Below are 57,671 nucleotides of genomic sequence, written 5' to 3' on the forward strand. Positions count from 1 at the left end.
ATCGCTACCGCTTTAGCTTCCGCGCGGCCGATGCGCTGGTGGCCTTCTGCTATTTCTCCGGCCATTTCCTGATTGTCCGTTCACTGTACCTGTAGTGACTCAGGGCGGGTTCGGCTGCCGAACCCGCTGCTACTAAGCCAACGCCTTGAGCGTCAGACCGTCATCGGCACCAGGTTGGTTGCGATATACGTCCCCATCACGCGAAAAGAACGCCAACGTGCTGCCGTCCGCCTGTAGTAAAGCAATGCCATCCGGTGCCGGGCGCCAGCCGACCACCTCAGCCGTTAACACATTTTTCAGGCAATTTTGCCGATCAATCAATTGGTAGCCGTTGGTTTCGCTCTGTTCGCTGGCCAAAAATTCAATCTGGCATTGCTGCTGCGCATCGGCGACTTGCCATTGACCCGCCAGCGACTGCGCGGAAGGAAGAACCAAACTGCTGGCCATAGCTGCCCCCGTTACCATTATATTTCCCGCCATTATGGCGGCACACGCCAAGTTGCCTTTCATATCAGCTCCCGCATAACGCCCGGCCAGAATGCGCCGGGCGTTATCTTCACTGTTACACGATAAAATCAGTGGTGACGTCTACCTGACCCACGATTTTCACCAGGAAGTCCGGCGCCTGATGGCCGCCGATATTCAGTGCCAAATCGCTGACATTATTGGAAGCGTTATAAGTCAGTAACGCTTCCCCCACAGAGCCGCTGAAATGATCGACGAAGTGGATCTGATCGCTGCTCGATTTGCCCTGATTGAAGAACGACAGATCGATTTTATCGGTGCCTTTCTGGAAATCCTTAATCACGTCGGAAGCGCCCGGTGCGGAATCGCTGACCGCTGAGAAGACAAAGATATCCTTGCCGGCACCGCCCCACAGCTCATCCGCCCCGCCGCCACCGAACAGCACGTCGTTGCCCGCACCGCCCTTCAGCACGTTGTTGGCTGCGTTGCCAACCAGCACGTCATTGCCCGAACCACCGATGGCGTTCTCAATGGTCACACCCGCCGCGATAGACACGTTGCCTTTCAGCCCGCCCACGTCAGAGAAGGACTTCTCGTTCAGGTTGATGCGCTGGTTGGCGGTGTAACCGGAGAAGTCGAAGGTGTCGTTACCGCCTGCATCCCAGGCCGCAAAGATCACTTTCTGCGAGTTGCTGGTGGTGCTGAGGAAATCGCGGCCGGTATTGGAATTGAAGCCATACACGGTGTCGCCGGTGCGGGTAGACAGGTTGGCGCCATACAGATGCTGAATGGCCGCAATGTCATCCAGCAACGGTGCTGCCGCGTAGTGCCCACCGTTATCACCGCCGGTGTTGGTTTCACTCCAGTAGCTCATCAGGCTGAACTCGCGGGTGTCCTCGGCATAGGTAACGTCATTGTAGGTTGGGTTACCTTCCCCGGCGTTGTATTCGCCAGGGTGGCTCAGGCCCAGCGCATGGCCAATCTCGTGGGTAAACGTCTGACGGCCATAGTCTTCGCTGGCCGGATGTTTAACGTTGGACTGGTTGACGTTGTACCAGGTCTGGCCACCCAGATTCTGGCCCTGATAAATGGTATTCGGCAGGAAAGCATAGGCCTGGGTATCGTAGTCATAATGACCGGGACGGTCCTGGCTGTAGTTGCCGAAGGTGATATTGGCCTTCTGGCCGGCGGCAACTTCGGTAAAGGTAAGATTGGCTACGTCAGACCAGGATTGCAGCGACAGCTTGGCCTGCTGCTGCTGTTCCGCGCTGAACTTGCTCAGCCCGGTATCGCCGGCGACGTTGGTGGAAGAGAATTTATAATCCGGGAATGAGAAAGTTAATTTAGCCGGCTGGCCAAAAACTTTATAACCGTTCCAGGTTTGGTTCTCACGGGTAATAAACAGCCCAGCTTGTTCGTTTGAAAATGAGTCCTTGCCATTAACCTGGATCCCGTTGCCACGCTCGTGGTAATGCAACAGATCGTCTACAGCATTGTAGCCGGAGCCAGTAGTTGCGAGGCTGGATTCAGTAACTTCAATTGCCTTTTTAGTAGATTGCATTGGTTCGATTCCACTCATTAGCTGATCGTTATCAATCAGACAGATAGACATAACCTGCCGGTCAGCCACGGAGAATGATCCGCCGATTAACCGGAAGGGACTTATGCGCCGTTGCCGGCAGTGTGTTAGGTAGAATTAATGCATATATATCAGCAAATAAGATTACCGCCATAAATGGTAATCGATTCCAATTATAGGCAGGCGCGCAAAACTGAACATAAAATAATCAGCTATATATTTTCATAACGAAGGAGAGTTATGCTGGTTTTTGGCGATACTTACAATCTAAATGAAACCTAACAGTCACAAGTTAGCAACAAACTTCAACAAAAATGCGGCCTGCAGGAACAAGCGGATCGTGCTGGCATAAAAGTGACAAAAAGTTAAATTTAGCTAAAGAGTTATAGATTAATAACTCTTTATTATTAGCCGCCGGGACTTTTAAGTTTCTCAGGGAATACCATTTTCTTTTTTCGTCTAACGGCCTTGTGCCACCCACGATAATTCCCGCCTCACAGTTAGCAATAATTCTCATCCGCCGCTTGACTCTGGAGTTGACTCCAGGGTGTAGAGTCTGCCCAATGAACTTCATTAACGGCCCGGAGGGGGACGCTATGACTAACCATGAAAAGCATAATCATCAGGAACATCACCATGCGGAAGGCGGCTGCGGTTGCAACCACAGCCACAGCAAAACCCAGCACGGTTGCAGCAGTGAAAAACAAAGTGCCGCCGACCATAGCGGACATGCCCATACGCACGATCATGGTGCCGGTGAGTGCAGCGCTGACGATCATGAAGATCCGGATGAGGAAAGCGACAGGCTGGCTGCCGCCCCTCTCTCCGGCAGCCAACGCTACAGCTGGAAAGTCACCGGCATGGATTGCCCAAGCTGCGCCAAAAAAATTGAAAATGCGGTGACTGCACTCCCAGGCGTCGATAACGCTCGCGTGCTGTTCGCCACGGAAAAACTGGTGGTCGACGCTCAATCCGATATCAGCCTGCGTATTCAGGACGCGGTGAAACAAGCCGGTTTTACCCTGCTCGGCACCCAGACCACCCAAGCCGACCAGCCAAAAGCCTCGCGCCTTGGCGAGTTTGGCCCACTGCTGCTGCTCACCACGCTGATGATCGTCAGTTGGGCGCTCAGCATGGTCAACCCTGAACTGAGCCGCATTGCCTTTATCGCCACCACGCTGGTGGGTCTGGCTCCGGTTGCCACCAAGGCGGTACGCCTGATCCGCTCCGGCACGCCGTTTGCCATCGAAACCCTGATGAGCGTGGCGGCCATTGGCGCGCTGTTTATCGGCGCCACCGCCGAGGCGGCGATGGTGTTGCTGCTGTTTATGGTCGGCGAGATGCTGGAGTCCTACGCGGCCAACCGTGCACGCCGTGGCGTGAAGGCGCTGATGGAGCTGGTGCCGGAAGACGCCCTGCTGCTGCAGGGAACTGAGCGCAAACGCGTGCCGGTTGCCAGCCTGCGCCCCGGCGATGTGATTGAAATTGCGCCCGGTGGCCGCCTGCCGGCCGATGCCGAACTGCTCAACCCGTTTGCCAGCTTTGACGAAAGCGCCCTGACCGGCGAATCGGTGCCGGTCGAGCGTCAGCAGGGCCAGAAAGTCGCGGCGGGCAGTTTGTCGGTCGATCAGGCCGCGCAGATGAAGGTGGTTTCCGAACCGGGCAAAAACGCCATCGACCGTATTTTGCAACTGATTGAAGAAGCCGAAGAGCGCCGTGCGCCGATCGAACGCTTCCTTGACCGTTTTAGCCGTTACTACACCCCAGCCATCATGTTGCTGGCCATCGCGGTGATCCTGGTGCCGCCGTTGCTGTATTCAGAGCCTTGGGAGACCTGGATTTATCGCGGTCTGACCCTGCTGCTGATCGGTTGTCCTTGTGCGCTGGTGATCTCTACCCCGGCGGCGATCACCTCCGGGCTGGCAGCGGCCACCCGCCGCGGTGCGTTGATTAAAGGCGGCGCGGCACTGGAACAGTTGGGCCAGGTGCAAACCATCGCCTTCGATAAAACCGGTACCCTGACGGAAGGTAAACCGACGGTGACCGATGTGCTGCCGCTTAACGGCATCAGCGAACAGCAACTGCTGACCCTGGCCGCCGCCGTAGAAGCCGGTTCCCATCACCCGCTGGCGCAAGCGATTATCAACCGCGCCGAGCAGTATGGTGTGCCTCTGCCACTGGCACAGGGCCGCCGCGCTCTGGCAGGCGTTGGGGTGGAGGGTGTGATCGACGGCAAAACCGTACTGATCAGTGCGCCGGCCAAGCTAGCCGCAGGCCTGCTCAGTGAGCAGGGCAGCCATCAGGTAGAACGGCTGGAAAACGCCGGTAAAACGGCGGTGGTGGTGCTGGAAGACGGAGCCCCGATTGGCCTGTTGGCGCTGCGCGACACGCTGCGTAGCGATGCAAAACAGGCGATCGCCGAACTGAAAGCGCTGGGGATCAACGGGGTCATGCTAACCGGTGACAACCCGCGTGCGGCGGCGGCGATTGCCACTGAACTGGGGTTGGATTACCGCGCCGGACTGCTGCCGGAAGATAAAGTGAAGGCGGTCACCGAACTGAGTGAACTGCGCCCTACGGCGATGATCGGCGACGGCATCAATGATGCACCGGCGATGAAAGCCTCCAGTATCGGTATCGCGATGGGCAGCGGCACCGACGTGGCGCTGGAAACAGCCGACGCCGCGCTGACCCATAACCGGCTGGTGGGCGTGGCGGAAATGATCCGCATATCGCGCGCGACACACGCCAATATTCGGCAGAACATCACCATTGCATTGGGGCTGAAAGGGATATTTCTGATCACCACCCTGCTGGGGCTGACCGGACTGTGGCTGGCGGTGCTGGCAGACTCCGGCGCCACCGCGCTGGTCACCGCCAACGCCCTGCGGCTGCTGAAAAAGCGCGCTTAGGTTATCAAATGCCCCAGGGAGCCGAATCGCTACCCTGGGGTGAGATAACGCCCGTACCGCGTTTAGACGCCCTTGCGGAGTAAATAACGGTAAGGCGCGGTGTCGGTTTCCTGCGCCACCAGCGTATGTTCCATAAAGCGGCAGAACCCCGGAATGTCGCGGGTGGTAGCCGGATCGTCGGCGATGATCAGCAGAGTTTCACCGTTATCCATATGGCGCACGGTTTTGCGCACCATCATTACCGGTTCAGGACAACGCAGCCCCAGCGCATCAAGCGTCTGGTCGGCCTGGGCAAATAAGTCAGTCATGCAATTTTTCTCGGTCGAAAACGATCGGCGAACGCTCGCCATATCTTATTAGCGCATAGTTTACGCCGGTAGTTTTTCTGTGCAAGATGCGTTAACGTTTGCGTTAAATTTAACCATTGCATTGGTTGCGCAAACGCGTATCATGCGGCCGCGACGCTTATTTCGCGGCGTAGACAAGACATTCTGGGTTCCCTCACCCCATTATTAAAAAGGCTACAACATGTATTCGTTTACTGCTCGGCAGCGCCTGACCGCGTTGGTCTGGCTATCGCTGTTCCATATTGTCATCATTACCTCCAGTAACTACCTGGTGCAGTTGCCGATGTCCATTTTCGGCTTTCATACCACCTGGGGGGCTTTTACCTTTCCATTTATCTTCCTGGCGACCGATCTGACGGTGCGTATTTTCGGCGCTCCGCTGGCACGACGCATCATTCTTTCGGTGATGGTACCGGCGTTGTTCATTTCGTACGTGATCTCCACCGTGACCTATCAGGGTGAATGGCAGGGCTTTGCCGCCTTGGGCAGCTTTAATCTGTTTGTCGCCCGTATCGCCGTCGCCAGCTTTATGGCTTATGTGCTCGGTCAGATCCTCGACGTCCACGTTTTCAATCGCCTGCGTCAGCGCAGCGCCTGGTGGGTGGCTCCGGCAGCCGCCATGTTCCTCGGCAACATCAGCGATACCCTGTCGTTCTTCTTTATTGCCTTCTACAAGAGCAGCGACGCCTTTATGGCTAACAACTGGGTTGAAATCGCGCTAGTGGATTACAGCTTCAAAGTGCTGATCTGCCTGCTGTTCTTCCTGCCGATGTACGGCGTACTGCTGAATATGCTACTTAAGCGCATTGCCGCACGCCAGGACGACGGCAGCCTGCAACCAGGCTAACCCGTGTTATTATTGCCGGCCTGCACCCACCCGGAGGCCGCCATGACCATCACCATCCGCCACGCCACCCTCGAAGAAATTCACCGCCTTTATCAACAAATCCCCGAATTCGACAACCTGCATAGCCGCTGATGATGCTCATCGGCCAGCACTATCAGATTGTTCAACTGGAAAAGAAAGGCGAAGTGGCTGATTATCGGCTATTACTTGAAAAAACCTTGTGACAACATCTGCTTGCATTTCAACCTGGAATAGGTTGCGATACGTGAGAGAACCCCTACCTGAAAGGAAGAAGGAAGCCCAATGCGTAAAGTAGCAAAATTGATGGGTATCAGCCTGTTAGTGCTCGGCCTGGCAGCCTGTGACGGCGACACCAAAGACACCAAGGCATCGGCAGGAGATGCCGCAGCCAGCGCCCCAGCCGGGCAACAGGTAAGCTTGCTGGACGGCAAGCTGGCGTTCACCCTGCCGGCGGGCATGGCGGACCAAAGCGGCAAGCTGGGTAATCAGGCGAACAACATGCATGTTTACGCCGACAGTACCGGCCAGCGCGCGCTGATCGTGATCCTCGGCGACAAGACTGCCGACAGCCTGGAAACCCTGAGCAAGCGTCTGGAAGATACCCAGCGCTCGCGCGACGCCAACCTGCAGGTGATCACCAACAAAGCCATCGAGGTTAACGGTGTGCCGCTGCGTCAGTTGGACAGCATCATCACCAGCGGCGGCGAGAAAGCCTACTCCTCTATCCTGATCGGCACGCTGGACAACAACATGCTGACCATTCAGGTGACGCTGCCGGCGGATAACCAGCAGCAGGCGCAGAGCGAAGCCGAAGGCATCATCAAAACGCTGAAACTGAACAAGTAATCTTTGCCAAGGCGCAGTTTAATGCTGCGCCCTTAAGCCAATGCCTGCGCCAGCAGGGTGATCGGATGTTCACAGCGCTTGCTGGTCGACATCTCGATTTGCCATTTGCAGGTTTCGCAGTCAGTCACCACCAAGTCGACCCCGCTATCCTCTATCTGGCGGAACAGCGACGCCCCAATGCCCTGCGAAGTCTCATAGTTCTCCGATTTAAAACCATAGGTGCCGGCAATACCGCAGCACTGCGAATCCAGCACCACCAGTTCCAGGCCCGGTATCTGCCGTAACAGCTCCAGCGTATAGGCGGTCCAGCCCATTTTTTCCATATGGCATGGCGTATGATAAGCCACCCGCAACGGCGTGTGCTTCAGCGGCAGCTGGCGCCCTTGATTGATCAGGCGATACAGGTAGCGCGTCGCCAGCTCCACCCGTTCACGCACCGCCGAGGTGTCCACGTCCAGCAGGTGCGGGTATTCATCACGCAGGGTAAAAGTACAGCTCGAAGAGGTCGCTACCACCGGGATCCCCCGCTCCAGTACCGTCTCGTGCAGCGATTCGGCGTTAACTTTGGCCTGTTTTTTTGCCTGGGCAATAAAGCCGTTGGCGATCAGCGGTACGCCGCAGCATTTCTCCCGCTTGAGCAACTGCACGCCGATGTCCATCGCATTGAACACCTTGATCAGATCCTTGCCCAGTTGCGGATGGTTGTAATTGACGAAGCAGCCGTGGAAGAACGCCACCTGATCGGCATAACGCTGTTGGGCCTGCACCTGCTGACGGTACCAGCGGCGGAAGGTACCAAACGAGTACTTTGGCAATTCACGCCGATGGTCAATTTTCAGCGCCTTGTCGAGCAGCGCACGCACCGGTTTTAGCCCGGTAGCGGCATTAACAATCGGCGCAAACGGCGTCGACAGCGAGCCCATGAGATCGGTATGGCTGAGGATAGCGTCACGCAGCGTGGGTTTGCTCTGGGCAAAGTCGGCACGGGCACGCTGAATGATGTCGCCGATTTTGACGTCGGACGGGCAGGCCACCTCACAGCGTTTGCAGTTGGTGCAATACTTCAGCGCCTCATCATACAGCGCCGGATCCTTGAGCCGCAGGCGCTCGCCGTCTGGCCCCGCCTGTTTTGGTCCCGGATAGAGCGGATTTACCTTGGCCACCGGACAATAGGTGGTGCAGACGGTGCATTTGATGCAGTTTTCAAAGCTATTATCTTTGTGCAGGCTCATGGACGCTCCTCCTGTGCCGCAATCTGTTGCGCGACGTACAGCGCCCCAATCAGCGAAACACCCGCACCGCAGCCCTGCTGCAGGGGATCATAGCCACCGGTCACGGCGCCGATGGCATACAGGTTACTCAATGGTTCCCCCTGCCTTAAGGCACGCAGCCGGTTATCGGTACGTACGCCAAATTGCAAATAGGGCTGCGGAGCAAACAGATTGCGATCGCTCCAGTCTGCGCGATCCGCACGGCTGTCGACATCCAGCCCAAACACCGGTTCACGTATACCGTCAAAATCCGCCACCAGCCCGTTGCTGAAGAAGCTGCCGCTGGCCAGCACCACCTGCTGCGCCAGCAACGGAATATCGGTGTGGTTGCGGGTATAGAGGCCAGTGACCCGCCCGGCTTCGATATCTGCCCGCAGCACGCTATCACCTGGCATAAAAACGCCGCCCAGTTGCTGCAGACGCGAACGCAGCGCCTGATACAGGCGCATACCCAGAACCGAAGGCGGCAACGTCGGTAACAGCAGAATCGGTTTACCCAGCGCCGCCTGCAACGCGGCCAGTGAGGTATCATCTTCCAGCCCCAGACAGGCGGGCAGGAAGATCGCCTCGGCATCACCGGCCAGTCGACGCATTTCTTCCGCCATCGGTGTCAGGTTTTCCGGCAGGTCCAGCACTCTGGCAATATTCACCGCCCGGAACTCGCTGGGGTTGTTGCGCAGCCGATCCAGCGCTGGCAAGTGCATATAAGCGACTTCAGCCTTGATGCCCAGCGTCTGTATCAGGGAACTGGCAGCCAACTGCGGCTGAAAATCCAAAAATCCTTCAATACCGATCACCGCGATATTTTTCCACGGCAGTTCGCCGTCCAACGGCGTGACCGGAATAGCCTGCGGACTAAGCCAGGTGGCCCGGCGCGTCCCCAGCGGAGTCACCCGCAGATGATTACGTGCACTGCTGCCCTGCAGGCTCAAACCACAGCGTTGCAGTAGCTGGGCCGCATCATCCGACAGTGCGGCCACCCTTTCCGCCCCCATCAGCGTGTAAGGATGCCGTGGCGCTTGTAGCGCAAGCTCAGGCATTGCTGCCAAGGGTGACGTTATCGGAGTGCCGTCAGGTAACTGCGCCAGTAGATCAAGCGAGCCGGATGAAAAATAGAGCGCGCTTTGGCCTGAACTGACCACTGCGCAGCGCTTACCCTGTTCCGCCAGCCTGATAGCGCAGGTCATGCCTGCCAGTCCGCCGCCAATCACCACTACGTCAAATCGCATCATCGGCCTCCTGATCCCCCCGGGCATCAAGCCCGCACAATCCCTGGTAAACCCAGCTGGTAAACTCACTTTCACGTAGCGCATCGCCCCAGGCGATCGGCCGTACTCCTTTCCAACGCTCGTTAAGGAAATGCGATAGCTGATCGATCGACTGCTGCGGGGTGGTGACGTTAAAACGCGTCAACAGCCCGGCGGCACGGCAGGCGCAGAGTTCCCCCTGACAGGTGCCCATGCCGACGCGGGTGCGGCGGCGGAGATCGACCAGATTGTTGACGGTGAGGGAGTTCACCGCATAACGCACTTCGCCGGCGGTGACCGCTTCACATTCGCACACCAGGCTGTTATCCAGCCGATCGCCGGCCGGTACCTGACTGGCTCTGTCGCCATGGCGATAGACCGCCGAACCACGAATGCTGGCAGGCAGAGAAACCACGCTGCGCACCGTTTCTTCCGCCGACTGACGGGAGCCGGGCAAGGCTTCCTGCGCGGTGGTACAAGGGGTGTCTAACCTGAGCTTTTCACACACTTTATCGGTCGCCCACTGCGCCATCAGCCGGTAGGTCATCAACTTGCCGCCGGTAATGGTAATAAAGCCTTCCAGGCCGTCGCGGCTGGCATGATCGAGCAGCACGATGCCACGGCTGACGTTGCGGCCGCTGGGGTCGTCGTCACTGGCTACCAGTGGTCGCACACCGGCATAGGCGCGCAGAATACGCGTCTGCGCCAGCTCCGGCGCCAGCAGCGCCCCCTCGCGGATCAGGATGTCCACTTCCTGCGGTGTCACCAGCATGTTGTCGATCTGGTCATAGTCAATATGGGTGGAGGTGGTGCCAATCACCGAGATGGTGTCGCCCGGCACCAAAATGTCGGCGTCCGCCGGTTTGCGGCAGCGGTTGATCACCATGTTGTTGATGCGATGGCCGAGGATCAGCAGCGCGCCCTTGGCCGGGAACATGCGAATCCGCAGATCGGCATATTCCGCAATCTGCTGGCCCCAGATACCGGCCGCGTTGACGACCACTTCGGCATGAATATCGTAGTGCTGTGAAGATTGATGGTCGAAAACGCGCACTCCGGTTATGCGATCGCCTGCGCGAAGTAAACCGACCACCTGATGATAGGTGAGGATCTGCGCACCGTGCTCGCGGGCATCGAGCATATTGGCGGCGGTCAAACGGAAAGGGTCGACAGTACCGTCCGGTACCCGCACCGCGCCAATCAGCGTCGGGTTGGCCGCCGGCTCCAGGCGCAACGCCAACTGCGTGTCAATCGCTTCAGCGTTGATCCCGGCACTGTGGCAGGAGGCAATGAACTGTTGCTGGTAGGCCAGCGAATCCTGCGGCAGCGTGATAAACAGCCCATCGGTTCGCTCGATGCAGTGGTGCGCAATGCGCTTGAGGATTTGGTTCTCTTCTATGCATTCACGCGCCGACTCACCGTCGGTCACTGCATAGCGTGCTCCGCTGTGCAGCAGACCGTGGTTGCGGCCAGTGGCACCGGTAGCGATATCGTGACGCTCCAGCAGTATGCAACGCAGGCCTCGGCGCGCGCAGTCACGAGCAATACCCGCGCCGGTCGCACCACCGCCAATGATGATCACATCCGTTTCGTTATCCGATGAATGGCTGCTCATAAGACTCTCTCAGGATCTGTAGTTATTCACCTATTGAGCCACAGTCATTGGGGGCTTTGTTTGATAAGGAACAATAACGAACTCGAAACGAAAATCAAATGTCCACAAAAAACCATGAATGTGATCATAATCACGATTTTTAGGCGTTTTTCTATTTCATAACGTTAACGAATCGCTCAAAATCCGCCGGTGTTTCATAAAAGTGTAACAATTGCGCCATTCATCACAGCGACACCAGGCTGATTTGACTAGGATGACGCTCGTTATGGAACAAAAAAACACCACATTCGATATCCGCTCAATCTTCAAATGATCGTTCTTGGTCATATTGATGTGATAACTAGATAAAGCCATCGGAGGCGCTCATGTTGAGTATTTTTAAGCCGGCAGCACACATTTCCCGTGTGCCGGTCGACAAAGTCGACCCGCTGTACCGTAAATTGCGCTGGCAGATTTTTATGGGGATTTTCTTCGGTTATGCCGCCTACTACCTGGTGCGCAAGAACTTCACCCTGGCCATGCCTTACCTGATCGACCAGGGCTTCAGCCGCGGTGACCTCGGTTTCGCGCTGTCCGGTATTTCCATCGCCTACGGTTTTTCCAAATTCATCATGGGGTCGGTTTCTGACCGCTCCAACCCTCGCGTGTTCCTGCCCGCCGGCCTGATCCTGGCTGCCGCGGTGATGCTGTTCATGGGCTTCGTGCCATGGGCGACTTCGAGCATCGCGGTCATGTTCGTGCTGCTGTTCCTGTGCGGTTGGTTCCAGGGGATGGGCTGGCCGCCATGTGGCCGTACCATGGTGCACTGGTGGTCGCAGAAAGAGCGCGGCGGTATTGTTTCTGTCTGGAACTGCGCCCATAACGTGGGTGGCGGTCTGCCGCCGCTGCTGTTCCTGCTGGGCATGGCCTGGTTCAACGACTGGCACGCAGCGCTGTATATGCCGGCCTTCGGCGCCATTCTGGTGGCCCTGATCGCCTTCGCTCTGATGCGTGATACCCCGCAATCCTGTGGTCTGCCGCCGATCGAAGAATATAAAAACGATTTCCCTGACGACTACAGCGAGAAAGCGGAAGAAGAGCTGACCGCCAAGCAAATCTTCATGCAGTACATCCTGCCGAACAAGCTGCTGTGGTACATCGCCATCGCCAACGTGTTCGTTTACCTGCTGCGTTACGGCATTCTGGACTGGTCACCGACCTATCTGAAAGAAGTGAAGCACTTCTCGCTGGACAAGTCTTCCTGGGCCTACTTCCTGTACGAATATGCCGGTATTCCAGGCACCCTGCTGTGCGGCTGGATGTCGGACAAGGTGTTCAAGGGCAACCGTGGCGCCACCGGCGTGTTCTTTATGACCCTGGTGACCATCGCTACCGTGGTTTACTGGCTTAACCCGGTCGGTAACCCTGGCATCGATATGGCCTGTATGATCACCATCGGCTTCCTGATTTACGGCCCGGTAATGTTGATTGGTCTGCACGCACTGGAACTGGCGCCGAAGAAAGCGGCCGGTACCGCGGCGGGCTTCACCGGTCTGTTCGGTTATCTGGGTGGCTCTGTCGCAGCCAGCGCCATCGTCGGCTACACCGTTGACTACTTCGGTTGGGACGGCGGCTTTATGGTGATGATTGGCGGCAGCGTCGGTGCAGTATTGCTGCTGCTGTTGACCATGCTGAGCGAGAAAAAACACCACGCGGAAATCGCTGCCAACAAACGCGGTTAAGCGTCATACAACTTTCGCATTATTTAAAGGCCGCATCGCGGCCTTCAGACGGATGACAAACCTCATTCCTGCCCAGAGCAAGTAGAGGTTGATAAATAAAAAATCAGGAAAATCAATTTATTGATTTTCGGCTGATCACCACAAAGTAGGAAAAACCACGCTTTTTCCTGCTTTGTCAGCAACTTTAAAGGCCGCACTGCGGCCTTTTTACTACCCCTGCCCCTACAAAATGGAGAACAACAATATGCGGACTCAAGTCAAAGCCCTGCTGACAGGGATTATCCTGGCCACCTCAATGGTCAGCGCCGCACAGGCTGCCGACAAGGTAGTGATCGCCCACCGTGGTGCCAGCGGCTATCTGCCGGAACACACGCTGCCGGCGAAGGCTATGGCCTACGCGCAGGGTGCAGACTTCCTCGAGCAGGATCTGGTGATGACCAAGGACAACGAACTGGTGGTGTTGCATGACCACTATCTCGACCGCGTCACCGACGTAGCCGAACGTTTCCCGGACCGCGCACGTAAAGACGGCCGCTATTACGCCATCGACTTTACCCTGCCGGAAATCAAATCGCTGAAGTTCACCGAAGGCTTCGAGATTGAAAACGGTAAAAAGGTGCAGGGTTACCCTGGCCGTTTCCCGATGGGCAAATCCGATTTCCGCGTCCATACCTTCCAGGAAGAGATCGAGTTTGTGCAGGGGCTGAACCATTCAACCGGCAAGAACATCGGTATTTACCCGGAAATCAAAGCGCCATGGTTCCACAAGCAGGAAGGCAAGGATATTTCCAGCAAAGTGCTGGCGGTGCTGAAGCAGTACGGCTACACCGGCAAAGGTGACAACGTTTATCTGCAATGCTTCGACGCCAACGAGCTGAAACGCATTAAAACCGAGCTGGAGCCGAAGATGGGCATGGATCTGAAGCTGGTCCAACTGATTGCCTATAACAAATGGCAGGAAACCTATGAGCAGAAAGCCGATGGCAAATGGGTGGAATACGACTATGACTGGATGTTCAAGCCGGGTGCGATGAAACAAATCGCCCAGTATGCCGATGGCATCGGGCCGGACTACCACATGCTGGTGGTGGCTGAGAAATCCAAACCGGGCAAGGTGGTACTGACCGATATGGTGAAAGAAGCCCATGCCAACAAGCTGGCGGTGCACCCCTTCACTATCCGTGCGGACGCACTGCCGAACTACGTCACCGACGTGAATCAACTGTATGACGTGATTTACAACCAGGCAGGCGTTGACGGCGTGTTCACCGACTTCCCTGACAAGGGCGTGCAATTCCTGCAAAAGCAGAACCAGCACAAGTAATACGAATGAGGGCGCCGCGAGGCGCCCTGTTCATATCAACCCAGGAACATCTTGCGCAGGTAGTGAGGCACCGCATCATCAACGTTGGAGCCAATCACTTCCAACTCCGGCAGTTTGTCTTTCAGGCGCTGATGCGCGTCGCGCATGATGCAACCCTTGCCGGCCATCGACAGCATTTCCAGGTCATTCATACCGTCGCCAAAGGCAATGCACTCTTTCAGCGTATAGCCAATGATCTTGGCCACTTCTTCCAGCGCATGGCCTTTTGACACGCCACCGGCCATCACTTCCAGACAGGTTGGGAACGAGAAGCTGACGTTAACCCGATCGCCCCAACGCGCATTGATGGCATCTTCCAGCGGCAACAGCTTTTCATGATCGTCACAGGTGAAGTACACCTTGCACACGCCATCGGTTTCCAGCAGGCCCGGCTCGAACAGTTGGTACTTGAAGACGGACTCACGGAAGAACTCTTCCTGCTCCGGACTTTCGCGGTTAATGAACCAGTCGTCATTACGATAAACGTTAGTGGTGATGTCCGGATCGTTATGCAGCATACCGTAGAGATCGCGGGCAATGTCTTCGGCCAGGTTGTGGCTGAAAATCAGCTCGCCGTCGGTGTTATGCACGCGAGCACCGTTGGAGGTGATCATAAAGGCGCTGATCTCGAGGTTATCGCGGATCTGCGCAACGTCGATGTGATGACGGCCGGTAGCAAAGACAAAATGTACGCCGCGTTGGGTCAGCAGCTTCAGTGTCTCTTTGGCGTAAGGTGACAGAGTGTGGTCGGGTGACAGCAGCGTGCCATCTAAATCGGAAGCGACGACGTGATACATAGCGGTAATTTCTAACCTCTAATGGTGTGGTCGGCGGTTGGGGTACCACCTAAATGATGAGCAAAGAAACGCAGGATTGCGCTCAGTGCTTCGGCGCGCATCGCGTCCCGCTCAAACAGGATCTCATGCCGTGCGCCTTCGATAACCTGCGGTTTTCCCCCTTCACAGGGATGCCCCGCTTCTGACAATGCCTGACAAAAAGCCTGATGGGAACGGTTGTCGACCACCCGATCCTCACCGGCCTGCAATAATAATAGCGGCGTGGTGATTTTAGCCGCCTGGGCGATGATCTCTCGCCCGGCCTGAAGGCTTTCCCGTACCCAGTGGTAGGTTGGCCCGCCCACCTGCAGTTCGGGATAATCGGCGTAATAACGTAAACAGCGACGGTAGCGCTCACGGCTGTGGGTCAACACGTTGACCACATAAGGTAGCGGTCGCCACTGACCGGTGCCTATCGCATAGTAATCGCGCACCCTGGGGTGCTTCTCCGTCCAGTTCAGAATGCGATTGGCCATCCAGCCCGGCATCGGCAAATAGATACCGAACATCGGTGCACAAAACGCAGCAGCATCAAAAGCCTGTGGCTGGCGGGCCAGGAACTGCGCCAGGATCGCACCGCCCATCGAGTGAGCCAACGCAAAGTGTTGCCGATAACCGTGCGGCACCACCTCCTGCTGATAAAACTGGGCGAAATCGTCGACGTAATCGGCAAAGTTTATCACATGACCACGGTGCGTATCAGTCAGCAAACGGCCGGAACGGCCTTGCCCGCGATGATCCAAAATCATTACGTCATAGCCGCAATGGAACAGATCGTAGGCAACCTCAGGATATTTAATATAACTTTCGATACGACCGGGGCTGATCACCACCACCCGCTGATGGCGAGAGGAACTGAAACGCACAAAACGGATGGGCACGCCGCCGACACCGCTGAACTCGCCCTCCTCACGCTGCCGCCAAAAGTCCAGCAGCGGTCCCGTGGCGAAAGCAGCAAACTGCTTTTCACGCGTTAACCAATCATCAGTGCTGAGAGTAAACGACGTCATCAAGTGCTTTTCCCTGAGCTACCAGTGGCAAAAATGTGACCTCTGGCACAAGAAATAATACTAGCGTATTGTGATTCAATTCTTACAAAAACCGCATCATTTTGGCACAAATTGGCGCTTTCAGGGAGTACTGCAATGACCTTGGACTGGTGGTTAACCTATCTGCTGACAACTCTTATCCTCAGCTTGTCACCCGGTTCAGGGGCGATCAACACCATGAGCACCGGTATCAGCCACGGTTATCGTGGCGCAGCGGCGTCCATTGCCGGCCTGCAGGTCGGGCTGAGCCTGCATATCGTACTGGTAGGCATTGGTCTCGGTGCACTGGTATCGCAGTCACTGCTGGCGTTTGAAATGCTGAAGTGGTTCGGCGCCGCCTATCTGGTGTGGCTTGGCATTCAACAATGGCGCGCTGCAGGTTCGCTGGACTTGCATACGCTGGCAGGCACTATGCCGCGTCGCCGTCTGTTCCGCCGAGCGGTACTGGTGAATCTGACCAACCCGAAAAGTATCGTGTTTCTGGCCGCACTGTTCCCACAGTTTATTTTGCCCAACCAACCACAGGCCGAGCAGTACCTGGTGCTCGGTGTCACTACCGTGGTGGTGGATATTTTCGTGATGATTGGTTACGCCACCCTGGCCACCCGCATTGCCGGCTGGCTGAAAACACCACGCCAGATGCAGTTGTTAAACCGTATTTTCGGTTCACTGTTTATTCTGGTGGCCGGGCTGCTGGCTACGGCCAGAAAGGCATAATGCAAAAGGGCCGAACATGGCAGTTCGGCCCTCAAAATCTGTGTGGCAGTGATTAGCGGGTAAAGATCAGGTGTAAACCAAAACCGGTAAACAGCACGCCCGCCAGTCCGTCTATCCACTTGGCCAACCGTTGATAACCCCGGCGCATGCTCGGCAATGCAAACACCACCGCCACCAGGCTGAACCAGACAAAAGTCTCAGCGATGATCAGCAAGAACAGGCCCCAGCGGGCACCGGCACCGACGTCGTCACCCACAAACAGTGAAAACACGCTGCCGAAATAGATAACCGCCTTCGGGTTGGACAAGTTGGTCAGAAAGCCACGGATAAAGCTGCGCCCAGGCTTCGGCAAGGCCACTTTCACCTCCGCCGCAGGCACCGACTGGGCATTTTGAGAACGGGCGGAGCGCAACAGTTGCCAGCCCATCCAGCACAGGTAAATCCCACCACCCACCATGATGATTTGATGCAGCCAGGCCATTTTTTGCAGGATCAGGTGCAGGCCCATCAAGGCCACGCCCGCCCACACCACGATACCCAGTGAAATGCCCAGCACGCCCATCATCGCCTCACGGCGCGAACGGCTGGCGGCGGTTTGCGAAACAAAAAAGAAGTCCGGCCCCGGGCTCATCAGCGCAATCAGGTGCACCAGTGCCACGGTCAGAAACAGCATCAGCATGATTTATTGCCCTTAATCTTCGTCATTATCGAGGTGATCGCGGATCATCGCCATAAACGGCGCGCCAAAACGCTCCAGCTTGCGCTGACCGACACCGTTAACGCTTAACAGGTCGCCGGCCTTGATAGGCATCTGTTCCGCCATTTCCAACAAGGTGGCATCGTTAAACACCACATAAGGCGGGATATTTTCTTCGTCGGCAATCGATTTTCGCAACTTGCGCAATTTGGCGAACAGTTTGCGATCGTAATTGCCGCCGTAGGACTTTTGGTTACTGCTGCTGCGGGCCTTCAGGCTCTGGATGCGCGGTACCGCCAGTTGCAGTTCCAGCTCCCCCCGCAACACCGGCCGCGCAGATTCGGTCAGTTGCAGCGCCGAGTGCATGGCAATGTTCTGGGTGATAAAACCCAGATGGATCAACTGACGCAGCACGCTGGTCCAGTGCTCGGTGGTCTGTTCGCGACCAATACCGTACACCGGCAGTTTCTCGTGCCCGTATTCACGGATACGCTGATTATTAGAACCGCGCAGCACCTCGACAATGTATCCCAGCCCGAAACGCTGGCCGACACGGTACACGCAGGACAACGCCTTGCGCGCATCCTCCAATCCATCGTAACGCTTGGGGGGATCCAGGCAGATATCGCAGTTGCCGCAGTTCTGGTGTTTGCCTTCGCCAAAATAGTTGAGCAGCACCAGGCGGCGACAGGTTTGCGCTTCGGCGAAAGCCCCCATGGCGTTCAACTTGTGGCGCTCAATATCCAGTTGCTGTCCGGCGGACTTTTCCTCCAGACAGCGGCGCAGCCAGGCCATATCGGCCGGGTCATACAGCAGGATCGCCTCGGCCGGTAAGCCGTCGCGCCCGGCACGGCCGGTTTCCTGATAATAAGATTCGATATTGCGCGGAATATCAAAGTGCACCACAAAGCGCACGTTGGGTTTGTTAATGCCCATACCGAAGGCGACGGTGGCGACCACTACCTGTAAATCATCCCGCTGGAACGCTTCCTGCACCTGCGCGCGGCGGTCGTTGTCCAACCCGGCATGATAGGCCCCCACGCTCAGCCCACGGCTTTGCAGGCGGGCAGTGGTGTCTTCCACCTTGGCGCGGCTGTTGCAGTAAATGATGCCGCTTTTGCCGCGTTGGTCCTGCACAAACCGCCACAATTGGTCGAGCGGCTTGAATTTCTCCACCAGCGTATAGCGGATGTTTGGCCGGTCAAAGCTGCTGACCTGCACCAGCGGATCCTGCAGTGCCAGCAGACGGACAATGTCACCACGCGTAGATTCATCAGCGGTGGCGGTCAGCGCGATCACCGGCATAGCGGGGAAACGTTGCTTCAACAGCCCCAATGCACGGTATTCAGGCCGGAAGTCATGACCCCATTGAGAAATACAGTGCGCTTCATCTACCGCCAGCAAGGCAGGTGGATTGCCGCCGAGCTGATCGAGGAAGCTGTCCATCATCAGCCGCTCGGGGGCGATATAAAGCATTTTGATCTGGCCGCTGCGGCAACCTGCCATGACCTCAAGCTGTTGCTCGCGCGTCTGGGTCGAGTTATAGCAGGCAGCGGAGACGCCATAGGCCAGCAACTGATCGACCTGATCTTTCATCAATGAGATCAACGGGGAAACCACTAACGTCAGGCCATCCATCACCAGCGCCGGGATTTGGTAGCACAACGATTTACCGCCGCCGGTTGGCATAACCACCAGGCAATCCTGCCCGCCGATCGCCGTGTTGATAATCGTTTGTTGACCCGGTCGGAATTGCTGGTAGCCGAAGGTATCGCGTAATACCTGCTCTGCCAGCAACTCTTTGTTTATCACTGCTGCGGTTGACACACACTTCCCCATTTTTTGTAGCAAAACGCCGCCTTTATGACGGCCGGATTACATAATATCGTTAAGCATGACACCAACGCCAACCCGTGTCTGCCGGAAGTTGTAATCAATCAGGGATTCGCCGTAGCCGCTGAACACCTGGGTGTAGAAACGCACATGCTTGCTGATCGGATAGCTCCAGCCTAACTCCGCACCGCCATAGCCGCTGTTCCAGTTGTAGTGACTGTCGACACTGAACACGCTGTCACCCCAGGCATAACCCACTTTCAGGCGGTAATAGCCCATATATTTGGTGATATCCGGGTTATCGTCGCTGCTGTCGCTTTCTGCGAAGCGGAACCAGGGTTTGAGATCCACCTGCCAGTTGCCGTTTTGCGCCATAAAGCGGGCGTAACCCCGGTTCCAACTACGGGAAGTGGGATCGGAGCGGCCGTTGGACTGGTGATTCAGGCCCACTTCAACGTCACGCAGTGTCCAGCCGGCGAAGCTGTAATCGGTCGCCCACCCCAGGAACACCTGCGGTTCGTAGTTGGTCTCACGGAACGGTGATGACTCGCTGTGGTTGGAAAGCTGCCACCATGAGCGCTGAGTATAAGACGCACCCAACACCGAGTTGTCGCCAAGAATGCCGCGCCACAGCGGGAATGCCAGGCTGAGCTGGTATTTCACTTCATCCTTGCGAGCATTATCAGCCCAGTTATAGGACTTGATAGCCTCTTTGTTGATATTGCTGGTATCGGTATACAACACATAGTTGGTGTCATACGGATACAGCGTGAATGGGTTGTCGTGATCCTGCAGCATATTGGCAATAATGCTGCCACGCACCGCCGGCTTATCATGAATTTGCTGCTCTTTGGCTTCTTCTGCCTGTACCAGCGGTGCCGCCGCCAGCGTGGCCAAAACGACCCCGGTCAAAATGCGCATAACCTTCCTCACCCCAACATAAAATGACAAACGCTGAAATAAAAACAGGCCATTTTACACACAAAGGGAGTTTTACAGCAGTGCGGCGTGTATTTATTGGATTAGTCTGGAAAGCAACAAAATATAGGCATAATATCAACAAACAGTTAACCTGGACTGACCAGTTAGCTTCCCCTATTACACAGAAAAGAATGGGTATTTATGTCTACCACACCACTGACGCTTGAAGCTGCCCGCCAGAAAATTGGCGAAATCTTTGTTTATCACATGCCGTTTAACCGCGAGCTGGGCCTGGAACTGCGCCGTTTTGACGACGACTACGTGGAGCTGAGTTTCACCAACCAGCCCAAGCTGGTGGGCAATGCCGCCCAGAAAATTCTGCACGGCGGCGTGATCGCCTCAGTGCTGGACGTTGCGGCGGGTTTGGCATGTGCCGGCAGCGTACTGATGCGTCTGGATCCGTTGATCGAAGAAGAAGTGGCTACTCGTCTTTCCCGCATGGGAACCATCGATCTGCGCGTTGACTATCTGCGTCCTGGTCGTGGCGAGCATTTCGTTGCCGCCGCCAGCGTATTGCGCAGCGGCAACAAAGTCGCGGTCGCCCGCGTCGAACTGCATAACCACGATGGCCTGCATATCGCCAGCGCCACGGCCACCTACCTGGTCGGGTGATTGTGCGCGGTGAGCGTCTTCAGTACACTCACCGCATCTCCGTTTTTCCCATCCGAGTAACGTCATGGACGCACAGCAAACACGACAGGGCATCTTCTTTGCTCTGGCTGCCTATTTTATTTGGGGTATCGCCCCGGCCTATTTCAAGCTGATCCAGCAGGTGCCTGCTGACGAGATCCTCACCCATCGGGTGATTTGGTCATTCTTCTTTATGCTGGCGCTGATCACCCTCGGGCGTAACTGGTCACAGGTGCGGGCTGCCTGCCACGACCGTAAACGGCTGTTGCTGCTGGCGGTGACCGCATTGCTGATCGGTGGCAACTGGCTGCTGTTTATCTGGGCGGTGAATAATCACCATATGCTGGAAGCCAGCCTGGGCTATTTCATTAATCCGCTGGTGAATGTGTTGCTGGGGATGTTGTTCCTGGGCGAACGCTTTCGTCGTATGCAGTGGCTGGCGGTGGTACTGGCTTTTGCCGGCGTCCTGATCCAGCTCTGGCAGTTCGGCTCACTACCGATTATCGGCCTTGGGCTGGCGTTCAGCTTTGCCTTTTACGGCCTGCTGCGCAAGAAGATCGCCATCGACGCGCAAAGCGGCATGCTGATCGAAACCCTGTGGCTACTGCCGGTAGCAGCGGCCTATCTGTTCCTGTTCGCCGACAGCCCGACCAGTCACCTGGGTGCCAACCCCTGGTCGCTGAACCTGTTGCTGGTGGCGGCCGGTATCGTCACTACCATACCGCTGCTGTTCTTTACCGCTGCGGCTACCCGCCTGCGCCTGTCGACGCTCGGCTTCTTCCAATACCTCGGCCCCACGCTGATGTTCCTGCTGGCCGTCACCTTCTACGGTGAAACCGTCGGGCAAGACAAGCTGGTGACCTTCGGCTTTATCTGGGCGGCGCTGCTGTTGTTTATTCTCGACGCGCTCTACACCCAGCGCAAACTGCGTTGATGCCAGCGTCAAGTTGACGCCGGCGTGGCGTGGTTGGAAATAAACCGCGCCATCGCCGGCCCCGTCAGCAGAATGGTGAATAAACGCAGCGTCTGCATTGCCATCACAAAAGACATATCGACCCGGCTGCCCGCCGCAATGATCGCCACGGTATCCAGCCCACCGGGGCTGGTAGCCAGATAGGCGGTCATCAAATCTACCGGTAGAAAGTGCGTCAACATCCACGCCAGCAGGCCACAAAACAGCATCAGCGCGACTATCGACACTACCATCTGCGGCAAAGTCCGCAGCGCCAGTAAAAATATTGGCCGGGTAAAACGCAGCCCGACGCTCCAGCCAATCAGGGTGTAGGCCAACGCCAACAACCATTCTGGTACCTGTAGCGCCATAGTACCGCTGGAATGCAGTGCCGCACCGATGATCATCGGCAGCAACAGTGCACCGGAAGGAATGCGCAGTCGGGGGCCCAACCAGGCACCGACAATGGCTACGCCCAGCGTCGCCGGGAAGCGCCAATCCAGCGACGGAAACCACTCCAGCGCTATACTGCCATGCCCCGCCTCATCACCCAGCCCAATGCGGGCCACCATAGCGGCTGCGGTCGCAACAAACAGCACCCGCAGATACTGCATAAAGGCCACCAGTCGAACGTCCGCGCCAAAATCCCCGGCCATTGCCACCATCGCCGACGCTCCGCCAGGCGATGAGCCCCAGGCACCGGTCGGCCCAGGCAGGCGGCTAAAACGTACCAGGCACCAGCCGGAAATACCACTGGCCAGCAGCGTGGCGATCAGCACCAGCAGCACCAGCGGCCAGTCGTCGAGTAACGGTGTGAGAATAGCGGGAGAAAGGCTTTGTGCAATCATACAGCCCAGCACCGCCTGCGCAGCGATAAACAGGTAACCGGGAATGCGAACCGAGGCCCCCAACAACCCCATGGCCACGCCGACAATCATCGGCCCCAGTAACAGCGCAGCGGGAATATGGAAAGTTTGCAGGCCAAACCCCAGCACCAGCGAAGCCAGCAGCAGGATCGACCATTGAATCAAGCGGGGGAACTTCTCCATCGAAACGCACGCCTTAAGGACAGATAAGCTAAGCGGGCATTCTACCCTCATTTAGCAGGCTAATCTTTGGCAGCAGCAGAAATATCGGGCGCACAGGGTCGCCCGTCAGATTAAAGCCAGTTTTTGCGTTTGAAGTACAGGTAGGGGGCCAGCCCCGCCAGGATCATCAGGCTGATGGCGCCAGGATAACCGAACGACCACTTCAGCTCCGGCATAAACTCAAAGTTCATCCCGTAGCTTGAGGCCACCAGCGTTGGCGGCAGAAACACCACCGAAACCACCGAGAAGATCTTGATGATGCGGTTCTGTTCGATGTTGATAAAGCCCATCGCCGCCTGCATCAGGAAGTTGACTTTCTGGAACAGCGATTCGTTGTGCGGCAGCAGGGATTCGATGTCGCGCAGCACTTCACGCGCCTGTTCCAACTGACCGGTCGGCAGCCGCGCCTTGCGCACCAGGAAGTTCAGCGCACGCTGGGTATCCATCAAACACAGACGGACCTTCCAGCCGATATCTTCCAGCTCGGCCAGCGTCGACAGCGCCTCGTCGTACTCATCGCCCTGATGGCCTTCCATGATCACCCGGCTGAGCTTTTCCAGATCGCTGTAGACGTTTTCAATCTCGTCCGCCAGCTGCTCAATCTTGGTTTCGAACAAATCCAGCAACAGCTCGTAGGCGTTGCCGTCAACCATCGTCAGGTTACGGGCCCGCATGCGATACAGGCGAAATGCAGGCAGTTCGCGCTCACGCAGGGTATACAGGCGACCATCGCGGATAGTGAAAGCCACGGTGGAGTTGCCGGCATGGTCTTCCGCATCTTCAAAATAGAAGAAGGAGTGAATATGCAGACCGTCTTCGTCTTCGAAGAAACGCGCGGAGGCTTCGATATCATCCAGCTCCGGGCGTGTCGCCAGGCTTTGGCCCAGCTCGTTTTGCACGCGCTCACGTTCGCCTTCTTCCGGCTCAACCAGGTCAACCCACAGTGACGTAGTAAGATCATCGGAGTCATCCAACTCCAGACGGGACAGGCGGCTGTTATCTAATTTAAACGCGCTCAGCATCTGCTAAAACTCCCTTGGGGTGACAGGGGTAAACAACGCGTGGAAGCACAGAAACAGGGGGATGTTGTATCGCCAGCTTGTTTCAGACCATGAAGGATCTGACTCATAGCGACACTGAAGAGGTCGCCGACAACCACGAAGGCTATCAGCTCAATGGGATAGCCTTAGAAGTTGCACCTGTTGTTGTCCAGGTCAGTGAGCCAGTATCTACTGGGTGTGTCCAAGGCGTATGTCCTCATTGATAATAGTGCGCGCATGTTACGCCGAGAAGAAAAAGCCTGTCAACCGGTTAGGCGCGATAATTGCGCAACAATTCATCGCTATAACCTATGGGGAAAAATCAGCAAAATCTGCGATAAAGGGTAACGAAAAAGCTGCGACGATCTCTGACCACGCCCGAGAATGTTGCTAAGATTAGGCCACGATAAGCTTGCGGACTTTACCGATGAAACAAATTACTGCCCACGACCTGACCAGCATGAGTGAACAGGCCGCTACAGTAGCACGCCTGCGCGCGCACCGTACGTTACACGAAGAGTTGAGCGACCCGGTACAGCGCCTGGCGATTGCCATGGAACCCGGCACCTATATCCGCCCCCACCGCCATCCGCAAACCTGGGAGCTGCTGACACCGCTACGCGGCCGTTTTGTGGTGTTGCAGTTTGACGAGGACGGCGTCGTCACCCAACGCACCCTGCTCGGCGAAGAAACCAAAGTGCTGGAGATGCCGGCGTTTACCTGGCATGCCGTGCTGTCGGTTGATCCGGGTGGCGTGGTATTTGAAGTGAAACAGGGGCCTTATCAGGCACTGTCGGAAGAAGACTGCATGCCGTGGGCACCGCAGGAAGGGGCCGAAGGTACCGAAGCAGTAATGCGCTGGTATGCTACCGCGCAGATTGGCGATCGCTATACCCATACTGTTTGATGTCACTCCAGGGGCGATAATTCGCCCCTGCCAGCACCGGCCTTACACCGTTTCCAGACGGGCGTAAGCGGCCACCAGCCACTTGATGCCTTCGCCCGGGAAAGCAATTTGCAGCCGACTGTGTTCGCCGCTGCCTTCCAGATTGACGATGGTCCCTTCACCAAACTTGGGGTGACGCACTCGCTGGCCCAGCTTGTAACCGGTGTCGTTCTCGCTGATCGGCGTACCCATGCGGCGGTGATTTGCCGGCCGTGAGACACTGGCGCGCAAACGCACTTCTTCCACACACTCCTCCGGCAGTTCGCCGATGAAACGTGAAGGCCGGTGATAAACCTCTTTGCCGTACAGACGACGGGTTTCGGCATAGGTCAGCGTCAGTTTCTGCATGGCGCGCGTCAAACCAACGTAGGCCAGGCGGCGCTCTTCTTCCAGCCTGCCACCTTCGTCCAGCGACATCTGGCTTGGGAACATCCCCTCTTCCATGCCGACAATAAACACCTGCGGAAACTCCAGCCCCTTGGCCGAGTGCAGGGTCATTAACTGCACCGCGTCCTGATAAGCATCGGCCTGCCCCTCGCCCGCTTCCAGCGCGGCATGTGACAGAAACGCCTGCAGCGGCATCAGATCCTGATCTTCATCCTGATAACTGTACTGACGCGTTGCCGTCACCAGTTCCTCAAGGTTTTCGATACGCGCCTGACCTTTTTCGCCCTTCTCCTGCTCATACATGATGAACAGCCCCGAGTCGCGGATCACCCGATCGGTCTGGACGTGCAGCGGCATATCGGCGGTTTCGTGCGCCAGTGAGTCCACCAGTTCGGTAAAGCGTTGCAGCGCAGATGCCGCGCGCCCGGCCAGCACCTTGTCCTGCAACAGTGCGCGAGTGGCCTGCCACAGGGTCAATTGACGATCGCGAGCCGTACGACGCACTTCGTCCAGCGTCCGGTCGCCAATACCGCGCGTCGGCGTATTCACCACGCGTTCGAAGGCCGCATCATCGTTGCGGTTGGCGATCAGCCGCAGATAGGCCAGGGCATCCTTGATCTCCTGACGCTCGAAGAAGCGTTGTCCGCCGTAAATACGGTATGGCATCGCCGTTTGCAGCAGCGCCTCTTCCAGCACGCGTGACTGGGCATTGCTGCGATAAAGGATGGCGCAGTCATTCAGCGCACCGCCGTTTTCCTGCCAGGCTTTGATGCGGCCCACCACGAAGCGTGATTCATCCAGTTCGTTGAAGGCACAGTAAACCGAGATCGGCTCGCCTTCGCCGCCTTCGGTCCACAGGTTTTTCCCCATGCGCCCGCCGTTGTTGGCGATCAGGGTATTGGCCGATTTCAGGATATTGCTGGTCGAACGGTAGTTCTGTTCCAGCAATACGCTTTGCGCACCGGGGAAATCCTTCAGGAAGCGTTGGATATTCTCCACCTGAGCGCCGCGCCAGCCGTAGATCGACTGGTCATCGTCACCGACGATCATCACGTTGCTGTTATTGCCGGCCAGCAGGCGGATCCAGGCGTACTGAATGCTGTTGGTATCCTGAAACTCGTCCACCAGCACGTTGGTGAAGCGTTCGCGGTAATGATTGAGGATATGCGGCTTGTTCAGCCACAGCTCATGGGCACGCAGCAACAGTTCGGCAAAGTCCACCAGCCCGGCACGATCGCAGGCTTCCTGGTAGGCCTGGTAAATACGCAGCCAGGTCGCTTCCACCGGGTTGTTGTAGGTTTCAACGTGCTGCGGGCGCAGGCCCTCATCTTTTTTGCCGTTGATGTACCACATTGCCTGACGCGGCGGCCATTGCTTTTCGTCGATATTCAACGCTTTGACGATGCGCTTAAGCAGGCGGAACTGGTCGTCACTGTCGAGAATCTGGAAATCCTGCGGCAGGTTGGCATCCAGATGATGAGCGCGCAGCAGCCGATGAGCCAGACCGTGGAAGGTACCAATCCACATGCCGCCCTGGCTGGTGCCAATCAGGTGTTCGATACGGTGGCGCATTTCCGCCGCCGCCTTGTTGGTGAAGGTCACTGCCATAATGGAGTACGGCGAGCAGTTCTCTACCGCCAGCAGCCAGGCGATGCGATGCACCAGCACCCGGGTTTTACCGCTGCCCGCGCCGGCCAGTACCAACAGGTTGCCACGTGGCGCCGCCACGGCTTCGCGTTGTTTTTCATTCAGGCTGTCGAGCAGATCGGAAACGTCCATAGGCACCATTAATTGGTAAGGGAAAGCGCGTCAGAGACGCGATTCCACTGGGAATTTATACAGAGTTCTGGCAGGGATTATAACAATGCTGTCAGCGATGCCAACTGCGAAATCTCAATATGTGGCAGCAGACGGCTGTCGGCGGCCTGCATCAGGCTGCGCTGGCGGTCGTTGATCCAACAGGCCTGCAGGCCGGAACGCAATGCCCCGGCGACGTCGGTGGTCAAATCATCACCCACGTGAAGAATACGTTCAGGGGCCACCCCCAACCGCTCGGCGGCCAGTTGATACATGTCCTGATAGGGCTTGGCGCGGCCATCCGGCCCGGAGCGCAGCACAAACTGGAAGTAACCGTCCAGCCCGCACAGTGCCGGATCGGCATTGCCGTTGGTGATCGCCACCAGCGGGAAACGTTCACCCAACGCCTTCAGGGTGGCATGGGTCGCGTCCGGTACCTCGATGCGACTGCGCCACAGCGCGAAGTTCTGCATCGCCGCATCGGCCCCGTCGGCGGCTTCGGCATCACGCAGCCCCTGCCGGCTCAGCGCCAAATGGATAGCACGCCAGCGCCACTGGGTGACATCGTGATAAATTTCCGGATCCTGTTCGCGCAGCTCCTGGCGCAGGCGATGAAAATCTGCCGACTGGAAGTGGTTCAGCCCAGGATGGTAGTTCTGCAAAAAAGCCACCGACTGCAGCTCGGTCTGTTTGATCACCGGCCGATTGTCGTACAGCGTGTCGTCCAGATCAAAAGTCAGCGCCGCCAGCGGTCGCAACGGACGATAAAAATGCATCAGGATTTCCCCCGTTTGGCACGTGGATGCGCGGCATCGTACACGTTCGCCAGATGTTGAAAGTCGAGGTGGGTGTAGATTTGGGTGGTGGTCAGATTGGCGTGACCAAGCAGTTCCTGCACCGCACGCAAATCACCGCTCGACTCCAGCATATGGGTGGCAAACGAGTGGCGCAGCTTGTGCGGATGGATATGGCTGTTAACGCCCTGCTTGACGCCCCACTCGGCAAAACGCTTCTGCACGTTGCGGGTCGAGATACGCTTGCCCTGATTGGACAGGAACATGGCATCGTCCGATGGCCCGAACAAATCTCGCATCACCAGCCAATGTTCAAGCCAGGTCACCGCAGTGCGGCCTACCGGCAGCTTGCGTTCCTTGCTGCCCTTACCCAACACCCAGATTTCACCGGCGGCCAGGTCGACATGGCGGCAATCGAGCCCCACCAGTTCCGAAAGACGCAGCCCGGCACCGTACATGACTTCAAGCATGGCGCGATCGCGTACCGCCAACGGATCGTTAAGATCGATATTCAGCAGCTGATTCATTTCATCGACGTCGATATTCTTCGGCAGATGACGGCCGCTGCGTGGCGTTCGGATCCCTTTGGCGGGGTTGGCAATCAGCATACCCTGGCTGACCTGCCAGTCGAGAAAGCTGCGCAACGCCGACAGGCGCAGCGCGAGGCTGGAAGACTGTAATCCGGCCCGTTTGCTGCGCGCCGCAAGCTGTCGGACTTTGGCGGCGTCCAGCAACGGCCACTCCGTGACGCCAATGTCCTGCGCCAACGCCATCAGCGCCTGCAGTTGACGCGAATAACTCAGTTGGGTGAGCGGGCTAAGCTGGCGCTCGACCTTCAGATAGCGCAAAAAAGCGTCCACCGGCTGTTGCAGGCTGGCCGCCAGCGGAGTCATGCGCGTTCGACCCAGCGTTCCAGCAGTTCCGGCAGCATACGCGCCAGTTGATTGAGCATCACAGTACCCATACCCTGCTGGTAGTGTTGCGTATCGCGGCTGCTGAAAATCACCATGCCCAGTTCGCCGTCTTCACCCAACATCGACAGCGCAACTGAACCGACCAACTTGGCCTGGGGCAGCAGCAACAGCAGCTCTGGGCCATTGAGGCTGCCGAGGAAATGCTGTTGGTCACCCAGACGCTGAATGCGCAGCGGTTCGAACGATGAACGCGTCAGGGCAAGGTGGGTGAAATCGGAAGGCGCACCGATTTTCCAGCTTTCAGAAAACAGGCGAATATTGGCGCCGGCCAAACCGAAACCCCGCGCCCAACGCTGCAGGCGATTGAGCATATCCTGCAGGCTGTCGGCGGTGGCCAGATTGGCCTGCAAATGCAGCAAGCTGGCAAACAGCGTTTCGTTGGCGCTGGCCTGCTCCATCAGCAGGGTGATTTCTTCTTCCAGCCGGTTGATATGGTTGCGCTGGCGGGCCAGATGCCACTCGACCAGCGACACGGTACCGCGAACGGGATGGGGAACGCGCATCTGTTCCACCAACCGCGCATTGCGGATAAAGAAATCCGGGTTTTGCAGCAGAAACTGCATCACGGTGTCGTCGTCAAGCTCAATGCCTGCGACAGCCTGGTCCTCAACACTCTTCATAGATGAATAAATCCGTCATATACATGGGTTGCCGGGCCGGTCATAAACAGCGGGCTGCCCGGTCCTTTCCAGCGAATATGCAGGCTGCCGCCCGGCAGTTCTACATGCACCTCTTCTGACAGCAATTCCTGTTGGATCCCCACTGCCACTGCCGCACAGGCACCGCTTCCGCAGGCCTGGGTTTCGCCGGCACCGCGCTCATACACGCGCAATTTGATGTGCTCACGGCTGACAATTTGCATAAAACCAATATTGGCCCGTTCAGGGAAGCGCTCATGCCCTTCCAACACCGGCCCGAGCAATTCCACCTTGGCGGTTTTTACATCATCCACCTGTAAAACACAATGCGGGTTGCCCATCGACACCACGCCGCACAGCACCGTATGTTCCGCCGCGCGCATGATGTAAGTCTTTTCTTCTTTGGTCGCGCGAAAGGGCACCGTCTGCGGATCGAAGTTCGGCTCGCCCATGTTCACACACACCAAATCGTCATCGGTGACACTCAGCACCATACGCCCGGTCTGGGTGCTCACGCGAATATCGCGCTTGTTGGTCAGCCCTTTCAGCCGCACAAAGCGGGCAAAACAGCGAGCGCCGTTGCCGCACTGCGCCACTTCACTGCCGTCGGCGTTAAAAATGCGGTAGTGGAAATCCAGTTCCGGATCGTAAGGCGGTTCTACCACCAGCAGCTGGTCAAAGCCAACGCCCAGATGCCGATCGGCCAAACGGCGGATCAGCTCGGGTGAAAAATAGACATTCTGTGTAACGGCATCGACCACCATAAAGTCGTTGCCCAGACCGTGCATTTTGGAGAACTGCATATCATACTCCGCTATCCGTCTTGGTTTGCGGTGGCCTGTGCCGCCGCAAACAAGGTGTTACTGAGCGCTCATCGACGGTTTTTGCTGAGAGCTGGAAAGTTCCTGCTGATTTTTCTGTACCTGTTCGCCGGTCTGAACCTGAGTGGCCGGTTTCTTAGTGCTGGCCGGATCGGCTGGAGGGAAGTACAGCGGGCCTTTCAGACCACAGCCGGAGAGCCCGGCAAGCAGAACTGCCATCAGCGCATAGCGTAGTTGTTTTTTCATTTGCATTAATGCCTGTAATTCATGCGTCCAAGGTCTCTATAATCGCAGGTGGATCATGAAAAGCAATAGGAATTGAATATGAACGACAGTGAGTTTCACCAGTTGGCCGACCAACTGATGCTTAATATTGAAGAGACACTGGACGATTTTGACGGCGATGCGGATATCGATTACGAAACCAACGGTGGCGTAATGACGTTAAGCTTCGAAAATGGCACCAAAATTGTCATCAATCGCCAGGAGCCTTTGCATCAGGTTTGGCTGGCGACCAAGACCGGCGGCTATCACTTTAACTACCGTGATGGCGTGTGGCTCTGCGATCGCAGCGATCGTGCGTTCTATCCGTTGCTGAGCGAAGCCGCCAGCGCACAGGCCGGCGAAGAAGTGAAATTTGCCTGAAAATAGCCGCAGCTCACAGGGGTTCAGTTGACTGAGCCCCTGCGATGTCAGTGCAGCTGGAACTGCTGTTTCAGCGGCTGAGCCGCGCCGTCGGCCAGCGGAACACACAGGCTCGACAACACGTTACTGCGGAATGGGATCACCTGAGTGCGGCCATCAAGCTGCACTATCTGGTAGAACTGCGGCAAATTGAAGTTGATAAAACTGGAACCGTAGGTGAAACGATCGTGCGAGGAAGAGTAGAAACGGCTGACGTCACGTACCAGCTCTTCTTTACTGCCTTCACAATGGTGATAAACCTCAACCCGGTTCGACTCATCCAGAATATAGATGTTAAAGCCCTTGTCGTCCGAGGTGTCTTCAAAGAAGAATTGAATGATCCCCTCACTGGCGAAACCATCCACTACCGGCGGCAAATGCACCTGATCGGTTTCCACTTTGATCGACAGGCCATGCAATTTGTTGTGGGAAATCGCCCCGTAAAATTCCACCGCGTTTTCCAGTTTTTGCACCGACACGCTCAGCCGTTCAAAGAACAGGCCCCAGGTCTGACCGGCAACCCGTACCGCTTTAAAGCGGCCCGGTTCCAGTCGGGTGCTGGACAAGCGCAGTTCAATGCACTCTGACACCAACTGCTGAATGCGGGTACGGATCAAACCGCGCAGATGCTGGCTGTAGCAGAACACCTCTACCGATTCCGGTGGGGCGGCGTCCTGATGCATTTTGCCAAGAATGGTCTTCAAGGCTTCCAACACCGATTGCTCACCGCTGAAATGCAGAGTACGCACTTCGTTCCAGGAGTTGCGGTACAAGAGATCGATACTGCCCACCAGGCACTGTTGTTGCTGGCCAAAGCTGAACACATCGAGCTTGCGGAAATCGAAATGCACCACCTGATTGCGGAAGGCGGCGGTCGGATCGTTTTCCAGATTGACGATAATCGCCAAATGGCGAATTTCACACGGGCTGTACAAGGCTTTGGGCGTGGGTGCCGCCAGCCGCAGCGGGAAGTGGTGCGACACATCGGCCACCAACTCCTGCAGCTTGGCGGTGTCACACAGGTTGCCGCTCTTGATATGCAAACGGGTCTTCGGCGTCAGCAGGCCGTTGAAATAAGCCCAGGCCACCAGCTTGTTCAGGTAACGGTTATATTCCAGCGGTTGATGGCTGACAATCGAGTCCATGGCCGGCGCCTGGTTGTACAGGTACCAACCGGTGCGGTTGGCGCGGCCAACCGGCACGTGAATAAAGGTTAAGTCGTCTTCTGACAGGTCCGGCGAAATCTGCGGGTTCACCAACGTCACCTTGCCTGGCAGCGCTTCAAACGCGGCGTACAGCTTGCGGGTCAGCACCCCGATATCCTGAGGGCTGGCGCTGACGCTGAGGTTGTTACGACGGGCGAAGCGGATCAGGTTGCGGTAGCTTTGCATCATCGCATCCAACAGTTCGTTGTGCGCTTCCCGCACCCGTTCGATTTTCCAGTTGGCGCGATTATCCAGGATAGCCAGACGCTCTTCGTCCCAGCCCCATTCGCTGACCAGTTGGCTGAGGATCTCACGACGCCAGCCAACGCATGCGTTGGCACGCGACAATTTTTCACAGACTTTCAGGTAGAAACAGCGGCGGACCAGATCGAGGCGGGTGGTATCGTTGATGGCGTTCAGATAATGCGTGACGCGTTCGAGCATCATACAGTAGGCGTCGAGACCAAAGCAGACGATCTCCCCCTGATGCAGGCGCTGTTTGATGTCCATCGCCAACAGTTGAGTATTCGGGTATTCCCAGGAATAAGCTTCCAGCAACAGGGTCTTCAGCACCGCCTTGTAAGGCGAGTCGATACTTTTGTACAACTGCCACAGGCTGGCACCGAAGTATTCTTCCGCCGACAGCGTACCCAAACCACCAAGATCCAGCCATTCGTTCGGCGTTAACGCGCCTTGCGAGTACAGCGACATGACGTACTCATCGTAATGTGCCTCTTCTTCGCCCGGCACCATGTTCCACAATATGCGTTTGCCGGCCAGGCGCACTGCGGTACGGTAAAATTCGTCCAGCAGCAGGATATGTTGGGTAGAACCGCAGTCTTCACCGCCCAGGCTGCCGCTTTCGTTATGGCGGAAGCGGTTTTCATCGATCAGGAAGAAGCTGACTTCGACCCCCATCGACGCCGCCCATTTTTCCAACAGGCTGCATTTCTGCTGCAGGCGATTACGCTCTTCGTTGTCCAGCCAAGACTGGTGGCACACCCAGATGTCGAGATCCGAGCTGCAACTCTGGCCGATCGACGAGGTGCTGCCCATCGAGTAAACCCCGGTAATCGGCAGTTCACCGCTGGCCAGCTTGTCAAACGGGCTGCCCCATTTGTCTTCTAAATCGTTGAGGTAATCTTGCTGGGTTTCATCAGGCGTGTAGATACAAACGCCATGGGGAACGTTACCGTTCAGATAACCTGGCATCAGTGGGTGGTGGTGGTGCAATAAGGTAGGCAGCAGACTGTATACCCGTTGGAACGCGGGCTTCATGGCCGCTAGGGCGCGATCGATTCGTAATTGATTGATCGCATCCAGTCTCTGCTTCAGTGTCTCGATGTAGAGGTACAAGACGTCTCGCCTGATTATCCCGGTATTTAGAAAAAAACCCGTATTCCATAAGCGCCGTTAGTGTTTGAAGAATATTTGGCAACTTATTGCTGGAAACGTGATCAATCTAACACCTTGCTGATTGACCGTAAAGGAAGTAACGCTTCACTATTATTGTAGCGCCACTCCAAACGATTTACCCGCAGTGTTAACTGCCCCAAAACACATCACACGTCCCGTTGATTCCGTTGTCCTTTCTTCGCCTGCGGCTTCTTGCACTGACAGTTTTCACACTCAGTGGTAGGATGAACGGCGAATTATAAAAACGGTAACAAGCATGTTAGACAAAATTATTCGAATTGCCACCCGACAAAGCCCACTTGCTCTCTGGCAGGCACATTATGTGCAGCAGCGCCTGATGGCCAGCCACCCTGGCCTGCAGGTCGAACTGGTGCCAATGGTGACGCGGGGCGACATTATTCTGGATACGCCACTGGCGAAGGTCGGTGGTAAAGGGCTGTTTGTTAAGGAACTTGAGCTGGCGTTACTCGATGGCCGTGCCGATATCGCCGTCCATTCGATGAAAGACGTCCCGGTAGATTTCCCCGCAGGCCTGGGTTTGGTGACCATTTGCGAGCGCGACGATCCACGCGATGCATTTGTATCCAATCGTTTCGCCTCGCTGGATCAACTGCCGCAGGGCAGCGTGGTCGGCACCTCCAGCCTGCGCCGCCAGTGCCAGTTACGTGAGCGTCGTCCGGATCTGATCGTGCGCGATCTGCGCGGCAACGTTGGCACCCGCTTGTCAAAACTGGACAACGGTGATTACGACGCCATTATTCTGGCGGTCGCCGGGCTCAAGCGCCTGGGTCTGGAACAACGCATCCGCAGCCCGCTGAGCCCGGAAGAGTGCTTGCCGGCGGTCGGCCAGGGTGCGGTGGGCATTGAGTGCCGCCTCGACGATGAAACCACCCGTGCACTACTGGCCCCGCTCAATCACGCCGTCACCGAAACCCGTGTTCGTGCCGAACGTGCGATGAATACCCGGCTGGAAGGCGGTTGCCAGGTGCCGATCGGCAGCTATGCCGAACTCGATGGCGACAGCCTGTGGCTGCGCGCACTGGTGGGTTCCCCGGACGGTAGCCAGATGGTGCGCGGCGAACGTCGCGGCCCGGCAGCGCTGGCGGAACAAATGGGCGTTGAGCTGGCGGAAGAGTTGCTGGCACAGGGCGCGCGCGAAATCCTACAGGATGTTTATCAGGGAAATCCTCCGGCATGACGATTCTGGTAACCCGCCCTTCTCCTTCGGGAGAGCAATTGGTCAGCCGACTGCGTGCGCTCGGCCGGGTTGCCTATCATGCCCCGCTGATCGACTTCGCCCCTGGCGGTGACCTGCCCAAACTGCCGCAGGCGTTGCAGCAACTCAATGATGGCGATTTGGTGTTTATCCTGTCGCAGCATTCGGTCAGCTACGCCAACTCGGTGATGGGTCGCGTTGGGCTGCCATGGCCTGCCAGACTGACCTATTATGCTATCGGTCGTAACACCGCACTGGCGATGCACCGCATCAGCAGCCTGCCGGTGGAATATCCACGCGAGCAGGAGATCAGCGAAACGCTGCTTCTGTTGCCGGCGTTGCAGAAGCTGGACGGCAAACAGGCATTGATCCTGCGCGGCAACGGCGGGCGCGAGCTGCTCGGCAACAGCCTGAGTGAGCGCGGCGCCGCCGTCAGCTATTATGAATGTTATCAACGCAGCCCGGTGCACTATGATGGCAGCGAGCAAAGCGCCCACTGGCAACGTGCCGGTGTTGATACGCTGGTAGTCACCAGCGGTGAAATGTTACAACAGCTCTATACTTTAGTTCCTGATTACTACCGTTCATCGTGGCTGTTGCGTTGCCGCCTGGTAGTGGTGAGTGAACGCCTGGCTACCCTCGCCCAGGAATTGGGCTGGAGCACAATTCGGGTAGCTGATAACGCCGATAATGACGCGCTGATCCGCGCGCTACAATAAACCTGACTATGGGATGTGCCACTATGACGGAACAAAATACCCCCTCCGCCCCGGTTGAAGAGCCAACCCCAGTGGCTGATAGCCCCAAGCCACCAGACGCTAACCCGCGTAAAGGTAAAAATACCGGCCCGGTATTGGGCGCTATCGCCATCGTGCTGGTTATTGCCCTGGGCGCGGGTGGCTATTACCACACACATCGACAGGCACAGCAGTTAATCACCGCCAATCAAAACTTGCAGCAGCAGCTTGAAGCACTGAAACAGAGCCAACAGCAGGAAAAAAATGCGCTGGAAGGCCTGTTGCAGCAACAGGGAAAAACGCTGGATGCCGCCGACCGCGAGCAAGCGACCCTGACGCGACAACTGAGTGAACTGCAAGAAAAAGTCGCCATCATCTCCGGCAGCGACGCCAAAACCTGGTTACTGGCGCAGGCTGACTTCCTGGTGAAAATGGCCGGGCGTAAACTGTGGAGCGATCAGGACGTGACTACCGCCGCCGCCCTGCTGAAAAGTGCCGATGCCAGCCTGGCAGACATGAACGATCCGAGCCTGCTCGAGGTTCGCCGGGCCATCACCGAAGACATCAGCACGCTGTCCACCCTGACCCAGGTGGATTTCGACGGTATCATTCTCAAGACCAATCAGTTATCCAATCAGGTTGATAACCTGCGCCTGGCGGATAACGACAGTGACGAAACACCGATGGATCAGGACAGCAATGAGCTATCTAGTTCGATCAGCGAGTGGCGGCAAAACCTGACCAAGAGCTGGCACAACTTTATGGCCGACTTTATTACCGTTCGCCGCCGTGATAGCAGTGCCGAACCCCTGCTGGCTCCGAACCAGGACATTTACCTGCGTGAGAATATCCGTTCGCGCCTGCTGGTTGCCGCTCAGGCGATCCCACGCCACCAGAACGAAGTGTATAAACAGTCGCTGGAAACCATTTCTACCTGGGTCCGCGCCTACTTTGATACCACCGACCCGGCCACGAAAGCTTTCCTGGAAGAGTTGGATGCCCTGAGCCAGCAGTCAATCACCATGGACGTGCCGGACCAGTTGAAAAGCCAGCCACTGCTGGAAAAACTGATGCAGACCCGGGTGCGTAATCTGATGACCCAGTCCCCTGCCGCTCATCAGGAGGGATAAGCCATGTTACGCGTGCTATTTCTGTTCCTGGTGCTGATCGCCAGCGTGGTCGTCGGGCCGATGTTGGCCGGCCATCAGGGCTATGTGCTGATCCAGACCGATAACTACAATATCGAAACCAGCGTCACCGGCCTGGTGATCATGAACGTCCTGCTGTTTGTCGTGCTGCTGGTGATCGAATGGATCCTGCGCCGCATCTTCCGTACCGGTGCTCATACCCGTGGCTGGTTCCTGGGACGCAAACGCAGCCGTGCGCGCAAGCAGACCAAGGCCGCACTGATCAAACTGGCCGAAGGCGATTACAAGCAGGTCGAAAAACTGCTGACGCGCAACGCCGATCACGCCGAACAGCCAGTGGTTAACTACCTGCTGGCCGCCGAGGCCGCTCAGCAGCGCGGTGACGACTTCCGCACTAACCAATACCTGGAACGCGCCGCCGAAGCCGCCGATACCGACCAGTTGCCGGTAGATATCACCCGCGTGCGCATTCAACTGGCGCAGGGCGAAAACCATGCCGCACGCCACGGGGTAGATCGCCTGCTGAACCAGGCACCGCGTCACCCGGAAGTGTTGCGTCTGGCCGAGCTGGCTTATCTGCGCACCGGCGCTTTTGCCTCGTTGCTGGAAATTCTGCCGTCGATGAGCAAGATCAACCTGCATACCGAGGCTGAACTGCAGGCCCTGCAGCAGCAGGCCTATATTGGCCTGATGAATCAGGCCATGGCGGATGAAGGCAGCGAGGGTCTGAAACGCTGGTGGAAAGATCAGAGCCGCAAAACTCGCCATGAGGTTCCGCTGCAAATTGCGATGGTGGATCACCTGATCGAATGCAATGACCATGAATTGGCGCAGGAAATCGTGCTCGATAGCCTGAAGCGCCAGTACGATGAGCGTCTGGTGCTGTTGATCCCGCGCCTGAAGTCCGGCAATCCGCAACAGTTGGAGAAAGCGCTGCGCCAGCAGGTGAAGCAGCATGGTGCCACACCGCTGCTCAACAGCACGCTGGGTCAGCTGTTGATGAAACACGGCGAATGGCAACAGGCTGCTGATGCATTCCGGGAAGCATTGAAACAGCGTCCGGATGCCTACGACTACGCCTGGTTGGCGGACGTGCTGGATAAGCTGCACCGCTCGGACGAAGCGGCCCAAATGCGTCGTGAAGGCCTGATGTTGACCCTGAAGCAGAACGGCGATTCATAACGGTATTACCGAGTGAACTAAACGCGGCATGATTGCCGCGTTTTTTTTCGCCTGTCGCTTATGTTCAGGCAAAAAAAAACACTTGCCGCGGTGGCAAGTGTATAAAAAAGCAATCAGGTCTAGGACAACAGGGGCGGTGCCTCACTCAACGTTATGCCCGGAGTGTGATGTCTGCGGCTGCAAGCAACGCTGACATCGTTCTGGTGGGCAATAGGCACCTTAAATCGGCTCTGCGTCATTCCCAGGGTTTATGAAGCCTAAGCAAACATAAGAGGTGGAATGAGCATCTACAGGGTAGATATTGCACTTGGCGTGCCAACTTTGGGAAAAGTGTCGTTTCGCTTGGATGAAATAATTTAACCAATTGAATTTAAATAAATTTAAATGTCACAATGAATTAAGTGCTTCTCATTGGGTGCTACCCCGCTCTCTCCCTGCCCCCAGCAGATATGTCGCCTTATAACGACGACTTAAGCCAAAGTGATTTTTATCTTATTAAATCATTATGTTATATGTCTCAACCTGACGACAATGCACCATGCCGATGTCGCTGAGAGCCAACACGCCCCCAGAAACCAAAAGCAGGACAGCAGGACAGCAGGACAGGGGAAGTTAAAATTGAGGTTTACCGAATGGCCGAAAGCGAAAAGCCCGTTCATTGCTGAACGGGCTTTTCTGAAAGTGGTCGGCGAGAGAGGATTACTGCATCTGCGATGCTGCCCTGCGGGCCGTTGCTAAAGCAACGTTGTCTCGCTGCGCTCGGCTCAAACCTCCTTCGGAGGTGCTCATCCTGTAAACTACAGACGTAAAAAAACCCGCTAAAAAGCGGGTTTTCTTGAATGTGGTCGGCGAGAGAGGATTCGAACCTCCGACCCACTGGTCCCAAACCAGTTGCGCTACCAAGCTGCGCTACTCGCCGATTTCTTGTTGCAGATACTACCGAATCTTATCGCTTATGTCTATGTAAATATTAAATTTATTAGACATTTTGTGTGTGGTGCGAAGAGAGGGACTTGAACCCTCACGTCCGTAAGAACACTAACACCTGAAGCTAGCGCGTCTACCAATTCCGCCACCTTCGCACAGTCACAAAACAGCTTACAATTCTTCACTTCTCTTAGGAAGTGGGGTGGCTAATGGGACTCGAACCCACGACAACTGGAATCACAATCCAGGGCTCTACCAACTGAGCTATAGCCACCATTACTTCTTAACTTCACGCGGTAATACTACCACCGCAGCTCTTGCACACAAACTTAATGGTGCGCCCGACAGGATTCGAACCTGAGACCTCTGCCTCCGGAGGGCAGCGCTCTATCCAGCTGAGCTACGGGCGCATAGCGCCGTTGCGGGAGGGGATACTACGGTTTTAACCCAATCCTGTCTAGTGCTTTTTCGCAGAAATGTTGCGTTTGATTACGCTTTGCTCACTCCTGCGCAAGAAAGGGCTATCCGTAGCCCTTTTTCATTGGTTATTGCTGGGTTTCTGTCCGTTTTTCAGCCGGATGATGTTTCTTGTGCATACCGAAAGCAAAGTAGCACAGGCTGACTGCCGCCAGGAATATCGCCCCAACCAACAAAGAAATTCGAGTATCCGGGTTAATTCCCATGCCGATCAGCACACAGACCAGGAAAGCGATGGTCAGATAGTTCACATAGGGGAACATAATCGACTTAAAGCTGTGGGTTTTGATCGCTTCTTTATGGGCTCGGCGGAAATACAGCTGGCTGATCAGCACCACAAACCACGGCACCATACCCGGCAGCACGCTGGCGCTGTAGACATAGACAAACACCGCCTGCGGATTGGGGATCAGATAATTCAGGCCAGAGCCGACCAACAGACAGGCGATGGTCACGGCAATACAGTTCACCGGCACGCCGCTGGCAGACAGCTTGGTCAGCGAGGCAGGCAGTTGACGGTTCTTGGCCAGCGCGTACAGCATGCGCCCCCCGCTATACATACCGCTATTACAGCCAGAGAGTGCAGCGGTCAGCACCACAAAGTTAATGATACCGGCAGCGGCAACGATGCCGATTTTGGCAAAGGTCAGCACGAATGGGCTGCCAGTGGTGCCGATACCGTTCCATGGGAAGATGGTGACAATGACAAAAATGGCGCCGACGTAGAAGATAAGGATGCGCCACAGGATGTTGTTAATTGCGCGTTTCAGCGTGACCTGCGGGTTCTTGGCCTCCCCGGCGGTAATGCCGACCAGCTCAACCCCCTGATAGGACGCCACGACAATACACAGCGCAAACAGGAAGCCCTTCCAGCCGCCGGCAAAGAAGCCGCCGTGCTCGGTCAGGTTAGCAAAGCCGATAGGCTGCCCCCCATTGCCAAAGCCAAACAGGATCACCCCCAGCCCGACCAGAATCATCACAATGATGGTGGTCACCTTGATCATGGCAAACCAAAACTCCAGCTCTCCGTACAGGCGCACCGCCGCCACGTTAGCCAGCGCGACCATCGCCACCGCGATCAGCGCCGGCAGCCACTGCGGGATCTCCGGGAACCAGAACTGCACGTAGACCCCAATGGCGGTAATTTCCGAGATGCCAACGGCAATCCACATAAACCAATAGCCCCAGGCGGTCAGATAACCAAAGTACGGACTCATGTATTTATGGGCATAAACGGCAAAGGAGCCTGCGACCGGTTCAAGGAACAGCATCTCGCCCATCGAACGCATAATAAAGAACACGAACAGTCCGGCGATGATATAAGCCAATAATACCGACGGCCCCGCCCATTTCAGCGTACTGGCCGACCCCATAAACAGGCCGACGCCAATGGTGCCGCCCAGAGCAATCAGCTCGATATGCCGGGCTTCCAGCCCCCGGTGTAGTCCTTGCGGTTTTTCAGTGTGTGGCATAAATCCTCGATAATATTCTTTTGATTGTGTCTGCATGCCGGCCGTTACCGGTCGTTATTGTTTTAATGAAAAATAGCGTAAATCATCTCCCGCCGCTCAGGCGGACATCAGCTTGTAATAGGACGGTCTTACGGCGGAGAAAAACGTCGTTCAATGCGGCCACATCTGGCGCCAACAGCTGGGGATAATTTCAGGGCGGTATCGTTTCGCATTTTGCCGCTATAAGCAAACCGCAATTTAAAACTTTATGGAATAAATGGGGGTGGGTTTAGGGACTGAGGTTATAGGAGTGCTGGCTTATCAGCCATAACGTGGATTAATTGAACAATTCATTGCGTCGGGGCGGAATATTCCACCCCAACGCCTTGATTACATCTTGCCGCGATAATAGTAACTCACGAACTTCAGCAACCGGAGCTGGCGCCCGATGCGGCTCGGCTGGCTGAGCAGCCGGTAGAGCCATTCCAGGCCGAGGTTCTGCCAGACCTTTGGCGCACGCTTAACATGCCCGGTGAAGACGTCGTAGGTCCCGCCTACGCCCATATACAACGCTTGCGGGTGCACCTTGCGGCTGTCACGCATCAGGATTTCCTGTTTCGGCGATCCCATCGCGACCGTCACTATAGCGGCCCCGCTGGCACGGATGCGTTCAAACAAGGGTTCACGTTGTTCCGGCTTGAAATAACCGTCCTGGCTACCGACCAGATTCACATTCCACTGGCTGCGCAGCTTCTGTTCGGTTTCCGCCAGCACCGAGGGCTTGCCGCCTATCAGGAACACCGGCGTGCCCTCACGGCCGGCGCGTTGCATCAGCGCTTCCCACAGGTCGGCTCCGGCTACGCGAGATACTTCGGCATGCGGATATTTACGCCGGATTGACCGCACCATGCTGATGCCGTCGGCATACTTGTACTCCGCCTCATCCAGCAAGGCATGCAGCTCAGTGTCCTGCTCCGCCGTCAGGATTTTTTCGGCGTTCATGGCAACCAGCGTGCCCCGCTTTACGTGGCCACCGTCGAACAGAAAATCCATGCACTGCGCCATATCGCGAAATCCCCACAGGCTGAAACCGCGCAGCTCATATTTGGGAACCGTGATTTTTGCTTCCATCTTATATTACCCTTACGAAAGGCCGTCGACACGTACGGATGAAGCTGGCGGGTGCAGCGTTCGCGAACGCTGCACCCGCGCCTTAATCAATCCGGCAGTATCAAACAGCCAGTACAGCAATTTTGCCATCAGCAAACAGGCGCCGAAAATGAGGCAGAAGAACACCACCCGCGAGACAAAGGAATCCACCCCTTCTCGCGCCAATACGATGATGTTGAATACCGCGCCAAAGCAGAAGCCCTGCAATATGGCGGCTTTATAAGGATTCGACTCGCTTTTGCCCATCTCATACAGCCAGTCGAACCATTTGATGATCATCCCCACCAGTATCGCGCCGACAGGAATGAACAACGCGCCGCCCATCACCACCAGCGAACCAATCAGCGTCGGTGAAATCGCCAGGCCAGAATGGTTATCCAGCACTTCCCAGGTGAAATAGTTGGCGGTATTGAGCACCGTGTCCGGTCGGCCCGGCCACAGCCAGCTCGGAATGAACACATAGAAATCACGCACTATCGGCGCCAATCCCTGGAAATCAATCTTGTCGTAGTTTTGCAGTAACAGCGCCAAATTTTCCCACGGCGAGAAGGTGTCACGCGTCAGATACAGGAAGGTATAAAACGCCTCGGGGCCACTGACGTCCAGGCTATAGCGCTTTAACGCCAGCCAGAACATGCCGACAATGCCGAACACCCCGGCGGCCACCAGCATCCACAGCGAGATCCAGCCGCGTACGATACCGATAAACAGAAACAGCGAGAAGGCGATAATGATATTGGCGCGGGTGCCACCAACAATCACATAGGTGAGGATGCCAAAAGCCACCGTCGCCGCCAGGAAAAAGAACCAGGCACGCAGATCCTGCTTCAGGAAATACACCACCAGCATCGCCGGAATGAAGAAATAGAAGAACCGTTTGAGCGCTACACCCGACACGTCGCTGGAGAAAATCTGGCTGTAAGAGTTGAGCTTGAACAGCAGGAAACCGTTTTGCAGAAAGAAAATGCCGACGGTAACGATCGCCACCAATGCCAGTAAAATCCAGGTCAGATGGGTTTCAACCCTGTTCATGCTGAATACCGGTTTACGCGGCTGTACGCTGCGCTTACGCAGCCGGGTTTTATAACTGACGTAGTAAATCGCATAAAACGCGGTGGCCGAGAGAATGGCGTACAGCAAGAACTCGACCGGTACCACCTCAACGTCAAACTGAAACACCAGCAGACAGGTCAGCGGGAAGCCGAAGTAAAACGTCAGCAAATACAACAGCGAAAAGAAGACGTTGAAGTTAAAGCGGACGCGCCGAAACTCCTGATAGGTCAACGTCAGAACAAACAACGTACCAATCAGGTAGACGACAAATAACCCGCCAAATTGCGCCAGCGTCATGAGTTATCCCCTGCAGCCAGGGCTAATGCCTGTTGCCAGCCATCAACATAGTTGGGATTAAAGAAGGCGATCGTCTGCTTGTCCACTGACGCCAGTTGGCGCTGCGCTTCACGCACTACTGCCTCATCAAGCGAATCACCGTAGAACAGCACCGGCAGATGCTGCTCCGCCAGATCCTGCCAGAACGGGTTCTGCCGGCTCAGCACGAACGGTACGCCAAACTGGATCAGCAGGCAAAGAGTACCGATCCCCTGCTGGCGGTTAAAGATAAAGTAGCCAAGGTCGCACTCGCGCAGAATGTTCAGGTAGTCGTCAAACGCCACCTGCTGCGTCAGCACCTGCAGGTTCCTGGCACTGAACAACTCCAGCCCGGCAGTGCGGACCTGTTCAATATAAGCCTCGTTGTTGGCCGGATAGCCCATCGGCAGGATCACGCGCACATCCGCACCAAACTGCTGATGAATCGCTTTCAGTGCCTCAACGTGCCGATTGGTGCGATCGCCGGAGTTGCCCACCAGAATGGTCATCGGCCCGGCCAGATTTTTCTCTACGCTGATACCGGTCAATGCCGGATCCATCCGCGTCGGGAAGTACAGCAGGGAGGCAGGCACACGCGCATGTCGCTGCTGGTAGTGGATCACATCACCACGGGTGGCGAACACGCGTCCAACACGGCCTTGTGCAATACGACGCAGCAAATAGAACAGGCGGAATTTCCAACTGGTGGCGTCTTCATACAGGTCAGCACCCCAGATATGCCAGCTGACCTGATGGGCTTTGATTTTGCCGCTCAGCAATGCCAACCACAACGTCGGGTTAAACTGCCCATGGAAGAAGAAACGCTGGTCGCGATCGGCCTGAGCACGGGCTATCACCGCCATCGCCAGGCTTTTCTTATCCGGATGACATTCAAGGTTCAGTTCGGGGAACGGCCCTAACGCGGCGGCATCTTTGGCAGCCACCATGAAATGGCGTGTCTGATCGGACGGCAGGCGCTTCGCCAACACGTCGTTGAAGAAACGCAGCACCGTCTGATTGTGATGCGGGATGTCAGATCCCAGTACGTGAATCAGTGTAGTCATACTCGTCTACGATAAAGAATAAATACGCAGCTACAGAGCGTGAAATACACGATGTAGGTTGCCATGTAGGCCTGTGCCGCACCCAGCGCGCCGTGCAAAGGGATCAACCAATGCGAAAACAGCGTCAACAGCAAGAACTGGCTGACTTCGGTCAGGATATAAAAACGCAGCGACGCCTTGGCAATAACCAGGTAGCCAAATACATAAGCGCCAACCTTCAGCACATCCCCCACCAGTTGCCAGGCGAACAGATCGCGCATCGCGACGAACTTGTCCGTAAACAGCAGCCAGATGGCGAAATCGCGCAGCAACCAGACCGTGAAACTTGCCGCCGCCACCGCTGGCAGCACAAATTTTAGTGAGCGCACAATCTCCTGCGAGATAGCGCTTTTTTCCTTTAATCGCGACAGCGTTGGCAGCAGATAGACGGTGAACGAGGCGGTAATAAACTGCAGATACGCGTCGGAAATGCTGCTGACGCCCTGCCAAATCCCCACCTCTTCCCAGCTGTAATGGCTTGCCAGCAGGTTACGCATCATCACATAGGCCACCGGCAGCGTCACTGAAGTGATCAACGCCATAATGGTGAACTTGCCGAGATGGCTGGCCAGCGCCTTATCCCATGCCAGAGCCAAATAGCTCAGCGGCAGGGTTTTGCGACGCCACAGCATAAAACCGGCGGGAAATACCACCAATGCCGGTACCAACGCCAACCCCGCCAGGGCGCCTTCATAACCGCCCAGTCTGAAGCACAGGTAGTAGGCCACCACGCCAATCAGGCTGCCGCCAATCACCGACAGTGCATTGCCCATCGCATCGCGGTAGCCCTTCAGCACCGCCATAAACAAGTTGGCGTAAGCAATACCCATCTGAATGAACGCCACCGCCCGCACCACGCCAACATAATCAGCATGGCCGAACAGCCCGATACTGATAGGTTTGGCCGCGAACAAGAACACCAGCGCCAACAGCGTGGAAAACCCCAGCACAATAGTCGACGCCGTGCCGACGGCCAGTTTCAACCGCTGCGGATCCTGATGGTATTCGGCAACGTATTTTGTGATGCCGTTAAAAATCCCGGCACCGGACAGCACGCCCAGCACGGTAATCAACTGGCGGAAGTTACCCGCCTGCCCCACCCCGCTGGGACCAAAGGCCACCGCCAGCAGTTTCACCACCAACAGCCCCACGCCAATCTTGATAAGCGTAGAGCCGGCGGTCCAAATCGATGCTTTTGCCAGCGACATATCAGGCGAAGAAGCTGAGAATGGTATTGATCACCGTGCGCTGAGTGACATCAGTCATATTGTAGAACAACGGCAAACGTACCAATCGCGCGCTCTCCTGGCTGGTGAAACGGTCTTCCCCGGCAAAGCGGCCAAAGCGATCGCCCGCCGGGCAATCATGCAGAGGAATGTAATGGAACACCGTCATGATCTCGGCTTCTTTCATGTAATCGATAAACGCAGTACGGTCTTCAACATCGCGCAGTTTGATATAGAACATATGGGCATTCTGCACGCAGTCCGCCGGGATACTCGGCAGCTCGATACGGCCCGCCTCGGCTAACGGCAGCAGGCTGTCGTAATACTGTTGCCACAGCGCCAGACGACGTTGGTTGATAGCTTCGGCGGCTTCCAGTTGCCCCCACAGATAAGCGGCCTGCAGATCTGACATCAGATAGCTGGAGCCGATATCGCGCCAGGTGTACTTATCCACCTGCCCACGGAAGAACTGGCTGCGGTTGGTGCCTTTCTCGCGAATGACTTCCGCCCGATCAATCAGCGCCGGATCGTTAATCAGCGTGGCGCCGCCCTCACCGCCTGCGGTGTAGTTTTTGGTTTCGTGAAAGCTAAAGCAGCCAATATGGCCGATGGTGCCCAGCGCTTTGCCCTTGTAGGTGGACATCACGCCCTGCGCGGCATCTTCAACTACATACAATTTGTACTTTTCCGCCAGCGCCATGATGGTGTCCATCTCGCAGGCAACACCGGCGTAATGCACAGGTACAATGGCACGGGTCTTATCGGTGATGGCCGCTTCAATCTTGCTTTCATCGATGTTCATGGTGTCAGGACGCAGGTCGACAAACACTACGGTGGCACCACGCAACACAAAGGCATTGGCGGTTGAAACAAAGGTGAAGCTCGGCATGATCACTTCATCGCCCGGCTGAATATCCAGCAGGATCGCCGCCATCTCCAGCGAGGCGGTACAGGACGGCGTCAACAGCACCTTCGGACTGCCAAACCGCTGCTCCATCCACTGCTGGCAACGACGGGTAAAGCCACCGTCACCGCACAGCTTGCCACTGCTCATTGCAGCCTGCATATAGTCAAGTTCAGTGCCAACAACCGGTGGAGCGTTAAATGGGATCATGTCTTCCTCTGTATAACCAGTACGAGGTGCTTTCAATAACAGCACCCTGTCGTTGATAGAGCCGCAGTGCGGCGATGTTACCGAACTGGGTCGCAACCCGCAGGCGCTGCAGCGCCCCTTGGCGGCACTCTGCCATGGCTGCCGCCATCAGTCGCGAGCCAATTCCTTTGCCTGCCGCGCCGGGGAACGCCGCCAGCAGGCCGATTCGGGCCTCCTGGCCACCCAGTGCACGCAGGCTGACAAAGCCTTCCGGCTGTCCGGTAGGATCCAATGCCAACAGGCATTGGTGGTCAAAGGTTCCCAATACCGCTTTTTCTATCCATTCAGCATAAAAACGGCCGCTGTCCTGGGAGTGATACCAGGGGGCGCGGAAACGGCTGGAGGTGAACACGCTGGCCGCCGCCTCACGCAGCATCGGGATATCGGCCGGCACCGCCGGGCGAATGGCCCGCGGCGTCACGGAATGAGGTAATGCACATTCCGCGCCGAGATTCAGCACCAGATCGACTTCACCCTCAACCAGTTGGAAGCCTAAACGAGCCAAACCGTCCGCCCAGGCAGTTTGATGCGCCGGAATTTTGGCCTGCACCAATGCGTAGACATCCAGTTCAGCCTCGGTGAGCATCGGAGCCGCCGTAGAAAAGTTGAGTTTGGCGCTGTTAAGGGCGAAAAACTCTGTTTCCCAGGCTAAGGGCTCAATACTGGCGTGGGCGGGCATGCAGCAGATCCAGCAGGTATTTGCCATAACCGGTTTTCAGCAACGATTGTGCGGCGCGTTTCACGCCCTCATCGTCCAGCCAGCCGTTACGCCAGGCAATTTCTTCCAGACAGGCAATTTTAAAGCCCTGACGTTTTTCCACCGTCTGCACAAAGCTGCTGGCTTCCAGCAGGCTGTCATGAGTGCCGGTATCCAGCCAGGCGAAGCCGCGCCCCAGCAGTTCGACGGTCAGTTCGCCACGCTCCAGGTACATCTGGTTAATGCTGGTGATCTCCAGCTCGCCGCGCTCCGAAGGTTTCACCTGTTTGGCGAATTCCACAACCTGGCTGTCGTAGAAATACAGCCCGGTCACCGCCCAATTGGATTTAGGCGCTTTCGGCTTTTCTTCAATCGACAGCGCGCGGAAATTATCATCAAACTCCACCACGCCAAAGCGCTCAGGATCCATGACCTGATAACCGAACACGGTAGCGCCCTGCGTACGGGCGGCAACCGTCTTCAGTTTCGGACTAAAGCCTTGGCCAAAGTAAATATTGTCACCCAGCACCAGGCAGCTCGGCTCACCGGCGAGGAATTCTTCGCCAATCAAAAATGCCTGCGCCAGGCCGTCGGGGCTGGGTTGTTCGGCATAGCTGAGGTTAATGCCGAACTCTTCGCCGCTGCCCAATAAGCGTTTGAATGAGGGCAAATCTTCTGGGGTAGAGATGATTAAAATGTCGCGGATACCCGCCAGCATCAAAACTGACAGCGGATAGTAAATCATCGGCTTGTCGTAAATAGGTAATAGCTGCTTGGATACGCCGCGGGTAATCGGATGTAAGCGTGTGCCGGAACCGCCCGCCAGAATAATACCTTTCATACTCACTCCAGAATCCGCAGGGCCACCATTCGAGAGGCAGCCCAGCTAAATTTAGTCGGATAAACCTAAACGTTCACCTGCATAGGAACCGTCCTGAACGCGACGCCACCAGGTTTCATTGTTCAGATACCAGGAAACCGTTTTGCGGATGCCGCTTTCAAAGGTTTCCTGCGGACGCCAGCCCAGCTCCCGGTCAATTTTTCCGGCATCTATCGCGTAGCGCATATCATGGCCCGGACGATCCTTGACGTAAGTAATCAGGTCGCGGTATTTCTCAACACCCTGTGGCTTGTTCGGAGCCAACTCTTCCAGCAGATCGCAGATAGTTTGTACCACCTCAATATTCTTGCGCTCGTTGTGACCGCCAATATTATAGGTTTCGCCGATCACACCTTCGGTAACCACCTGGTACAACGCGCGAGCGTGGTCTTCCACATAAAGCCAATCACGCACCTGCGCCCCGTCGCCATACACCGGCAAAGGTTTACCGGCAACGGCATTGAGGATCACCAACGGAATAAGCTTCTCAGGAAAGTGATACGGGCCGTAGTTATTGGAACAGTTGGTAACCAATGTCGGCAGGCCGTAGGTACGCAGCCAGGCGCGAACCAGGTGATCGCTGGAAGCCTTCGAGGCCGAATACGGGCTACTTGGCGAGTAAGGCGTGGTTTCGGTGAACAAATCGTCCGTACCGTGCAGATCGCCATACACTTCGTCGGTGGAAATGTGGTGGAAACGGAAGCTTTGCTTTTTCTTCGCGTCCAGCGGCTGCCAATAATGGCGTGCCGCCTCCAGCATGGTGTAGGTGCCCACCACGTTGGTTTCAATAAATGCCGCCGGGCCGTCGATAGAACGGTCAACGTGGCTTTCTGCCGCCAGATGCATGATCACGTCCGGCTGGTACTCGGCAAACACCCGATCCAACGCCGCGCGATCGCAGATATCCACCTGTTCAAACGAATAGCGTGGGTTATCGGCCACCACTGAAAGCGACTCCAGATTGCCCGCATAGGTGAGTTTATCCAGCACCAGGACGCTGTCCTGCGTGGCTTCGATAATGTGCCTCACGACCGCGGAGCCAATAAAGCCGGCGCCTCCAGTGACTAAAATACGTTTCACCGCCAAACCCCTTTGGTATCCACGATCCAGGATTGCGTAATCTCTTCCGGCTTGATTGCCTTGAATTGCTTATGGTCGACCAGCATCACGAGCACATCCGCCTGCTGCAACGCTTCTGGCAACGCTTTCAGCGTCACGTGGCCGGCCAATGATTTCGGTAGTTGTTCCACGTTTGGCTCAACGACCAGCGTCTCGCCCACGTGCCAATCGGCAATCAGATGTGCCACTTCCACCGCCGGACTTTCACGCAGATCGTCGATATTCGGTTTGAAGGCCAGGCCAAAGCAGGCAATTTTCACTTCTGAGGCACGCTTGTCGGTCGCCGCCAGACAGTCGGCAACCGCCGCCTTAACGCGATCGACCACCCACAAAGGTTTTCCGTCATTCACCAGACGCGCAGTATGGATCAAACGCGCCTGCTGCGGGTTCTGTGACACGATAAACCAAGGATCGACCGCGATGCAGTGGCCGCCAACGCCAGGACCAGGCTGCAGGATATTCACCCGTGGATGGCGGTTTGCCAAACGGATCAGTTCCCAGACATTGATGCCCTGATCGGCGCAAATCAATGACAGCTCATTGGCAAAGGCGATATTCACATCGCGGAAGCTGTTTTCGGTCAGTTTGCACATCTCTGCAGTGCGGGAATTGGTAATCACACACTCGCCTTCGAGGAAAATCTTGTACAACGCGCTGGCGCGCTCCGAGCATTTTGGCGTCATGCCGCCAATAACACGGTCGTTCTGAATCAGCTCAACCATCACCTGCCCTGGCAAAACGCGCTCCGGGCAATAAGCGATGTTCACATCAGCGGCTTCACCCGCCTGCTGCGGGAAGCTGAGATCGCTGCGCGCCTCGGCCAGCCACTGCGCCATCTGCTCGGTAGCGCCGACCGGAGAGGTGGACTCCAGAATGACCAGGTCGCCCTTTTTCAGCACCGGTGCCAGGGATTTAGCCGCGGCTTCGACATAGGCCAGATCCGGCTCGTGGTCGCCTTTAAACGGCGTTGGCACCGCGATCAGGAAAGCATCTGCCGCCAGGGGTTGGGTCACCGCCTGCAGATAGCCGCCGTCGACTGCGTCTTTCACCACTTTATCCAGATCGGGTTCAACGATGTGGATCGCACCGCGATTAATGGTATCTACCGCATGTTGGTTAACATCTACGCCCACCACTTTTTTCTTGCGGGAGGCAAACGCCGCCGCCGTTGGCAGACCGATATAACCCAGGCCGATAACCGAAATAGTGTTAAAACTCATAGTGTCACCTGATGATTCTTCAAAGCTTCGAGAATACGTTGGCAGGCATGCCCGTCACCGTAAGGGTTATGCGCCCGGCTCATGGCGTGATATTCGTTTTCGTCCGTCAGCAACCGGGTAACCGCATCAACAATTTTGGCCACGTCGGTGCCCACCAGACGTACCGTGCCCGAATCTACCGCCTCTGGCCGTTCGGTGGTATCGCGCATGACCAGCACCGGTTTGCCCAATGACGGAGCCTCTTCCTGAATACCGCCCGAGTCGGTCAGGATCATATAAGCGTTAGCCATCAGGTACACAAAGGGCAAGTAATCCTGCGGGTCGATCAGGATGATGTTATCAATCCCTTTCAGAATGCGGTTGACCGGTTCGCTGACGTTGGGATTGAGATGCACCGGGTACACAACCTGCACATCGGGATGAGTGCGGGCAATCTCAGCCAACGCGCTGCAAATCCGCTCGAACCCGCCGCCAAAACTTTCACGACGGTGGCCGGTCACCAGGATCATTTTTTTGTCGGCATCCAGGAACGGATAACGCTGTGACAGGCTGTCATGCAATGCAGCATCACCCATCACCCGATCGCGTACCCAGAACAGTGCGTCAATCACCGTATTGCCGGTGACAAAGATATGATCGTCCGCTATCAGTTCGCGCAACAGGTTCTGACGCGAATTTTCCGTCGGGGCAAAATGGTACATCGCCAGATGGCCGGTCAGCTTGCGGTTAGCCTCTTCCGGCCACGGGGAGTAAAGATCGCCGGTGCGCAGACCTGCCTCTACGTGTCCAACCGGGATACGCTGGTAAAACGCCGCCAAACTGGTCGCCAGCGTGGTGGTGGTATCACCGTGAACCAGCACCACGTCCGGTTTGAATTCTTCAAGAACGCCTTTCAGGCCTTCCAGAATACGGCAGGTGATCTCACTCAATCCCTGGCCGGGCTTCATGATGTTCAGGTCGTAATCAGGCACTATCTCAAATAACCGCAATACCTGATCCAACATCTCACGATGCTGTGCCGTAACGCAGACTCTTGATTCAAAGGCTTCATCCTGAGCCAGGGCATGTACCAGCGGGGCCATTTTGATGGCTTCAGGTCTGGTGCCGAAAACAGTCAACACTTTCACAGCGAATCTCTTTTGGTCGGTTAACCGCAGGCGTACCTGCGAATTGGGCGCTTATGCGCCCTTCAGCGAATTATTATATTATTTTTAATTACGCGGCCGACGCACCAGGGCAACACCTGCGCCAACCAAAGCGCCCATCGCGCCCCACATGATCAACCAGAATATCCGCCGTGGGCTATCACGTTTTACCGGTTCTTCCGGGGTCCGCAAATAGCGGTAAGTCTGAAATTTCTCGTCCAATGTCGGGCCGACGTTCAATGTCGACAGCATCGCACGATTTTGATCGTAATCGAGATCGAAGGTTGGCCCTGAAGCCTGTAGCCCTTCCAAACGCGCCTGCAGCATAGGTTTGCCCAGCAGGAACAGATCGGAGTCCGGCAGTTGCTCTGCCGGCGTATCGGTCTGAGTCCGGCTGATACCCTGCGTCTCGGCAATTTTCAGCGCCTGTTGAATGGTATTCAATTCACGCTTGTACACTGCCGCCGCTACCGCTTCCTGGCGCTTGACCTGCGCCTTCATCGAGGTGGTACGGGCCGCCCAGGCACCCTGGATCTCTTCGTTCAAATGCTGCGCAGCGCGGTGGCTGGCGAACGCCACATATTGACGTAACAAACGGTTGGCATCCGCCGCCGTTTCCGCCGTCAGCTTCACGCCGTCGTTCGGCACTTTTTTATCATCACGTGGCGTGAACTGAATATTGTTAATCAGTTCGTCGAGCAAGGCCGCATCGGCAGCCGCATCGCCTTCCTGGCGCTGCTTGTAATAATCGCTCTGCAGCCAGAAATCGCGACGCGTATCGTAGGCCGCCAACTGCATAATAAATTCATTATAGGCTTCGTCAGCAATGCCGGGTTGATCGGTGCTGGCGGCCGGCATGGTCCGCACATCCAGATTGCGCAGGAATTGTTGCTGGGAATAATACCCCCCCAACGCATTCACTGTTGGCCGGTCGGTAATCGCCGTCGCACTCCACTCCTGTTTCACCAGGTAGGAAACCATCAGTGCTACCACGGCGAACAACACCGCAATACCGATAATCCATGGTTTACCGCGCCACAGGGTGCAGCACAGGCCGCGGATATCGAGTTCGTTATCCACCGCCGGGATATTCTTGTCAGACCTTGTTTCTGGATTCATCACTGCCCAAAAGCCTCTGGTTAAGATACTTGCTTATTGCCGTTCGAACGCCGCAGACGGCGCTTGATACGCTTAATGTAACGTGCAACACGCCAGGCGCGTTTAATGCAGTAACCGTATAAAAAGAAGGCAAGCAAGAATAATGCCAACATAACCCATTCAGGGATAAAAGTAAGGCGTTCGCCAAGCACGCCGATGGCCGCCAGCAAGGCTGCCGCCAGGGTAATCAACACGAAAGCCTGCCGGGGCGTAAAGCCCGCGCGCATAATCAGATGGTGAATGTGTTGGCGGTCTGGAGAGAAAGGGCTCATCCCTTTGCGTAAACGGCGGTACATGATCGCAATCATGTCCATCAGCGGGATGGCAATAATCCACAACGCGGTAACCGGATTGATGGAATGAGCTTTGCCCTGCGAACTTTGCAGCAATAGCCAAATGGCAGTGAAACCGATCAGCGTGCTGCCGGCATCCCCCATAAACACTTTATACCGGCGGCCAAGAATGCCGAGGTTAAGCAGAATATAAGGCACGATGGCGGCTATCATTGCGAAGCACCAGAAGGCCAATTCAGAATGACCGCTCAGGTACAGCAACACGCCCAGCGCACCGAAAGACACGCACGACAGGCCACCCAGTAAGCCATCAATGCCGTCGACCATGTTAAAGGCGTTGATGGCTGCCCAGACGGCAAATAGCGTGACCAGGTAGCCAAACGGCCCCAGCAGCATTTCCCAGTCGCCCAGCACATGACCAAAGCTGCGCAGGTAAAGCCCGGCGAAGACCATCATCGCGATGCCGACCAGTGCCTGAACCAGCGCACGAATTTTAACGCTGATATCGAAACGATCGTCAAGAGCACCAACGAACACTAATATTCCCGCACAAGCGAGGTAGAGTTTGCCATGCGCAATCGTTTGGTCAGAGATCAGGAAGGCAAAGCACAGCCCGGCGTAAACAGAAATACCCCCGACCAGAGGGATCAACCCCTGATGGCGTTTGCGGTAATTAGGTTTATCAACCAGACCGATACGTTTTGCTGCTTTACGGGCAACAAAGAGAAAAGCCAAAGAAAACAGGAAAACAAATAGAATTTCAGTACTCATAGTGAGTAAGTTCACAGTTAACAAGATCTCTGTAGAAGATAAGGCAGCTTAACACGGGCGACAGGTTGCGCCATGGTATCCCGCTACCTTTCAGTCATTTCCTATGACGACAGCCATTCATTCTTATTCCACCGTATTTGCCCGCTGTTTCGGCACTAACAATGCGCGAACGACGAAACGCCGACCGCAAATAAGATGAATTCTCAGTAAGTCACGAAAATAACTTACGTTTCCATTTCTGTTACTTATCGTATCTTCCAAAAGCAAAAAACGCCACGACTAGGCGTGGCGTTCTTGGAATATTTACTCAATTATGAGCGCATCGTCATTATGAGCGCTTCATCATATCGAAGAATTCATCGTTGGTCTTGGTCATGGCCAACTTGTTAATGAGGAATTCCATCGCATCAATCTCGCCCATCGGGTGAATGATTTTGCGCAGGATCCACATTTTCTGCAGTTCTTCAGAGGTGGTGAGTAATTCTTCTTTACGGGTACCAGAGCGGTTGTAGTCGATAGCAGGGAATACGCGCTTCTCGGCGATTTTACGCGCCAGATGCAATTCCATGTTGCCGGTACCTTTAAACTCTTCGTAGATAACTTCGTCCATTTTCGACCCGGTATCGACCAGCGCGGTAGCGATGATGGTCAGGCTGCCGCCTTCCTCAACGTTACGTGCCGCACCGAAGAAACGCTTGGGACGATGCAGGGCGTTGGCATCCACACCACCGGTCAACACTTTACCGGAAGCCGGTACAACGGTGTTGTAGGCACGCGCCAGACGAGTGATGGAGTCGAGCAGGATGATCACGTCTTTCTTGTGTTCAACCAGGCGCTTGGCCTTCTCGATCACCATTTCTGCAACCTGAACGTGGCGAGATGCCGGCTCGTCAAAGGTAGAAGCGATAACTTCGCCCTTCACCAAACGCTGCATCTCGGTCACTTCTTCCGGACGTTCGTCGATCAGCAGTACCATCAGCACGCAGTCTGGATGGTTGTAAGCGATGCTCTGCGCAATGTTCTGCAGCAGCATGGTTTTACCGGCTTTCGGCGGGGCAACAATCAGACCACGCTGACCACGACCAATCGGCGAAGCCAGATCCAGCACGCGTGCTGTCAGGTCTTCGGTTGAGCCGTTGCCGCGTTCCATCCGCAGACGGGAGTTGGCATGCAGTGGGGTCAGGTTCTCGAACAGGATCTTGCTACGGGCGTTTTCCGGTTTGTCGTAGTTAACTTCGTTAACTTTCAACAGGGCAAAGTAGCGCTCGCCTTCTTTTGGCGGACGAATCTTACCGGAAACGGAGTCACCTGTACGGAGGTTAAAACGGCGGATTTGGCTAGGGGATACATAGATGTCGTCGGGGCCTGCAAGGTAGGAGCTGTCTCCGGAACGGAGGAAACCAAATCCATCCTGCAATATCTCCAACACGCCATCGCCGAAGATATCTTCTCCACTTTTCGCATGTTGCTTAAGGATAGAGAAGATAATGTCCTGCTTGCGCATGCGGGCAAGGTTTTCCAGCCCCATATTTTCGCCGAGAGTAATCAGCTCAGAAACCGGCGTATTCTTTAATTCGGTAAGATTCATAGTGGTGGGTTCTTAAACTCGGGGTATGTCTCGAACTTACATCGTGAATGGTATGGCAGCGGGATATCTCTTCCGGCTTTCTGGTGGTTGCGTTGGCTTCCCTTGTTCATCCCAAAACTTAGCGGACTAAGCTGCGAAGACGCTTTCGGTTGCCGACTGGCCACACCTTGAAATCCATTGGATATTCGTGCCTGTTTACTGGACGTTCGATCACCGGGCGCTGAGCCGTCACGGTAAGAAATGGCTTACAGAGGACGCGCGCATTGACGGTTTAAGATCGAAGGTACCTTAAAATTGATTTTGCAAAACCGTTTGATTGCTAAAACGCGGGCTGAGTTCATTTTTTCTTTCAACGCCAGCGGTTCAACATAGAGTAAAGCTTTAGATTTAGACTCTTTAGATTTAAAACTTCGGGCAAGTTCTATATGCAGTATGGTTAAACTTAACACGCTTCTTGGCAGGCGTCTAGCGGTGAATTGAACATCCCCGCCAGACGCCTGTATATCCCCGTTGTCTCTCACGCGGCAGCGTTTTTAGCCGCCGCATCACATCCATTGGGTATAGGGCTTCCCGCCCGATTACAGATTCGCGTTAAGGAAATCTTTGAGCTGACCTTTGGACAGCGCACCAACCTTGGTCGCGGCCACTTCACCGTTCTTGAACAGCAACAGCGTAGGGATACCACGGATACCGTACTTGGGTGCGGTTGCCGGGTTCTGGTCGATATTCAGCTTGGTGATGGTCAGTTTGCCTTCGAACTCATCGGCAATCTCATCCAGAATCGGAGCAATCATCTTGCACGGCCCACACCATTCAGCCCAGAAATCGACCAGGATTGGCCCTTCAGCTTTCAGCACGTCGGTGTCGAAGCTGCCGTCAGTCAGGTGAATAATTTTATCGCTCATGTTCTACTCCAAAGGATTGTGTCTACCTTGTTGGTGTAGCATTAACCAACCTAAGGTGACTTTATTTCACCGGATACGCTTTCGTAAAGCAATAGTTAGCTGATATTCTACCACACTATGAGCAAAACACACTTGACCGAACAGAAGTTTTCCGACTTCGCCCTGCACCCGTTAGTCCTTGAAGCCCTTGAAAAGAAAGGGTTTCAACATTGCACGCCTATCCAGGCGTTAGCATTGCCGCTCACGCTCTCTGGGCGTGACGTTGCAGGTCAGGCGCAAACCGGTACCGGAAAGACGTTGGCATTTTTAACGTCTACTTTTCACTATTTGCTTTCTCACCCGGCGAAACAGGATCGCAAGATCAATCAGCCGCGCGCCTTGATCATGGCGCCAACGCGTGAACTCGCGGTGCAGATCCACTCCGATGCGGAAGCCCTGTCCCAGTCCACCGGCCTGAAAATGGGTCTGGCGTACGGCGGCGATGGCTACGACAAACAGCTGAAAGTGCTGGAAAGCGGCGTGGATATCCTGGTGGGGACTACCGGTCGTTTAATTGATTACGCCAAACAGAACTATATCGATCTGGGCGCGATCCAGGTTGTGGTGCTGGATGAAGCCGACCGCATGTACGATCTGGGCTTTATCAAAGACATTCGCTGGTTGTTCCGCCGCATGCCTGCGGTCGATCAACGCCTGAACATGCTGTTCTCTGCCACCCTGTCCTATCGCGTACGCGAACTGGCTTTCGAGCAGATGAACAACGCTGAATATGTTGAAGTGGAACCGGAACAGAAAACCGGCCACCGCATTAAAGAAGAATTGTTCTACCCGTCCAACGAAGAAAAAATGCGTCTGCTGCAGACGTTGATCGAAGAAGAGTGGCCTGACCGCTGCATCATCTTCGCCAACACCAAGCACCGCTGTGAAGACGTTTGGGGCCATCTGGCTGCCGATGGTCACCGCGTAGGCCTGTTGACCGGCGATGTGGCGCAGAAAAAACGCCTGCGTATTCTCGATG

The 57,671-nt window shown here is 55.9% G+C and carries 52 protein-coding genes, 4 tRNA genes, 1 other RNA gene and 1 pseudogene (2 of these 58 only partly in view); 18 read left to right on the plus strand and 40 right to left on the minus strand.

Annotation, left to right across the window (positions count from 1 at the left end):
- Positions 1–95 carry the 3' end of a lysoplasmalogenase gene (locus tag FCL49_RS18675; protein WP_174354686.1) on the plus strand. Its footprint begins 532 nt before the window's first position, so only the last 95 of its 627 coding nucleotides appear in the window; its start codon lies off the left edge, out of view; the stop codon is at positions 93–95.
- Between the two features lie 37 nt (positions 96–132).
- On the opposite strand, the gene FCL49_RS18680 is transcribed toward FCL49_RS18675, so the two are convergent.
- Both FCL49_RS18680 and FCL49_RS18685 read right to left on the minus strand, forming a co-directional pair.
- A complete protein-coding gene (locus tag FCL49_RS18680) occupies positions 133–510 on the minus strand; it encodes an AprI/Inh family metalloprotease inhibitor (RefSeq protein ID WP_174354687.1) in 378 nt (125 codons plus the stop codon).
- 52 nt (positions 511–562) lie between these two features.
- Complete coding sequence (locus FCL49_RS18685) at positions 563–2,026, minus strand: serralysin family metalloprotease (RefSeq protein WP_174354688.1); 1,464 nt, start codon at positions 2,024–2,026, stop codon at positions 563–565.
- A gap of 614 nt (positions 2,027–2,640) precedes the next feature.
- On the opposite strand from FCL49_RS18685, the gene FCL49_RS18690 reads away from it, so the two are divergent.
- The gene (locus tag FCL49_RS18690) at positions 2,641–4,956 is read left to right on the plus strand and encodes a zinc/cadmium/mercury/lead-transporting ATPase (RefSeq protein ID WP_174354689.1); all 2,316 of its coding nucleotides are present in this window, start codon (positions 2,641–2,643) and stop codon (positions 4,954–4,956) included.
- Between the two features lie 62 nt (positions 4,957–5,018).
- On the opposite strand, the gene tusA is transcribed toward FCL49_RS18690, so the two are convergent.
- On the minus strand, positions 5,019–5,264 hold the full coding sequence (tusA, locus tag FCL49_RS18695; RefSeq protein WP_012004676.1) for a sulfurtransferase TusA: 246 nt from the start codon (positions 5,262–5,264) through the stop codon (positions 5,019–5,021).
- Positions 5,265–5,484: 220 nt separating this feature from the next.
- Between tusA and FCL49_RS18700 the strand changes: the two genes are divergently transcribed.
- From FCL49_RS18700 to FCL49_RS18705, 4 genes and pseudogenes are all read left to right on the plus strand, one after another.
- Positions 5,485–6,150 (plus strand): 7-cyano-7-deazaguanine/7-aminomethyl-7-deazaguanine transporter, encoded by a 666-nt coding sequence (locus FCL49_RS18700; RefSeq protein WP_174354690.1) that lies wholly within the window; start codon positions 5,485–5,487, stop codon positions 6,148–6,150.
- Positions 6,151–6,153: 3 nt separating this feature from the next.
- Entirely contained in the window at positions 6,154–6,282 is a 129-nt protein-coding gene (locus FCL49_RS24860) for a hypothetical protein (RefSeq protein WP_302479879.1), read from the plus strand.
- Positions 6,279–6,374 (plus strand): annotated as a pseudogene (locus FCL49_RS24865) (GNAT family N-acetyltransferase); the annotation flags it as partial. The gene FCL49_RS24860 and the pseudogene FCL49_RS24865, both read left to right, overlap by 4 nt.
- Positions 6,375–6,453: 79 nt before the next feature.
- Positions 6,454–7,017, plus strand: coding sequence for a DcrB family lipoprotein (locus FCL49_RS18705; RefSeq protein ID WP_174354691.1), 564 nt, complete (start codon positions 6,454–6,456; stop codon positions 7,015–7,017).
- 32 nt (positions 7,018–7,049) lie between these two features.
- On the opposite strand, the gene glpC is transcribed toward FCL49_RS18705, so the two are convergent.
- Genes glpC through glpA form a run of 3 tightly spaced genes read right to left on the minus strand, consistent with a single transcriptional unit; the run spans position 7,050 to position 11,150 of the window.
- Entirely contained in the window at positions 7,050–8,249 is a 1,200-nt protein-coding gene (gene glpC / locus FCL49_RS18710) for an anaerobic glycerol-3-phosphate dehydrogenase subunit GlpC (RefSeq protein ID WP_174354692.1), read from the minus strand.
- Positions 8,246–9,517, minus strand: a complete 1,272-nt coding sequence (gene glpB, locus FCL49_RS18715) for a glycerol-3-phosphate dehydrogenase subunit GlpB (RefSeq protein ID WP_174354845.1) — start codon at positions 9,515–9,517, stop codon at positions 8,246–8,248. The genes glpC and glpB overlap by 4 nt, the downstream gene beginning before the upstream one ends.
- Positions 9,507–11,150 carry an anaerobic glycerol-3-phosphate dehydrogenase subunit A gene (glpA, locus tag FCL49_RS18720; protein ID WP_174354693.1) on the minus strand — a complete coding sequence of 548 codons (1,644 nt, stop codon included), beginning with the start codon at positions 11,148–11,150 and terminating at the stop codon, positions 9,507–9,509. The genes glpB and glpA overlap by 11 nt, the downstream gene beginning before the upstream one ends.
- A 365-nt stretch (positions 11,151–11,515) precedes the next feature.
- On the opposite strand from glpA, the gene glpT reads away from it, so the two are divergent.
- Both glpT and glpQ read left to right on the plus strand, forming a co-directional pair.
- Positions 11,516–12,871 (plus strand): glycerol-3-phosphate transporter, encoded by a 1,356-nt coding sequence (gene glpT / locus FCL49_RS18725; RefSeq protein ID WP_174354694.1) that lies wholly within the window; start codon positions 11,516–11,518, stop codon positions 12,869–12,871.
- A gap of 244 nt (positions 12,872–13,115) precedes the next feature.
- Complete coding sequence (gene glpQ, locus FCL49_RS18730) at positions 13,116–14,195, plus strand: glycerophosphodiester phosphodiesterase (protein ID WP_174354695.1); 1,080 nt, start codon at positions 13,116–13,118, stop codon at positions 14,193–14,195.
- A gap of 35 nt (positions 14,196–14,230) precedes the next feature.
- Here glpQ and yigL read toward each other — a convergent pair whose 3' ends face one another.
- Together yigL and pldB are read right to left on the minus strand one after the other, a co-directional pair.
- On the minus strand, positions 14,231–15,031 hold the full coding sequence (gene yigL / locus FCL49_RS18735) for a sugar/pyridoxal phosphate phosphatase YigL (RefSeq protein WP_174354696.1): 801 nt from the start codon (positions 15,029–15,031) through the stop codon (positions 14,231–14,233).
- Positions 15,032–15,042: 11 nt separating this feature from the next.
- The gene (pldB, locus tag FCL49_RS18740; RefSeq protein WP_174354697.1) at positions 15,043–16,080 is read right to left on the minus strand and encodes a lysophospholipase L2; all 1,038 of its coding nucleotides are present in this window, start codon (positions 16,078–16,080) and stop codon (positions 15,043–15,045) included.
- A 135-nt stretch (positions 16,081–16,215) separates the two neighbouring features.
- On the opposite strand from pldB, the gene rhtB reads away from it, so the two are divergent.
- On the plus strand, positions 16,216–16,836 hold the full coding sequence (gene rhtB / locus FCL49_RS18745; protein WP_174354698.1) for a homoserine/homoserine lactone efflux protein: 621 nt from the start codon (positions 16,216–16,218) through the stop codon (positions 16,834–16,836).
- Positions 16,837–16,888: 52 nt separating this feature from the next.
- On the opposite strand, the gene rhtC is transcribed toward rhtB, so the two are convergent.
- Genes rhtC through pldA form a run of 3 tightly spaced genes read right to left on the minus strand, consistent with a single transcriptional unit; the run spans position 16,889 to position 20,287 of the window.
- Positions 16,889–17,515 (minus strand): threonine export protein RhtC, encoded by a 627-nt coding sequence (gene rhtC / locus FCL49_RS18750; RefSeq protein ID WP_174354699.1) that lies wholly within the window; start codon positions 17,513–17,515, stop codon positions 16,889–16,891.
- Between the two features lie 12 nt (positions 17,516–17,527).
- The gene (gene recQ, locus FCL49_RS18755; RefSeq protein ID WP_174354700.1) at positions 17,528–19,360 is read right to left on the minus strand and encodes an ATP-dependent DNA helicase RecQ; all 1,833 of its coding nucleotides are present in this window, start codon (positions 19,358–19,360) and stop codon (positions 17,528–17,530) included.
- Between the two features lie 48 nt (positions 19,361–19,408).
- Positions 19,409–20,287 carry a phospholipase A gene (pldA, locus tag FCL49_RS18760; protein WP_174354701.1) on the minus strand — a complete coding sequence of 293 codons (879 nt, stop codon included), beginning with the start codon at positions 20,285–20,287 and terminating at the stop codon, positions 19,409–19,411.
- Between the two features lie 201 nt (positions 20,288–20,488).
- Between pldA and FCL49_RS18765 the strand changes: the two genes are divergently transcribed.
- Both FCL49_RS18765 and rarD read left to right on the plus strand, forming a co-directional pair.
- On the plus strand, positions 20,489–20,959 hold the full coding sequence (locus FCL49_RS18765) for a thioesterase family protein (protein WP_012004662.1): 471 nt from the start codon (positions 20,489–20,491) through the stop codon (positions 20,957–20,959).
- Between the two features lie 64 nt (positions 20,960–21,023).
- Positions 21,024–21,911 (plus strand): EamA family transporter RarD, encoded by an 888-nt coding sequence (gene rarD, locus FCL49_RS18770; protein WP_174354702.1) that lies wholly within the window; start codon positions 21,024–21,026, stop codon positions 21,909–21,911.
- A gap of 8 nt (positions 21,912–21,919) precedes the next feature.
- Here rarD and FCL49_RS18775 read toward each other — a convergent pair whose 3' ends face one another.
- Both FCL49_RS18775 and corA read right to left on the minus strand, forming a co-directional pair.
- The gene (locus FCL49_RS18775; RefSeq protein ID WP_174354703.1) at positions 21,920–22,978 is read right to left on the minus strand and encodes an AbrB family transcriptional regulator; all 1,059 of its coding nucleotides are present in this window, start codon (positions 22,976–22,978) and stop codon (positions 21,920–21,922) included.
- Between the two features lie 110 nt (positions 22,979–23,088).
- Entirely contained in the window at positions 23,089–24,039 is a 951-nt protein-coding gene (corA, locus tag FCL49_RS18780) for a magnesium/cobalt transporter CorA (RefSeq protein ID WP_012004659.1), read from the minus strand.
- A 445-nt stretch (positions 24,040–24,484) separates the two neighbouring features.
- On the opposite strand from corA, the gene FCL49_RS18785 reads away from it, so the two are divergent.
- Positions 24,485–24,964, plus strand: coding sequence for a WbuC family cupin fold metalloprotein (locus FCL49_RS18785; protein WP_174354704.1), 480 nt, complete (start codon positions 24,485–24,487; stop codon positions 24,962–24,964).
- A gap of 42 nt (positions 24,965–25,006) precedes the next feature.
- Here FCL49_RS18785 and uvrD read toward each other — a convergent pair whose 3' ends face one another.
- The 6 genes from uvrD to lptM all read right to left on the minus strand — a co-directional run bounded on the left by uvrD (position 25,007) and on the right by lptM (position 30,660).
- Positions 25,007–27,169 carry a DNA helicase II gene (gene uvrD / locus FCL49_RS18790; protein WP_112363631.1) on the minus strand — a complete coding sequence of 721 codons (2,163 nt, stop codon included), beginning with the start codon at positions 27,167–27,169 and terminating at the stop codon, positions 25,007–25,009.
- A gap of 77 nt (positions 27,170–27,246) precedes the next feature.
- Positions 27,247–27,963, minus strand: a complete 717-nt coding sequence (gene yigB, locus FCL49_RS18795; protein WP_112349358.1) for a 5-amino-6-(5-phospho-D-ribitylamino)uracil phosphatase YigB — start codon at positions 27,961–27,963, stop codon at positions 27,247–27,249.
- Positions 27,963–28,874, minus strand: a complete 912-nt coding sequence (xerC, locus tag FCL49_RS18800; protein ID WP_174354705.1) for a tyrosine recombinase XerC — start codon at positions 28,872–28,874, stop codon at positions 27,963–27,965. Before xerC ends, yigB begins: the two co-directional genes overlap by 1 nt.
- A complete protein-coding gene (locus tag FCL49_RS18805) occupies positions 28,871–29,575 on the minus strand; it encodes a DUF484 domain-containing protein (protein ID WP_012004654.1) in 705 nt (234 codons plus the stop codon). Before FCL49_RS18805 ends, xerC begins: the two co-directional genes overlap by 4 nt.
- Entirely contained in the window at positions 29,572–30,396 is an 825-nt protein-coding gene (gene dapF, locus FCL49_RS18810; protein WP_012004653.1) for a diaminopimelate epimerase, read from the minus strand. Before dapF ends, FCL49_RS18805 begins: the two co-directional genes overlap by 4 nt.
- Positions 30,397–30,453: 57 nt before the next feature.
- Positions 30,454–30,660, minus strand: coding sequence for an LPS translocon maturation chaperone LptM (gene lptM, locus FCL49_RS18815; protein ID WP_017891271.1), 207 nt, complete (start codon positions 30,658–30,660; stop codon positions 30,454–30,456).
- Positions 30,661–30,738: 78 nt separating this feature from the next.
- Between lptM and cyaY the strand changes: the two genes are divergently transcribed.
- A complete protein-coding gene (gene cyaY / locus FCL49_RS18820) occupies positions 30,739–31,059 on the plus strand; it encodes an iron donor protein CyaY (RefSeq protein WP_012004651.1) in 321 nt (106 codons plus the stop codon).
- Between the two features lie 47 nt (positions 31,060–31,106).
- Here the strand turns inward: cyaY and FCL49_RS18825 are convergent, their stop codons facing one another.
- Positions 31,107–33,659 carry a class I adenylate cyclase gene (locus FCL49_RS18825; RefSeq protein ID WP_174354706.1) on the minus strand — a complete coding sequence of 851 codons (2,553 nt, stop codon included), beginning with the start codon at positions 33,657–33,659 and terminating at the stop codon, positions 31,107–31,109.
- Positions 33,660–33,975: 316 nt separating this feature from the next.
- On the opposite strand from FCL49_RS18825, the gene hemC reads away from it, so the two are divergent.
- The 4 genes from hemC to hemY are packed head-to-tail and all read left to right on the plus strand — an operon-like array spanning position 33,976 to position 38,002.
- Complete coding sequence (gene hemC / locus FCL49_RS18830) at positions 33,976–34,917, plus strand: hydroxymethylbilane synthase (RefSeq protein ID WP_174354707.1); 942 nt, start codon at positions 33,976–33,978, stop codon at positions 34,915–34,917.
- The gene (gene hemD / locus FCL49_RS18835) at positions 34,914–35,654 is read left to right on the plus strand and encodes a uroporphyrinogen-III synthase (RefSeq protein ID WP_135314671.1); all 741 of its coding nucleotides are present in this window, start codon (positions 34,914–34,916) and stop codon (positions 35,652–35,654) included. The genes hemC and hemD overlap by 4 nt, the downstream gene beginning before the upstream one ends.
- Positions 35,655–35,677: 23 nt before the next feature.
- Positions 35,678–36,802, plus strand: coding sequence for a uroporphyrinogen-III C-methyltransferase (gene hemX, locus FCL49_RS18840; protein ID WP_174354708.1), 1,125 nt, complete (start codon positions 35,678–35,680; stop codon positions 36,800–36,802).
- A gap of 3 nt (positions 36,803–36,805) precedes the next feature.
- A complete protein-coding gene (gene hemY, locus FCL49_RS18845) occupies positions 36,806–38,002 on the plus strand; it encodes a protoheme IX biogenesis protein HemY (protein WP_174354709.1) in 1,197 nt (398 codons plus the stop codon).
- A 682-nt stretch (positions 38,003–38,684) separates the two neighbouring features.
- On the opposite strand, the gene FCL49_RS18850 is transcribed toward hemY, so the two are convergent.
- The 20 genes from FCL49_RS18850 to trxA form a co-directional block, all read right to left on the minus strand.
- A non-coding RNA gene (locus tag FCL49_RS18850) (RtT sRNA) lies at positions 38,685–38,812 on the minus strand.
- Between the two features lie 32 nt (positions 38,813–38,844).
- A tRNA-Pro gene (locus tag FCL49_RS18855) sits at positions 38,845–38,921 on the minus strand.
- Between the two features lie 76 nt (positions 38,922–38,997).
- Positions 38,998–39,084 (minus strand) — tRNA-Leu (locus tag FCL49_RS18860).
- A gap of 43 nt (positions 39,085–39,127) precedes the next feature.
- Positions 39,128–39,203, minus strand: a tRNA-His gene (locus FCL49_RS18865).
- Between the two features lie 59 nt (positions 39,204–39,262).
- Positions 39,263–39,339, minus strand: a tRNA-Arg gene (locus FCL49_RS18870).
- Between the two features lie 135 nt (positions 39,340–39,474).
- A complete protein-coding gene (gene thrP / locus FCL49_RS18875; protein WP_174354710.1) occupies positions 39,475–40,878 on the minus strand; it encodes a bifunctional threonine/serine APC transporter ThrP in 1,404 nt (467 codons plus the stop codon).
- Between the two features lie 369 nt (positions 40,879–41,247).
- On the minus strand, positions 41,248–41,988 hold the full coding sequence (gene wecG / locus FCL49_RS18880) for a lipopolysaccharide N-acetylmannosaminouronosyltransferase (RefSeq protein WP_174354711.1): 741 nt from the start codon (positions 41,986–41,988) through the stop codon (positions 41,248–41,250).
- Positions 41,989–42,000: 12 nt separating this feature from the next.
- Entirely contained in the window at positions 42,001–43,377 is a 1,377-nt protein-coding gene (gene wzyE, locus FCL49_RS18885; RefSeq protein WP_174354712.1) for an ECA oligosaccharide polymerase, read from the minus strand.
- Entirely contained in the window at positions 43,374–44,459 is a 1,086-nt protein-coding gene (locus FCL49_RS18890) for a TDP-N-acetylfucosamine:lipid II N-acetylfucosaminyltransferase (RefSeq protein ID WP_174354713.1), read from the minus strand. Before FCL49_RS18890 ends, wzyE begins: the two co-directional genes overlap by 4 nt.
- The gene (wzxE, locus tag FCL49_RS18895) at positions 44,456–45,706 is read right to left on the minus strand and encodes a lipid III flippase WzxE (RefSeq protein WP_174354714.1); all 1,251 of its coding nucleotides are present in this window, start codon (positions 45,704–45,706) and stop codon (positions 44,456–44,458) included. The genes FCL49_RS18890 and wzxE overlap by 4 nt, the downstream gene beginning before the upstream one ends.
- 1 nt (position 45,707) lies before the next feature.
- Entirely contained in the window at positions 45,708–46,838 is a 1,131-nt protein-coding gene (gene rffA / locus FCL49_RS18900; protein ID WP_174354715.1) for a dTDP-4-amino-4,6-dideoxygalactose transaminase, read from the minus strand.
- A complete protein-coding gene (gene rffC / locus FCL49_RS18905; RefSeq protein ID WP_174354716.1) occupies positions 46,825–47,556 on the minus strand; it encodes a dTDP-4-amino-4,6-dideoxy-D-galactose acyltransferase in 732 nt (243 codons plus the stop codon). The genes rffA and rffC overlap by 14 nt, the downstream gene beginning before the upstream one ends.
- Positions 47,534–48,415 (minus strand): glucose-1-phosphate thymidylyltransferase RfbA, encoded by an 882-nt coding sequence (gene rfbA / locus FCL49_RS18910; RefSeq protein WP_012004637.1) that lies wholly within the window; start codon positions 48,413–48,415, stop codon positions 47,534–47,536. The genes rffC and rfbA overlap by 23 nt, the downstream gene beginning before the upstream one ends.
- A 51-nt stretch (positions 48,416–48,466) precedes the next feature.
- On the minus strand, positions 48,467–49,534 hold the full coding sequence (gene rffG, locus FCL49_RS18915; RefSeq protein WP_174354717.1) for a dTDP-glucose 4,6-dehydratase: 1,068 nt from the start codon (positions 49,532–49,534) through the stop codon (positions 48,467–48,469).
- The gene (gene wecC, locus FCL49_RS18920; RefSeq protein ID WP_174354718.1) at positions 49,531–50,793 is read right to left on the minus strand and encodes a UDP-N-acetyl-D-mannosamine dehydrogenase; all 1,263 of its coding nucleotides are present in this window, start codon (positions 50,791–50,793) and stop codon (positions 49,531–49,533) included. The genes rffG and wecC overlap by 4 nt, the downstream gene beginning before the upstream one ends.
- Entirely contained in the window at positions 50,790–51,920 is a 1,131-nt protein-coding gene (gene wecB, locus FCL49_RS18925) for a non-hydrolyzing UDP-N-acetylglucosamine 2-epimerase (RefSeq protein ID WP_174354719.1), read from the minus strand. The genes wecC and wecB overlap by 4 nt, the downstream gene beginning before the upstream one ends.
- A gap of 84 nt (positions 51,921–52,004) precedes the next feature.
- A complete protein-coding gene (gene wzzE, locus FCL49_RS18930; protein ID WP_037410117.1) occupies positions 52,005–53,057 on the minus strand; it encodes an ECA polysaccharide chain length modulation protein in 1,053 nt (350 codons plus the stop codon).
- Positions 53,058–53,077: 20 nt separating this feature from the next.
- Entirely contained in the window at positions 53,078–54,175 is a 1,098-nt protein-coding gene (wecA, locus tag FCL49_RS18935; RefSeq protein ID WP_153858684.1) for a UDP-N-acetylglucosamine--undecaprenyl-phosphate N-acetylglucosaminephosphotransferase, read from the minus strand.
- A 313-nt stretch (positions 54,176–54,488) separates the two neighbouring features.
- Entirely contained in the window at positions 54,489–55,748 is a 1,260-nt protein-coding gene (gene rho, locus FCL49_RS18940) for a transcription termination factor Rho (protein ID WP_004950874.1), read from the minus strand.
- Between the two features lie 578 nt (positions 55,749–56,326).
- Entirely contained in the window at positions 56,327–56,653 is a 327-nt protein-coding gene (trxA, locus tag FCL49_RS18945) for a thioredoxin TrxA (RefSeq protein WP_037422813.1), read from the minus strand.
- 117 nt (positions 56,654–56,770) lie between these two features.
- Here trxA and rhlB point away from each other — a divergent pair, with 117 nt between their 5' ends.
- Positions 56,771–57,671, plus strand: partial view of an ATP-dependent RNA helicase RhlB gene (rhlB, locus tag FCL49_RS18950; protein ID WP_174354720.1) — the 5' portion only. It continues 386 nt past the right edge of the window; 901 of the gene's 1,287 nt are visible here — the first part of the coding sequence; it begins with the start codon at positions 56,771–56,773; its stop codon lies off the right edge, out of view.

The organism is Serratia proteamaculans, assembly GCF_013337185.1.
GTDB classification, from domain to species: Bacteria; Pseudomonadota; Gammaproteobacteria; order Enterobacterales; family Enterobacteriaceae; genus Serratia; species Serratia proteamaculans_D.

Excerpts from the sequence above, each read along its gene's own strand:
- rffC (WP_174354716.1), bottom strand. The coding sequence starts at position 47,556 with ATGCCCGCCCACGCCAGTATTGAGCCCTTAGCCTGGGAAACAGAGTTT.
- FCL49_RS18890 (WP_174354713.1), bottom strand. The coding sequence starts at position 44,459 with ATGACTACACTGATTCACGTACTGGGATCTGACATCCCGCATCACAAT.
- wecC (WP_174354718.1), bottom strand. The coding sequence starts at position 50,793 with ATGAGTTTTAACACTATTTCGGTTATCGGCCTGGGTTATATCGGTCTG.
- wzzE (WP_037410117.1), bottom strand. The coding sequence starts at position 53,057 with ATGAATCCAGAAACAAGGTCTGACAAGAATATCCCGGCGGTGGATAAC.
- trxA (WP_037422813.1), bottom strand. The coding sequence starts at position 56,653 with ATGAGCGATAAAATTATTCACCTGACTGACGGCAGCTTCGACACCGAC.
- rfbA (WP_012004637.1), bottom strand. The coding sequence starts at position 48,415 with ATGAAAGGTATTATTCTGGCGGGCGGTTCCGGCACACGCTTACATCCG.
- glpC (WP_174354692.1), bottom strand. The coding sequence starts at position 8,249 with ATGAGCCTGCACAAAGATAATAGCTTTGAAAACTGCATCAAATGCACC.
- FCL49_RS18680 (WP_174354687.1), bottom strand. The coding sequence starts at position 510 with ATGAAAGGCAACTTGGCGTGTGCCGCCATAATGGCGGGAAATATAATG.
- glpT (WP_174354694.1), top strand. The coding sequence starts at position 11,516 with ATGTTGAGTATTTTTAAGCCGGCAGCACACATTTCCCGTGTGCCGGTC.
- rhtC (WP_174354699.1), bottom strand. The coding sequence starts at position 17,515 with ATGCTGATGCTGTTTCTGACCGTGGCACTGGTGCACCTGATTGCGCTG.
- tusA (WP_012004676.1), bottom strand. The coding sequence starts at position 5,264 with ATGACTGACTTATTTGCCCAGGCCGACCAGACGCTTGATGCGCTGGGG.
- corA (WP_012004659.1), bottom strand. The coding sequence starts at position 24,039 with ATGCTGAGCGCGTTTAAATTAGATAACAGCCGCCTGTCCCGTCTGGAG.
- yigL (WP_174354696.1), bottom strand. The coding sequence starts at position 15,031 with ATGTATCACGTCGTCGCTTCCGATTTAGATGGCACGCTGCTGTCACCC.
- hemD (WP_135314671.1), top strand. The coding sequence starts at position 34,914 with ATGACGATTCTGGTAACCCGCCCTTCTCCTTCGGGAGAGCAATTGGTC.
- dapF (WP_012004653.1), bottom strand. The coding sequence starts at position 30,396 with ATGCAGTTCTCCAAAATGCACGGTCTGGGCAACGACTTTATGGTGGTC.
- FCL49_RS18690 (WP_174354689.1), top strand. The coding sequence starts at position 2,641 with ATGACTAACCATGAAAAGCATAATCATCAGGAACATCACCATGCGGAA.
- hemX (WP_174354708.1), top strand. The coding sequence starts at position 35,678 with ATGACGGAACAAAATACCCCCTCCGCCCCGGTTGAAGAGCCAACCCCA.
- glpA (WP_174354693.1), bottom strand. The coding sequence starts at position 11,150 with ATGAGCAGCCATTCATCGGATAACGAAACGGATGTGATCATCATTGGC.
- FCL49_RS18700 (WP_174354690.1), top strand. The coding sequence starts at position 5,485 with ATGTATTCGTTTACTGCTCGGCAGCGCCTGACCGCGTTGGTCTGGCTA.
- FCL49_RS18805 (WP_012004654.1), bottom strand. The coding sequence starts at position 29,575 with ATGAAGAGTGTTGAGGACCAGGCTGTCGCAGGCATTGAGCTTGACGAC.
- glpQ (WP_174354695.1), top strand. The coding sequence starts at position 13,116 with ATGCGGACTCAAGTCAAAGCCCTGCTGACAGGGATTATCCTGGCCACC.
- pldA (WP_174354701.1), bottom strand. The coding sequence starts at position 20,287 with ATGCGCATTTTGACCGGGGTCGTTTTGGCCACGCTGGCGGCGGCACCG.
- pldB (WP_174354697.1), bottom strand. The coding sequence starts at position 16,080 with ATGACGTCGTTTACTCTCAGCACTGATGATTGGTTAACGCGTGAAAAG.
- hemC (WP_174354707.1), top strand. The coding sequence starts at position 33,976 with ATGTTAGACAAAATTATTCGAATTGCCACCCGACAAAGCCCACTTGCT.
- FCL49_RS18685 (WP_174354688.1), bottom strand. The coding sequence starts at position 2,026 with ATGCAATCTACTAAAAAGGCAATTGAAGTTACTGAATCCAGCCTCGCA.
- hemY (WP_174354709.1), top strand. The coding sequence starts at position 36,806 with ATGTTACGCGTGCTATTTCTGTTCCTGGTGCTGATCGCCAGCGTGGTC.
- xerC (WP_174354705.1), bottom strand. The coding sequence starts at position 28,874 with ATGACTCCGCTGGCGGCCAGCCTGCAACAGCCGGTGGACGCTTTTTTG.
- uvrD (WP_112363631.1), bottom strand. The coding sequence starts at position 27,169 with ATGGACGTTTCCGATCTGCTCGACAGCCTGAATGAAAAACAACGCGAA.
- thrP (WP_174354710.1), bottom strand. The coding sequence starts at position 40,878 with ATGCCACACACTGAAAAACCGCAAGGACTACACCGGGGGCTGGAAGCC.
- rho (WP_004950874.1), bottom strand. The coding sequence starts at position 55,748 with ATGAATCTTACCGAATTAAAGAATACGCCGGTTTCTGAGCTGATTACT.
- FCL49_RS18765 (WP_012004662.1), top strand. The coding sequence starts at position 20,489 with ATGTCTACCACACCACTGACGCTTGAAGCTGCCCGCCAGAAAATTGGC.
- rffA (WP_174354715.1), bottom strand. The coding sequence starts at position 46,838 with ATGATCCCATTTAACGCTCCACCGGTTGTTGGCACTGAACTTGACTAT.
- rhtB (WP_174354698.1), top strand. The coding sequence starts at position 16,216 with ATGACCTTGGACTGGTGGTTAACCTATCTGCTGACAACTCTTATCCTC.
- cyaY (WP_012004651.1), top strand. The coding sequence starts at position 30,739 with ATGAACGACAGTGAGTTTCACCAGTTGGCCGACCAACTGATGCTTAAT.
- lptM (WP_017891271.1), bottom strand. The coding sequence starts at position 30,660 with ATGAAAAAACAACTACGCTATGCGCTGATGGCAGTTCTGCTTGCCGGG.
- rarD (WP_174354702.1), top strand. The coding sequence starts at position 21,024 with ATGGACGCACAGCAAACACGACAGGGCATCTTCTTTGCTCTGGCTGCC.
- FCL49_RS18785 (WP_174354704.1), top strand. The coding sequence starts at position 24,485 with ATGAAACAAATTACTGCCCACGACCTGACCAGCATGAGTGAACAGGCC.
- wecG (WP_174354711.1), bottom strand. The coding sequence starts at position 41,988 with ATGGAAGCAAAAATCACGGTTCCCAAATATGAGCTGCGCGGTTTCAGC.
- FCL49_RS18775 (WP_174354703.1), bottom strand. The coding sequence starts at position 22,978 with ATGGAGAAGTTCCCCCGCTTGATTCAATGGTCGATCCTGCTGCTGGCT.
- wzxE (WP_174354714.1), bottom strand. The coding sequence starts at position 45,706 with ATGTCGCTGGCAAAAGCATCGATTTGGACCGCCGGCTCTACGCTTATC.
- yigB (WP_112349358.1), bottom strand. The coding sequence starts at position 27,963 with ATGCATTTTTATCGTCCGTTGCGACCGCTGGCGGCGCTGACTTTTGAT.
- glpB (WP_174354845.1), bottom strand. The coding sequence starts at position 9,517 with ATGCGATTTGACGTAGTGGTGATTGGCGGCGGACTGGCAGGCATGACC.
- FCL49_RS18705 (WP_174354691.1), top strand. The coding sequence starts at position 6,454 with ATGCGTAAAGTAGCAAAATTGATGGGTATCAGCCTGTTAGTGCTCGGC.
- wzyE (WP_174354712.1), bottom strand. The coding sequence starts at position 43,377 with ATGACGCTGGCGCAATTTGGCGGGTTATTTGTCGTCTACCTGATTGGT.